This is a genomic window from Curtobacterium sp. PhB142, from assembly GCF_004341255.1.
Classification (GTDB): domain Bacteria; phylum Actinomycetota; class Actinomycetes; order Actinomycetales; family Microbacteriaceae; genus Curtobacterium.
Map to the genome: position 1 here is coordinate 1 of NZ_SLUT01000010.1, position 55,595 is coordinate 55,595.

Below are 55,595 nucleotides of genomic sequence, written 5' to 3' on the forward strand. Positions count from 1 at the left end.
GCGGCGAGCAGGGCAGCCGGGATGACGGCGAGGGTGGCGACACGGGCGATGGTGCGGTTCGGGCGACGCATGAGAGGAGATCCGTTCAGGTTGAGACTTGACTCGAATTTCGAGCTAGGTGAACCATACGCCTACAAATTCGTTCAAGTCAATTTTCGTCCCACACGGATCTCGTCTAAGATGGAACCATGAGCGCGAGCCCTCCTCCGATGAGTGACGCCGACCAGGATCGTCTGCTGGACGAGGCGGTCGCCGCGTTCTACAGCGCTCAGGTCGAGCACGCGCACCTGATGCAGCACCTCGCCGTCACGCACGACCTGAACCCGGTCGACCTCCGCGCGCTGAAGTTCCTCGGCGCAGTCGACGACGACCGCACGCCGAAGGAACTCGGCGGGTACCTGGAGATGGGGACGGGAGCCGTCACCGCCCTGCTCGACCGTCTGACCAAGCGAGGCCTGCTCGATCGTGTCCGCAACCCGGACGACCGCCGGAGCGTGCGGATCGAGCTGAGCGCCGACGGGTTCGCGGTGGTCGGGACGCTCCGGGCCGCCTACCGCCGGGCGCTCCGGCAGTCCTTGCCGCCGGAGAGCACGGATGTGTTCATCCACTTCACCGAACGCGTGTCGCACGCCTTCCGCGAAGCCAGCGTCGACTGAGGACGACCGACTCCCTCACGCGTCCCCCACGAGACTCACGGGAGTGGAGCTCCTCCGGCCCGACGGTGCGACGTGACGATGTCGATCTCCTCCCGCCGGAGCCCCGCCTCGACGCGGTGCTCCTCCGTGACGGTGTGGGTCGTCAGGGTGACGCGTTCGACCGGGACGACTGCTGTCGAGACCGTGATCTGTTCCTCGCGGAGGACCACGACGATCGGTTCGTGGACGGTGTCCGTGGTGCCGGCCGACACCGGTACCGCGCCGCCGATCGGCTCACGGACGAGTCGGATCTCCTCGTGACTGACGTCCACTGTGATGGTCCGCTGCTCGGTGACGATGACCCGCTCGAGCCGGACCCGTTCGATGGCGTGGCGTTCGGTGCCGATGACGAGTCGCTCTTCGCGTCGGACCACGTCGAGCTGGTCCGTCCGGTCGTCACCACACGGAGCGTCGCGCGGTGCGTGGCGAGAGGTCATGGTCTTCTCCGATGCTGGGGGCACGGTCCCGAGCGAACACGGGAGCGCGGGGATGGCCCTCGGCCCCGCCCATGGTGAGCGGGGCCGACACACAGGGCGCGCTCAGTTCGGGCGATGGGAACTGGTCGTCGTCGAGGCAGCTCGCTTGGCCTTCCCGGCAGCCTCTTCTGCCTGCTCGACGACGGACGGCGCACGCTGGGCGTGCTGCTGGATCTTCGGGGCTTCGGCCTCGGCCTTCTCGAGGATCGCCTCCCAGCGGTGCTGCATCGGCTTGATGAGTCCGCCGCCGGCTCCGACGATGACGACGCCGGCGATGATCGCCAGGACCGCGATCAGGAGCGGGGTGGTGACCGAGGTGGCCACGTCGATCTGGTTCAACGCCGCGGTCGCTCCGATGAAGACGATGAAGACCGCGACGATGTTGCCCAGCAGCTTGCCGTAGGAGAGACCACCGAGCGTGTTCTGGATCAGGCCCTTCGCTCCGGCCGCGATCGCCGCGGCGACCACGATGATGATGATCGCGACGATGATCTTCGGCAGGAACCCGATGATGCCGGCGAGGAGATCACTCACCGGGTTGGACCCGAAGACGCCGAACGCGAACTGGAGCACGAACAGCACCAGCGTGTAGTAGATGATCTTCGACACGATGTCGGAGGCGTCGAGTTTCGAGTTCGCGAGGGCCTTCTTGATGCCCCCGCGTTCGACGGCACGGTCGAAGCCGACCTTGGTGAGGAGACGCGAGAGCCCCTTCTCGATGAGCTTCGCGACGATCAGGCCGACGACGAGGATGAGCAGGAAGAGCAACGCGAGCGGGACGAACACGATGACCGCGGCCAGTCCGTTCTGCAGAGCGGCGGGGAAGTCCATGGGGTGAGCCTTTCGGGTGAGGGTCGGGTGGACAGGGCGCAGAGGAGGCGTCCTGTGCTGGCGACGGACGTCCGGCTGTCGCCGAGCGACCGTCGCCCAGCACGATCAGGAACGGGCGTCGCGGTCCGCGATGGTCTCGTCGGTCACGGCGGTGTCGTCGAGGACGATCTCCTCGTGCGCGACGTCCTCGGTGACCTCCTGCTCGCCGGCGATGGTCTCGGTGCCGAGCCGGACGCGCTCGACCGGGACCGTCTCCTTGGCGGTGACGACGCGCTCCTCGGTGAGCACGACCTCGTGTTCTTCTTCACTCAGTGCGGGCCCCGACAAGGCATCGTCGGCGGTCGCGTCGGTGATCGGCTCACGGCTGAGGGTGACCTCCTCGTGGCTGACGGGCACGGTCTTGGTGACCTGCTCGGTGACGATGTGCTTGCGCAGACGGGCACGGCCGGACTCGATCCGCTCGGTACCCACGTGCAGCCGCTCCTCGGAGCGGGTCATGGCGTCGTCCGTCGTCGGACCGGACGTGTCGTGTCCCTGGACGTCGGCGGAGTCCGTGCTCCGGTCGGCGTCCTGGTCGTACAGACCCGCATCCGCCGACGCGCTCGACGGGTTGCCGTAGAAGGAGTAGAGCGACTGCTCCTCGTCCGCGCTGAGCGCCCCGTCGGCGTCGACCCGCGGGGCGTCCTTCACGAAGGACTTCTCGTAGGCGACGTGGACGGCGCCGGCTTCGAACGTCGCGTCGTTCAAGGGTGCGAACGACTCCGAGGTGCCGAAGAGTCCGGTCCGCACCGTCACCCAGGTCGGAGCCTGGGTGTCGTTGTCGACGTAGACCTGGCCGACCGTGCCGATCTTGGCGTCGTCGCTCCCGTAGACGTCGGCGCCCGTGAGGTCGTTGATGCTGCTGCTGTCGATCATGGTGGTACTCCTCTTCCCCGGCAGGTCGCCTGGGGTTCGATGCGGAGTGGATCCGAGGTGACGGCGGCGCACGGCCCGCTCGATCGGCGGAGACCACCACCTCGTGGACTTACAGCGTAAGCCCAGCGGGAGCTTACATCGCAAGTCGCGATAGCGTGGGTTTGTCGGCCGCGAACTCGGCGCAGCGCCCGTTGTCAGCCACGAACCGCGGATCGGCAGGGAGATCAGCCGTGGCAGCACGATCGAGGGCGAACCGTTCCGAGACGAACGCACCGAGGCTCAGCCGTGACCTCATCGTCGAGACCGCGTTGCACCAGATCGATCGGTCAGGTCCCCAGGGACTGTCCATGCGGTCACTCGCGCAGGAGCTCAGCGTGGAGGCGATGTCCCTGTACCGCTACGTGCACGGGAAGGAAGACCTGCTCGAAGGCGTCGTCGCCTCACTGATGCGGGATCTCACCTCGCAGCTCACCGAGGCCGAGGAAGCACACTGGCAAGGGTTCCTGCAAACGGTCGCCCATGCCGTCCGGCAGATCGCCACGGACCACCCGAAGGCGTTCCCGCTGGTGGCGACCCGCCACCCTGCAGCCCCTTGGCTCCGCCCGCCGCTGCGGAGCGTCGAGGTCGTCAACACGTTCCTGACCGCGCTGACGGGGAACGGCTTCACGGACGCCCAGGCGGTCAACGCGTACCGAGCGTTCAGCAGCTTCCTGCTCGGCCAGCTCCTCCTGCAGTCAGTGGTCAGCGGTGCCGAAGCAGGCCCAGCCGAGGAACCGCTCGACGAAGGAGGCGCCGCCATCCCCGAGGGCGACGGCAACACGTCCCTCGACGTCGCACCGGAGGTCCGCCGACTCCGCACGTTGTTGAGCGAGGACCGCAGCGACGAGGAGTTCGAGGTCTCCCTCGAGGCACTCCTCGACCGACTGGACCGCGAACTGTCGCAATGACCCGCGATCGCGGTCCGGCGACGCGGCCGTCAGACGTGGGCGTCGAGGTGCCCACCCCACACCTTGTACGTGTCGCGGTACCGGTGCTCGTCCGACTCGGGCCGCCACACCGACCGCGTCAGCTCGTCCGGGAACCCGACTGCGCGCACCCGTGGACAGGCTTCGACGACGAGTCGAGTCCGCGCGTTGAGGCGACGACCGTGCACCCCGGCTGCGAGCCGAGCCGGCCGGGACAGACTCCCGGCGTTGTCGAGGGGTGGGATCTCACCGATGACGACCTCGGCATCCACGGGCACCACCTCGCGCAGGGCAGCGATCGTGTCACGGACGCGTTGTTCCCACACCCTCGTCGGCAGGACCCGGAGCGCATCCGTGATGCCGACCAACACGACGACGAGGTCGCACCGCCCCAGGTCCTCGCGGTGGGCGGCGATGACGGATGGGAGTTCCCGGACACTCGCCGACGGTGCGGGGAGCATCTTCCAGGAGACGCCGCGCGCGGTCCGTGCTGCCCGGTGCCGAGCGAAGAACGCGGGGAGCGAGAGCTCGTGGGTGCGGACGCCGAGCGACAGTTCGCCCCGCTCACCCACGAACACCACGCGATCCGGGTCCGGGCCGGGCACCGTGCCCTCCATCGCGTCGTCCGGGTAGAAGTCCCCGGTCGCGTCGAGGCGACGGAACACGAACTCGACGACCCGGGCACTGCGCGACGGGAACCTGAACGCGGCGCGGCGGAAGGACCTCGTCCGTGACACCGCCCAGCTCTTCCGAGCACCTTCGCCGACCGGGCTCCCGGTCGGGCCCGGTCCCCCAGTGTCGGCAGCGGCCCACCGGCAGGACACCGCGCCGTCCACCTTGCGCGCAGGCCGCGGGCCGCGTGCCGCAGGCGGACCGCGACGCGGTCGGCACGCCTTGCCATCGGCGCCGGTGTGCACCACTGTGTGGAGTACACGCTCGCTCGGAGGAACAGGGACCACATGCTGTCGGTGGTGTACGTGAGCACGATGAGCCGACCGGTCACGGACGAGGAACTCGCCGAGATCCTGGTGATCGGTCGCGAGAAGAACCTGCAGCTCGGCATCACGGGGGTCCTCGCCCACCAGGGGAGCAACTGCATCGGCATCATCGAGGGCGACGACGAGGTCGTGCGGGAACGGTTCGAGGGCATCCGTCAGGACCCCCGTCACACCAACGTGCGCCAGGTCGCCGCGGACACCGTCGCGACCCGGTCCTTCCCGGAGTGGTCGATGGCGTTCCAACCGGCGGACCCGTTGATCAAGGAGATCCCGGGGTTCCTCGACCTCTTCGCCGACGGGCACGCGCCCGACCCCGCCACCGGTACGTCCCGCGCGACGGCCCTGCTGGAGTGGTTCCGGAAGCACCCCCTGGCGCCGCTGACGAACCAGCACGGCGATGACGGCATCGAGCTGCGCACCCGGATCGTCAACGCGACGATCACGGTGCTGCACGAGACCGGGGTCGAGCAGGTCGACGTCGACACCGTCGCCGCCCGGGCCGAGATGACCGTCGACGAGCTGCGCACCCACTTCCCCACCCGCGAGAGCCTGCTGACGGCGACGGTCGACCGGTGGTCGAGTTCCGTGTCACGGCCCCTGCGGCCGATCGCGGACACGCACGGCGCGGTCGCGTACCTGCACGCGCTGGTCGTGGCGTACTCGGAGGAACCAGCGCTGATGCGGCTGCTCGCCTCGACGCTCGCCTCGAGCACCGACCCAGGGCACGAGGGCGCGGAGTACTACCGCACCCTGTACCTCCGGTTCCGTCGGACCGTCCGGGAAGCACTCGAGCGAGACATCCGGACCGGTCGCGAGCCGGCCACCATGGACCCCCCGCGTGCCACCGAGCAGCTCCTCGCGCTCTACGACGGTCTGCGGATCCAGTCGCTCCTCATCGAGGGGTTCGACATCATCGCGTCCTTCGACCGCGCCGTGTCACGGCTGCGGCGGGGGTGGGCCGAGGACTACCGGCACACGGACCTCTTCGAGATCCCGGTCGAGGGCACGGGCGATCACAACGCCCGCGAGAAGCAGACCGACTCAGGGTCGTCGCGGTAGGGCCCGAACGGCCGGATCCGCACGAACCCGTTCCGGGTGAACAGCGCGGCGGCATGCGGCTGCAGCACGCCGAACTCAGCGACGACCGCCGGTGCCTGCAGCTCTTCGGCCTGCGCGAGCAGTTCGAGCACCAGCAGGTCGCCGACGCCCTGCCCGCGGGAGTCCGGTCGGACGAACAGCCGCCGGACCTCGAACACGCCGTCGCCGGCCGCACTCAGCGACGCGGTACCGAGCGCCAGGCCCGAGCGGTCTCGGGCGATGACGTGCACGGCAGCGGTCGCCTCGGTCAGCGGACGGCCACGGTCGGCCGGGCGACCGTAGATCCGGTCGACCTCGATCCGGGCCGCGGCGCGCAGCCGGACGGCGTCCTCGTGGTCGAAGGGCTCGGCCGCGACCGAGAACGTCAGGTGCTGCATCGTGGTGTGTTCCTCGCCCGGCGCCGCGTCGTCGCGGGTGCCCCGTGGGTGATCGGTGTGCGTGCCGCCGCTCGAACCCGAATCGAGCGGCGGCACGGTGTGCGCGCTTCCGCTCGAACCCGAATCGAGCGGTGGCGCGTGCAGACGGCTGGCGTCTGCCCTCGGACGCCCTAGCGTCCGTGGTCTGTGGTGGGTCCGGGTCAGCTCACCAGGTCGAGGTCCCACACGGGGGCGACGTACTCGCGGGACCATCCCTCGCGCAACCGGGTGACTGCCCGGTCGAACGCTTCGAGCAGGTCCATCTCGGGGCGCACCATGGACTGCAGCTGCAGTCCCTCGTAGGTCGCGAGCAGCTGCTCGGCGCCGCGCGACGGCTCCATGGTGCTCGGTTCGCGACCGAGCAGGCTGTCGCGCTGCAGGGAGTCCTGCACGAAGGCGTGGAACCGGCGCCACCGCGCGTGCAGCATCGGCGCGAGCGGGTGCTCCGGTGACGCCGCGATGTTCAGGGTGGCGGTGAGGAAGCGCATCAGGGACGGGTCGGCGATGTTCGCGGTCACGATCGCACGCAGGAACGGCACCGTCCCGAACCGTTCGGCGAGTGGCATGAGCGGTGCGGTGCGCTGCTCGTTCCAGTGGTCGATGGTGGCCAGGAGCAGACCGTCCCAGCTGGGGAACGTCCGGCCGACCACGTCGACGTCCTGGCCGGCGTGGTCCGCGACGACGGCCGGGGTGACCTCGTGGAGCGGACGCGTCCGCAGTGCCGTGATCATCCCGTCGACGACGGCCGATCGGAGGGCGGCATCGTCCGAGGTCCGGCGCGATGATTCGATGTGCATGCATACACCCCACCAGGCACACCGGTCCCACCAAAGCCCCCGAACGGGGATCGCGCGCAAAACGGACCAGCACGATCCGGCCACGACACTTCCCACCGATCGACCTGCGAGCGATACTCATCCCATGCAGTGGGGACGGATCGTACCGGTCGTGGTGCTGGCCGTGGTGGTCACTGGAGGGCTCGCGGGGTGCGATGCGGAGGGCCGGATCCGGAGCATCGGGCCGGGGACCTCCGTGAGCTCCTGCATCGACCACGTGCCCATGACCGCGGCCGAGCGCCGCGAATCCGCCGATCTCGTCGTCGACGGCCAGGTCACCAAGACCGACCGCACCGTCGAGATCGGCGGCGTCTACGACGTCTACGACGCCGAGGTCACGACGACCTCGAAGGGGGATGCCCCCGGCGCCACCATCGAGGTCGTCAGCACGTCGGACCAGTGCACGACGAGCGGCGAACCCGTCGAGTACCTCGACGGCGACGTGCTCGAACCAGGGGGAACGTTCCGCCTCTACCTGACGAAGGCCGACCCCGAGGACGACGACAGCGTCTGGCGCCTCGTCGTCCCCGGCGCCGCCGAGCCGCTCACCACCGGCTGACGGCTGGCACGCACCACACGTGCCCTACGGTTCGGGGACCGCCACGATCCGGTTCTGGTACGCCCACACCACGGCCTGCAACCGCGACCGCACCCCGAGCTTCGGCAGCATCCGCGCCAGGTGCGACTTCACGGTCGAGACCTCGAGCACGAGCGCGACCGCGATCTCCTCGTTCGACATCCCCTGCGCGAGCAGCAGCAGGACCTCGCGTTCGCGGGCCGTGAGCACCCCGTCGGCCCGGTCCCCCGACACCGGCTGCAGGCTCCGTCGCGACACGAACTCACGCAGTACCCGCCGGGTCAGGGCCTGGTCGAGCGTCCCGTTCCCCGCGGCCACCTGGCGCACGGCGTCGACGATGGTGTCCGGCTCGGCATCCTTCAGCAGGAACCCGGAGGCTCCGGCCTCCAGCGCCCCGAACACGTAGTCGTCCAGGTCGAACGTCGTCAGCATCAGCACCGGTATCGCCGGGTCGGCGTCGGGAGCGCAGAACAGCCGGGCGAGCTCGATCCCGTTCATGACGGGCATCCGGATGTCCAGGCAGGCCACGTCGGGTCGCAACGAGCGCGCCAGCGCGAGCGCCTCGCCGCCGTCGGCGGCCACGCCGACCACCTCGATGTCGGCCTCCGCGCCGAGGAGCGCGGACACCCCGGCACGGACCAGCGGCTGGTCGTCCGCCACCAGCACGCGGATCACGCGACCACCTCGCCACCGTCGGCGGCCTGCGCGGGTGCGGCAGGTGCCTCCCGTCCGAGCGCCAGCTCCACCAGCCATCCGCCGGTGGCGGTGGGTCCGGTCTGGAGGCTCGCCCCCACCAGGTCCGCCCGCTCGCGCATCCCCCGCAGGCCGTTGCCGCCCGACGGTGAGGTCGGCGCTGCCGGAGCGGCGGCCCGTGCGTTCTCCACCCGGATCACCACCCGGGTCGGGTCGCGGTCGTCGACGGTGACCGTGCACGGGGCGGACGGGGCGTGCAGGGCGGCGTTGGCCAGCGCCTCCTGCACCGTCCGGTAGGCGGCGAGCTGCGCGAGCGGGCCGACGCCGTCTGCCAGCGCCTGGGCTCCGCGCGGGTGGTCGCCAGCGAGCACGTCGAGGCGCACGTCGCTGCGGAACCGGGCACGCTCGACCAGGTCGACGATGCCGGCGACCGTCTCGACCGCGCGTTCGGCGGGGACGTCCTCGCGCAGGAGCCCGACCAGGCGGCGCAGGTCGTCGAGGACGGCAGTGCTCTGCTCCCGCACCTGACGGGCACCCTCGTGCGCGCGCTCCGGGTCGCTGTCGATCTGGCGGTCGATCACGGCGGCCATCAGGGCGATGCCGGACAGGTGGTGGGCGGCGATGTCGTGGAGCTCGCGCGCCATGGCGGCACGTTCGCGGGAGACCGCGGCGTCGACCAGGGCGTCCTGTTCGCGGAAGACCGCGCTCGCCTCGGCGGTGCGGGCGGCGCGGACCTCGCGACGGGAGCGCACCAGCAGGGTGACCAGGAGCGGGAGCCCGACGGCGCCGATGGCCTGCAGGACGCCTTGGCCGAGTGCGCCGGTCAGGACCGCGCTGCCGGCTGCCACGAGCGCGCCAGCGACCAGCAGGGTCGGCCACAGGCGTGCGAGCGGGACACGGAGGGCGGCGAGGACCACGGCGACGACCACCGGCAGGGCGGTGAGGCCGAACAGGTCGAGCGACTGCGGAGCGAGCGCGGCGACCAGCACCGGCAGCGCGGACACCGCGACCAGCACGGTGCGCGGTGCCCGACGGGCGGCGAGCAGCGCGGCGGACTGGACCAGCAGTCCGAGCGCCAGGACGGTCCACGCAGCGGTGAACGGAGCCGGCACCCGCAGGGCCAGGGCGGGGCCGTCCGGCTCGAGGGCGTCGAGCGGCGGCAGGCCGATCAGCAGGCCGAGGGCCACGACGGCCGTGCCGAGCGCGACGAGCACGTCGACGCGGCGGTCGCGGGTGCGCGGGTCACCGTCGCGCGACGTGCGCGTGCGCGTGCGCGGGTCAGCGGAGGCCATCGTGTGATCCTACGAGGCGGGTGCGGGCGGGGACCGGGGCGTCGATCGGCAGCGCGCGGCGAGCCGGGTCGTAGCCCAGGCGGCCGCGGGTCACGACGAGGAGCACCGCGGCAGCGACGGTCGAGGTGATGGTCAGGCCGATCATCAGCGTGCCGGCGGTCATGCTCGGGTACATCTCCGGGAACAACGTCGAGATCGTGTTGTTCACGCCGACGTGCAGCAGCAGGGCCAGGGGCAGGCTCTCGCCGGTCTTGTTGAACACCTGGATCATCACGACGTTGAACGTGATCGTGAACAGGGCGAAGACCACGGGCTCGCTCCAGTGTGCGTTCGGCCACCCGCCCCAGTCGCTCAGGTAGAGCGGCATGTGCCAGAGCGCCCAGATCGGACCGAGGATCGCAGCGGCTCCGAGCCCTCCGAATCGGTGCTGCAGCCGGGGCAGGGCGAAGTCGCGCCAGCCGGGCTCCTCGCTCAGGCCGGTGGAGAACAGCTGGATGAGCAGGCCGGGCACCAGGGCGGCGAACGCCAGCGCCGAGGGAGCACGCACGTCACCGCCGGCGAAGGGCAGCGCGGACGCGACGATCACGGCCGGCACGACGACGAGCGCCAGGGCGTACCAGTACCACGCGACCCGCCAGCGGAACAGTCGCCCGACCCAGCGACGCAGGCCCGGACGGCCGTCGGCGACCGCGGTGACGACGAACGCGCCGCCCAACGGGCCGAGCAGCGCCCCGGGCAGCACCCCGGTGAACTGGGCGGAGCCAAGGATCTCGGGGAAGTGCAGGTTCCACACGCCCATGCCGTGCGGCGACAGGATGTACGGGATCCACGCCAGCCAGCTGAGGCCGAGCGCGAGGGTGAAGAAGGACGCGAGCGGGTGCCGGGCGATGACGCCGCTGACTCCCCCGCGCTCCTGCGGAGTGGTGCCGGCGGTGGGCCGGACTTCGGTGGTGTTCGTCATGCACACGACGCTAGGAACTGCGGCGTCGCGGGACGACCGGCTTCGGGATGCACCTGCCGGAGTTGCATCGAAGGATGCAGGCGGTGGCGCGGCTGCGGCGCACGGTGCGGTGTCCGCCGGCCCGTGCGAGGTTGACCGCTCCGTGCGCCGCTACGGCCCCGCACCGAGCCACCAACCTCGCACCGGACGAACAAGCCCGCACCGTGCGAGGCGGGGCACAGCGTAGGTCAGCGCAGCGCGGCCCGGAGTGCGTCGGCGATCAGCGCGAGCGCGGCGTCGATCTCGTCGGCGACCCGAGCGTGGGTCGCCTCGGACCGGCGGTAGGGGTCGTCGACGTCGTCGTCCGCGGGGTCGGCCGGCGGCGGGACGGTGCCGCGCAGGCGTGCCACCCGTTCGACCAGGGCCTCGGGCGAGTGCACGTCGGCCAGGTCACCGGGCTCGAGCCCCGCGAGCACCCGCGCGAACTGCTTGATGGTGAACGCCCGCTTCGTCGCCCGGGGTGCGAGCGACACCACGGCCGCGCGGTGCGACCGTTCGGCCGTCAGCACCAGGTCGGCCTCCTCGACGATCGCGGCCGTCAAGTAGCGCGAGCCGTGCCCCGACGGGTCACCGCCGAGCCGGACGGACTGTGCCGCGGCGGCGCCGTCCATCGCGGCACCGTCGTCGGCGATGGTGCCGGCGGACTCGACCACGAACGCCGCAGCGTCCGGGCCGAGTCGCGCCGTCAGGACCTGCGCGCCGAGCGGTGAACGACAGATGTTGCCGCTGCAGACGAACAGGACCCGCATCGTCAGGCGCCGGCGCCGAGCAGGTCGTGCCGGACGACGATGGCGTCGCGGCCCGGACCGACACCGATCGCGGAGATCCGCGCGCCGGACATCGCCTCGACCGCGAGCACGTAGTCCTGCGCGTTCTTCGGCAGGTCGTCGAACGAGCGGGCGCCGGTGATGTCCTCGGTCCAGCCGGGGAACTCTTCGTAGACGGGCTTCGCGTGGTGGAAGTCCGACTGGTTCACGGGGACCTCGTCCACGCGGACGCCGTCGACCTCGTACGCGACGCAGACGGGGATCGTCTCGAGCCCGGTCAGCACGTCGAGCTTGGTCAGCACGAAGTCGGTCACGCCGTTGATGCGCGCGGTGTACCGGGCGATCGGGGCGTCGTACCAACCACAGCGGCGCGGACGGCCCGTGGTGGTGCCGAACTCGAAGCCGTTGGCGCGCAGGAACTCGCCGGACTCGTCGAAGAGCTCGGTCGGGAACGGACCGGCACCGACGCGGGTCGTGTACGCCTTGACGATGCCGATGATGCGCTCGAGCTTGCCCGGGCCGATGCCGGAACCGGTCGCTGCGCCACCGGCGGTCGCCGACGACGACGTCACGAACGGGTAGGTGCCGTGGTCGACGTCGAGCATGGTCGCCTGACCGGCCTCGAACAGGACGGTGTCGCCGCGCTCCAGGGCCCGGTGGATCTCGAGGGCGGTGTCCGCGACCATCGGGCGCAGTCGCTCGGCGTAGGACAGCAGCGACTCGACCACTTCTTCGGCGTCGATCGCGCGGCGGTTGAAGACCTTGACGAGCAGGTGGTTCTTCTGGTCGAGGGCCGCTTCGACCTTCTGCCGCAGGATGTTCTCGTCGAAGATGTCCTGGACGCGGATGCCGACGCGGTTGATCTTGTCGGCGTAGGACGGACCGATGCCGCGACCGGTGGTGCCGATCTGGCGCTTGCCGAGGAACCGCTCCGTCACCTTGTCGATGGTGCGGTGGTAGTGCGTGATGAGGTGGGCGTTCGCCGACACGAGCAGCTTCGAGGTGTCGACGCCGCGGGCCTTCAGCGCGTCGAGTTCCTGGAACAGCACCTCGAGGTCGACGACGACGCCGTTGCCGATGATCGGCGTGACGCCGGGCGTGAGGATGCCGGAGGGCAGCAGGTGCAGCGCGTACTTCTCGCCGCCGACGACGACGGTGTGGCCGGCGTTGTTGCCGCCGTTGAACTTCACGACGTAGTCGATGCGGGAGCCGAGGAGGTCGGTGGCCTTCCCCTTGCCCTCGTCGCCCCACTGGGCTCCGATGATGACTGCTGCGGGCATCTGGTTCTCCTCACGTTGGCGGAGGACCTCACGCGACCAGGCGGGCCGGTGGTCCACCCCACTCTATCGGCTGGTCACCGGCTCGCCACCCGCGCGTCATGGACGCGGGAAACGGCGGACGGGAGGCCCGGTGCCAGCTGGCACCGGGCCTCCCGTCCGCATGTGACGTGCGTTCCGCGATCAGGCGCGGAAGAAGTCCTGGTACGACGGGTCGCCGACGGGCTGCGAGTAGCCGGGCTCGGCGAGACGCTGCTCGATCATCGCCTGGACGACGTCGGGCGGGGTGAGACCCCGGCGGCGCCACTCGGTCGGGTTGGCCCGGAGCTGGCTCAGCGTGTTCTGCATGCTGCAACCCTGGCACCGTGTAACTAGTTTGTCTAACTACCTGTCCTGATTCCGCGTTCCCCCGACCGCCGGGAGCACAGGAGACGCCGGATCCGCACTGCGGACCCGGCGTCTCCTGTTCGTTCAGTGGCGCGGAGGCCGCACTACTTGCGCGACACCTTCGCGGTCGACTTGGACGTCGCGGTGCCGTCCTTGTAGCCCGAGGCGTGCGCGGTCACCTTGACGGAGAACTTGTGTCCCGCATCGGAGGTGCCGAGCTTGTACGTCGCAGCGGTGGCCTTCTTGACGACCTTGCCGTCGCGGAGCCACTGGTACTTGTACGTCGCCTTCGTCGTGCTCCACTTGCCGTGGTTGGCCGACAACTTCGAGCCGACCTTCGCCGTCCCACTGACCGTCACCTTGCTGCCCGCGGCGAGCGCGAGCGTGGGCGGGGTCACCGAGATGGTCGACGTGCCGGCCTGCTTGCCCGACGCGTTGCCGAGGTGCAGGAGCAGCACGGTGGCCTTCGTGACACCCGAGGCCCGGGTGACCCGGAGGACGCCGGAGTCGGCGAACAGGACGCCGGTGCTGCGGCCCTGCGCGAAGGACAGTGCCGGCTTCGACGGGTCGAACGAGGCGCTCTTCGTCTCGTCCACCACGGAGGAGCCCGTGGTCGCGGCACCCGGGGCGTACGCCGACTCGGTCAGGACCGAGTAGGTGAACTTGCCCTTCGCGCCGATCAGCGCACCCGTGGTCGTGAGCACCTTCACCGAGCTGTCGAAGGTGTTGACGTCCTGGCCGGGTGCCCCGCCGTTCAGCGGCTGGACGTCGACGACCGGGTCGACGTCCGGGTCGTCCGACGCGGCCTTGGCCAGGTCGATCGTGGTCGCGAACGTCGCGTCCACCGCGGCGGACTTGGCGTTGTAGACCAGGTAGTCGGGCTCGCCGTCACGGTTCGTGTCGATGAGCACCTCGACGTTGGTCACGGCGCCGGGGTCGGCGTCGGGGCCGGCCGTCTGGATGCCGAACGCGATCGTGTCCGAGGCCTTGTCGTAGCTCGCGCCGTAGGAGCGGATGTCCGCCGCCTGCAGCGACTGCTTCGCCGAGCCCGCCGGGAACGACTCGACCGGGTCGGTCCCGCCGAGCACGAACGGTGCGACCGCGGCGTGGTAGCCGGTCGTCAGGCCGCCCTGGTCGACGGTGCGGCCCTTGAGCGTCAGGTCAGCCGACTTGCCCGGGCCGGTGAAGGCGACGGTGGAACGACCCTGCACGGAGCTGACGGGCTTCGGTGCGAGGTACGCACCGACGCGCAGCGGCACCGCGGTCGTGTCGGTCGGCGTGAACGCCACGATGCCCGAGGCGGCGCTGACGAACTCGCGCTGATAGCCCTGCTGCACCGACTCCTGGGTGGGGTCGATGACGCGGCGGAGCTTCGTCGGGTCGGCGATCGTGAAGGTGAGCTTCACCGTTGCGGTGCGGTTCGCCGGCACGGTGACCCGCTTCGTGTTGAGCGCGAACGTCACACCGGGCTGCGACACCTGCGGCTGGTAGGCCACGTCGTAGGTGTGCGCGACGCCGTCGGTGTTCGCGATCTGCAGGGTGCGGCTCTCGGTCGTCGCGCTCGAGACCTCGACGACACCGAACGAGGCGGTGACGAGCAGGTCGTTCTCGACGCTCCGCACGGTGGTACCGGCGGTCACGGCCTGCAGGGCGTCGACGCGGCCGGTGCCCTGCCGGAGCAGGGTCGCCGAGCGCGAGCCGTCCTTGACGTCGTGCGTCGCCGTGTTCATGAGCGCCGCCTTGACCTGCGGTGCGCTCCACTCCGGGTGCGCCTGGAAGGTCAGCGCCGCGATGCCCGCGACGTCCGGTGTGGCCATCGAGGTGCCGCTCATCGACATGCGGCCGTCACCGGTGCCGTTGGCCGCCGAGATCACGTTGACCCCGGGGCCGGCGATGTCCGGCTTGACGATGTCGTTGAACGACCCGTGCACGCCCCGGCTGGTGAACGCGGCGAGCGTGTTCACGGCCTCCGGGTCGGTGGCGAGTTCGAAGCCCTTGAGCTCGTCCGCGAGGCGCACGTGCAGGGTCCCCGCCTTGGCAGCTGCCTGGAGGCTCGTGGCGGCGTCCAGCGTCAGCTCGGCTCCGGGGATGGTCGCGTTTCCGGCGATGCCCGAGTCGAAGGTGTTGATCGTGCCAGCGAGCAGGACGCCGATGCCGCCGGCGGCCTGGACGTTGTTGAAGCGCACGCCGGAGCCGCACTCGAGCGCGCCGTCCGTCCACTTCAGCCAGACGACCTTGCCCGCGATCTTCGCGGCGTCGGCGGCGCTGAACGCGGCGCAGCCGTCGATGTTGCTGGTCGGGACGACGACGTCACCCTCGACCGGCAGGGTTCCCGTGAAGTTCTGCGAGTACTGCGACCGGTAGGTCTTCGCGACGTTCGCGGGGGCCGTGGCCTGCACCCCGTCGTACAGCGACTGACCGGTGGCGCTCGCGGCGACGGTGAGCGCGCCCTCGGCGTTGCCCGGCGAGCCACCGATGTCGGTGAAGTCGTCGGCGTTGCCCGAGGCGATCACGGGCAGGACGCCGCGTGCGGTCAGCGCGTCGATCTTGGCGTTGTCGGGGTCGTCCGGTGCGCCGTAGTCGGAGCCGAGCGACAGGTTCAGGACGTTGATGTCCTTGCCCTCGGTGAGCGCCTGGCCCACCCAGTCGAGCGCGGCGCCCGTGACGTCGGTCGAACCGCCGCCGTCACCGAACACCTTGAGGGCGTAGAGGCCGGCCTCGGGCGCGGTGCCCGGACCGATCCACATGTCCTGCACCTGCTGCGTGGTGAGCTTCGTGTAGTCGCCGTCGAACTGCTGCTTGTCGGCGGTCAGGCCGTAGCCCGCGATCGAACCGGACACGTGCGTGCCGTGGTCGCCGCCCTTGCCGTCGATCGGGTTGTCGTCCGGAGCCGGCACCGGGTCGTAGGCCGGGTCGGCCGGGTCGGCGTTGTAGGTCGCACCGGCGAAGTCGTACCCGCCGAGGAACTTCGACGCGTCGTACAGGCTCGGGTCCGGGGCGCCGGAACTCGCGTTCGCCAGGGCCTGCTGGTAGGCCGCGGTGGTACCGGGGCCGCCGAAGTCCGCCTGCGTGTAGTCGAGGCCGGTGTCGAGGACGGCGACGTTGACGTCCTTGCCGGTGTGCCCGGTCTGCTGCCAGGCGTTGAGCGAGCGCGTGTAGACGTCGCTCGCGGCGTTCTTCGGCGAGACGCCGTCGGCGCCCGGCTTCACGAGGCTCGGGTCCACACCGGACGGTGCGGCGCTCGCGTCGGCGTTGACCGTCGGCTCGACGATCTTCTTCGGCGTGAGCGGGATGATGCTCTCGACGTCGGAACGCTTCGCGATGTCCTGCAGCGCGGAGACGTCGGCGACGACCGCGACACCGGGGACGGTGTACTCGGTCGAGTAGAGCTCGGTGGAGTCGGCGTCGGCGCGCTTCACGGCGGCGCGGACGGCCGCGGTGGTCGACTCGATCGCCTTGACGCGGCTCTTCGCTGCCGAGGACTGCGTCTTCGACTTGGTCAGGTCACCGCCCTTCGCGTTCGCGTCCACCTCGAGGGCACCCTGGCCGGTCGTGCGCACGAAGGCGGCGACGGTCTTGGTGGGCTTGGCGTCGCGCAGCGGTGCGGAGAGCTTCAGGTCGGCCACCGACACCCCGGCCGGAGCTGCGGAGGCCGCGCCCCCGACTGCGAGGCCGCCGCACGTCAGGGCCACGGCGGCGATGCCGGCGGTCAGGACGCGTGCGATGCGATGGGAGTTCGGGGTCAGGTTCGGGTCGTGGTTCGGTGTTGCACGGTTCAAAGAGGGCACTCCAGGCTCAGTCCGTGGTTCGCATGAGATTGCTGTGAAGTTATGCGCTTACATTCAGAAAGGGCAGTCCGCACTTTGGGGGACACCCCGTTCGAGGGCCGGTCTTCCTGTTAAGTTGCACACACGTGTGCACGTTATTACGCTGGGGTTCGTGACCACTGCTTCCCACCCCGCACGCGCACCCCGCCGCGACGCGACCGAGAACCGGGCGGCCCTCCTCGACGCAGCACGGACCTGCCTGCAGCGCGATCCGGACGCCTCCATCGAGACGATCGCCGCGGCCGCCGGACTCTCGCGCCGCGCGGTGTACGGACATTTCCCGTCACGTGACGACCTCGTGCGCGAGGTCGTGACCTCCGGCGCCGCTCGCATCGCCGCGGCCATGCCGACCACCTCGGACCTGCAGGAGCTGCCGCCGGCCGCCCGGCTCGCCGCGATCGCCGTGACCCTCTGGACCGAGGTCTCGCACGTCCGTTCGATGGCCCGGGTCGCCGTGCGCAGCCCCTTCGCCGAGCCCGTCGCCGAGGTGTTCGCACCCCTGCGCGCTCAGGTCCGTCAGGCGTGCGCCCTCGGGATCGCCGAGGGCGCCATGCGGGACGACGTCGACCCGGCCACCCTCGGGCGTCTGGTCGAGGGTGCGTGCATCGCCGTCCTCGACGAGGCGACCCGGTCGGGCACCCCGGACGAGGCCGGACGGCGCATGGTGGTGCTGTCGGCGCTCGGCATGGCCGGCATCGACTGGCGCACCGCGCTGCTGTCCGAACCCGCGGCCCCGGCCACCGGCTCCGCTGTCTCCCCCGTGAAGGACCCCGCATGACGCTCGAACTGGACCACGTCGGCATCGGCGAGGAGCCCGGCGCGGCACTGCCCGTCGTCTCCGCCGTCGCCGCACCCGGACACCCCGGGGTCGTCGCCGTCGAGACCGAGCAGGCCCCCGTGCTCGCCTCGCTCGTCGCCGGCGGCCGGATGCAGCCCGACACCGGGCGGCTGCTGCTCGACGGGCACGAGGACGCCGCCGCCGTGCGCCGCGCCTTCGCCCTCGTCGACACCCCGGGCGTCGCCGAGCCCTTCCCCGTGATGACCGTCAAGCAGATCGTGCGCGAGGAGCTCGCGTTCGCCGCCCAGCGCCCCTCGCGCGACCACGTCGACACCGTGCTCGAGGAGCTCGGCCTGCGGCACTACGCCGACACCGCGGTCCAGCGGGTGCCGACCGCCGTGCGCGTGCGACTGCTCGTCGAGCTCGCCCTGCTCCGCGACGGCGTGACCGGGCTCGTCGTCACCGCACCCGAGCGGCACGGCGGCGCCGTCGAGGAGTGGTTCGCGGTGCTCCGCGACGTCGCCCGCCGCGGCGTGACCGTCGTGCTCGTCACCTCGAAGGCCGCCGCCGCGACCGTCGAGGCCCTGCTCGACACCGTCGACACGACCGAAACCGTCCAGACGCACGACGGCGCCGCGGCGCAGGACGCGCCCCAGACCGAGGGTCCCGACGACGCGGCCCTGTCCGACGGAACCGAGCCGGGCCTCCCGTCCGGCCCTTCCGTCACCGCAGAATCCGCAACCGTCCCGACGGAGGCAACCCCGTGACCACCACCTCGCTCGTCCGCGCCGAACTGGCGCGACTCACCGCGACCCCGCTCGCACGACTGGCGTTCATCGCCCTGATGATCGTGCCGCTGCTGTACGGCGGCGCGTACCTGTGGGCGAACCGCGACCCGTACGCCAAGCTCGACCAGATCCCCGCGGCGATCGTGAACCTCGACGCCGGCGCCACCCTCGACGGCGACCAGGTCGACTACGGCACCGACGTCACGAAGGAGGCGATCGACGGCGCCGACTTCAAGTGGACGAAGACCAGCGCCGCCGACGCGCGCTCCGGCGTGCGGAACGGCACCTACGACTTCGTCGTCACGATCCCGCACGACTTCTCCGAGCACCTGGTGTCCGCGCAGTCCGACGACCCGACGCAGGCGAAGCTCGTCATGACGACGGCCGACACGAACTCGTACCTGGCCTCGACCATCGCGGAGCAGGCGGGCAAGACCATGCGCACGGCCGTCGCCGAGCGCGTCGGCAAGCAGGCGGCGAAGACCCTGCTCGTCGGGCTCGCCGACGTCCGCGACAGCCTCGGCGACGCCGTCGACGGTGCCGACCAGCTCGCCTCCGGCACCGCGAAGGCGGACTCGGGGGCTCGCAAGCTAGCGGACGGCACCGGCAAGCTGTCGTCCGGTGCGGCGGAGCTCGCGTCCGGCACGGCGTCGTTGCCGTCCCAGACCCAGCAGCTGGACAGCGGGGCGCAGCAGGTGGCGTCGGGCGCTTCCACGCTCGCCTCGGGCCTGGCGAGTGCGCAGCAGCAGACGGCGGCGCTGCCGTCGCAGACGCAGCAGTTGAACGACGGCGCGCAGCAGCTGCAGACCGGACTGCACCAGCTCCGCGACCAGACGTCGACCCTGCCTGCAGACTCGGCGACGCTCGCGTCCGGTGCATCGAAGGTCGCCAGCGGCAACGCCGAGCTCGCCGACAAGGCCGCACCGTTCATCGCGGGCGTCCAGCAGCTCTCTGCGCAGTCGCCGGAACTCGTCGCGTCGCTGAAGCCCGTCGTGCAGGCGTCGACGGTGCTCACCGCGGAGCAGAAGACCCAGCTGCTCGCCGGGCTCGACGACCTGCAGACCGGCAGTGCCGATCTCAGCACCGGTGCCGGAGCGCTGTCCGGCAACCTGCAGAAGCTCGAGACCGGCAGCGCGCAGGTGTCCGCCGGAGCGTCGCAGCTCGCCGAGGAGGCTCCGTCGCTGACGAGTGGCATCCAGCAACTCTCCGACGGCTCCGACACGCTCGTCGCCGGCACGTCGAAGCTGGCCGCAGCGGCGCCGACGTTGACCTCGGGCATCTCGTCGGCGGCGGACGGTGCATCGACGCTCGCAACGGGTGCCGCGAAGGTCGCAGACGGTACGTCTGCGCTCGCGTCCGCCGCACCCACGCTGTCATCAGGCGCTTCGTCGCTCGCGACTGGCGCAGCGTCCGCCGACAAGGGTGCTTCGTCGCTCGTCTCCGGCTTGGACAAGCTGAAGACCGGGTCGTCGAAGCTCGCTGCGTCGCTCGACGAGGGCCGCACGAAGATCCCCGCCTCGAACGCCTCCGAGCGCGAGTCGCAGGCATCGGTCATCTCCGACCCGGTGAAGGTCGGGGACGACAACGTCGCCGCGGCGTCGAACTACGGCGCCGGCCTCGCGCCGTTCTTCATCTCGCTCGCAGCCTGGATCGGCATGTACGCGCTGTTCCTCATCCTCAAGCCGATCTCGAAGCGGGCGATCACCGCGGTGCGGAAGCCCCTCGCGGTGGTGTTCGGTGGCTGGCTGACCCCGGCGCTGCTCGGCCTGGTGCAGATGGTCGCGCTGTTCTTCATCGTGCGGTTCGCCCTCGACCTCAACGTGGTGCACGTCGGCGGTACGATCGGGATCATGGTGCTCGCCTCGGCGACGTTCGCGGCGGTGATCATGGCGCTCAACGTGCTGCTCGGGTCGGTGGGACAGTTCCTCGGCCTGGTGCTCATGCTCGTGCAGCTCGTCACCGCCGGCGGGACGTTCCCGTGGCAGACGCTGCCCGGACCGTTGGCAGCGCTGCACTTCGCGCTGCCGATGACGTACTCGGTCGACGCGATCCGGCAGACGATGTACGGCGGGAACCTCGGCGCCGCGTGGTCCGACGCGGGCGTGCTGCTCTGCTGGCTGCTCGGGGCGCTGCTCGTGTCCTTCGTGGTCACGGCACGGCAGACCCGCTCCCGCACGCTGCGCGACCTGCGCCCGAGCCTGATCGGGTAGCGGGGGCGCGGGGCGGGCGCCGGGCGTTCGCATGGTGAGCAGAAATGGTCGGGTGGCGTCAGGCCACCCGACCATTTCTGCTCACGAAGTGCTGCGCCCGAGGGGCAACGACACCATCTCGCCGCCGAGGAATCGCAGATCCTCCGGTGGCAGCTCCGCCCGAGCGTCGGGGTCGAGCGCGCGGGACGCGTCGTCGCGCGGGATGAAGCCGATGCGTTCCCCGGCGCTCAGGTCGGCGGGCGAGCCGGTGTTCCGCGACAGCGCCCACACGACGTGGTGCCCCGGTTCGCGCAGGTCGACGGTCGCGAGCACCAGGCGCGCCAGGTCGTCGGGCGAGCTCCACATCAGGAGCGCTCGCGACGACGACGGCTGCTCCCCGAAGGCCCCGATGCGCGCCGAGACGATCGACATGTCGTACCGGTCGGCGAACAGGCTGCCGAGCAGTTCCATCGCCGCCTTCGTCACGCCGTAGTAGGTGTCCGGCCGCGGCAGTCGGTCGCCCGGCACGCTGCCCGGCTCGTCGAGCGGCTCGGGGACCCGGCCGACCGCGTGGATCGAGCTCGCGAGCAGCACCCGGAGCACACCGTTCGCCGCCGCACGCTCGAGCACGTTCTTCGTGCCGGTCAGGTTCGCCTCGAGCAGGTCGTCCCACGCGGCCTCGGTCGGGATACCTGCCAGGTGCACCACGGTGTCGACCCCGGCGAGCGCGTCGTCCAGCGCAGCGGAGTCGTTCACCGAGCCGGAGACGAACCGCTCCCCGGCGACGACCGGGTCGCCGGGCGTCCGTTCGTCGAACAGGACGAGGTCGTGTCCGGCCGCCAGGAGCCTGGGCCGGAGAGCCGCCCCGATGCGTCCTGCGGCCCCGGTGATGAGCAGCGTCGCCATGCCGCGGACGCTACCCGCGGCGCACGAGCAGTTCCCTCAGGTGGTCGACGGCGCCGGACACGTGCACGCCCAGGTCCGACTTCGTCCACCGCACGACCGCCCAGCCGAGCTGTTCGAGATCGCGGTAGCGCCGCAGATCACGACCCCACTGCTCGGCGTCGGTCCGGTGCTGGTCCCCCTCGTACTCGATCACGATGCGCTGCTGCGGGTACGCCATGTCCACGCGCCCCACGAAGCGCCCGGCCTGGTCGAGCACGTCGACCTGCAGCTCCGGCTCGGGCAATCCGGCACGCACGATCGTCAGTCGCGCCAGGGTCTCCCGCGGCGAGCCCGCCCCGACCCGCACGAGCTCGAGCGCCACCCGCAGCTTCCGGACGCCTGCGCGCGCCCCGGCCCGGTCGAGCGCTCCGCGCAGGTCGTCGATCGTCGTGGCACACCGCCGGATCGTGACGATCGCATCGCCCAGTGCAACGAGCTGGTCGATGCTCAGGAGCGCACCGCAGTCGACCCACAGCGCCGCCGGGGTGCTCACGGGCATCCCCCAGCGCTCGGCGACGGCAGCCCGGTCGGCGGTGATGCGGTGTCCGACGACCCCGGTCCGGCGCGGTTGGGCGGCAGGGATGGGACTCGTGATGTGCACCGGCCCTGTGGCACCGACGGGCACCGGCAGCTCCCACAACACAGCTGCCGAGAGGTGGCTGACGAACTGTCCGGGCAGCAGGACCGGCCGGAACGCCCGGATCCGTTCGACGCCGTCGGGTGGGCGTCCCCGCGCCCAGCGGATCGATCGGGTCGGCCGGAACAGGTCTCGCCGTCGGAGTCGTTGGCGGCTGACACCCGCACGGTCGGCGGCCCTGACGTCGAACGACCGGTACCGGAGCCGGGGTGGAAGTGGGCGTGCTCGCATGCCGTCCACACTCGCGCCCCCGCGCAAGGTCCACACGCGCGAACGCACCTTCCGTGCACAACGTGCCCCGGGCCTCCCGTGTGGAGGAGTGACCACGCGCACATCGTGAGCAGAAATGGTCGAGTCAGCACCACGGACCCGACCATTTCTGCTCACGAAGCGCACCGACCACCGCCCCCGCGCACCGACCCCCGCGACCCACCCCCCACCCCGCGCATGTCACGTCAACCGCTACGATCGACGGACGAACCAACGGAGGTCGAAGCGCATCATGGGAGACGGCAAACCCGCGACCATCTACGACGTCGCCGCGCGCGCCGGGGTCTCGAAGTCCCTCGTCTCCCTGGTGCTGCAGCGCTCCCCCCGGGTGAGTGACCAGCGCCGGGCCGCCGTGCTCACGGCGATCCAGGAGCTCGACTACCGGCCCTCCACCGCCGCGGTGTCCCTCGCCGGCACCCGCAGCCGCACCGTCGGCGTGGTCCTCGACGACTTCCGGAACCAGTGGTTCGTCGACCTGCTCACCGGGCTGCGCGAGGCCCTGCAGGACCAGGGTCACCGTCTCGTCGTCGCGGACCGGTTCCTGAACACGGGGCTCGACGCCTCGCCGGTCGAGGGCTTCCTGTCCATGCGCGTCGAGGGCATCGTCATCGCCGGCGAACCCGACACCGACCTGGCGATCCCGGCCTCGATGCCCGTCGTCATCGCCGGCGGGCGCGTGTCGATCCCCCGCGCGGACACCGTGGCGAACGACGACCGGGCCGGCGGCGGGATGGCGGCGGAGCACCTGCTCGCGCTGGGCCACACGCGGCTCGGCTTCGTGGGGGCGAGCTCGGCGGCGTCGAAGGAACGCCGAGCCGGGTTCGAGGGCGCGGCAGCCGGGGCGCCAGCGGCGGGCGGCCGCGCGACGGTCGCCGTCGTGGTCCTGCCCGGCGAACCCACCGAAGAGGCCGGATCCCGCGCCCTCGGCGCCCTGCTCGACGAGCACCCCGACGTCACCGCGGTGTTCGCCGCCAACGACGTGATGGCCCTCGGAGCACTGTCCGAACTCGCCGAACGCGGACTCCGGGTCCCCGAGGACGTCTCCGTCATCGGCTACGACGACACCCCCGTCGCCGCCACGCGCTACGTCGGCCTGACGAGCATCGACGACCGCAGCGTCGAGATCGGCCGCGGCGCCGGCGAGCGCCTGCTCGCCCGCATCGCCGACCCGGGGCTGGCCGCCACCGAGTCCCTGGTCGAGCCCCGCCTGGTCGCTCGCCGCACGACCGCCCCGCGCTGACGCGGCTGACGGGAGGCCCGTCCCGCGTCCGCCCCGCCCGTTTCGTGAGCAGGAATGGTCGGGTCCAGTGCCCGTACCCGACCATTTCTGCTCACGAAGTCGCGTCGGCAGGCGCCGCGTGCTGCACGATCCACGAGTGCATGACGATCGCGGCCGCCGCCGAGGCGTTGATGCTCCGCGTCGACCCGAACTGCGTGATCTCCAGGTGCCCGGACGCCCCGGCCACCGCTTCGTCGGTGAGCCCGGGGCCCTCCTGGCCGAACAGGAACACGCACCGCTCCGGGATCGCCGCGGTCTCGATGCGATCGGCGCCGGGGGTGTTGTCGATCGCGATCACCGGACGCTGCTCCTCGGCCATCGCGGCCAGGAACGCCTGCACGTCGGGGTGGTACCGGACGTGCTGGTACCGGTCGGTCACCATCGCGCCGCGCTTGTTCCAGCGCCGCCGCCCGATGATGTGCACGGTGCCGGCCAGGAACGCGTTGGCGCTCCGCACGATCGACCCGATGTTCAGGTCGTGCTGCCAGTTCTCGATCGCCACGTCGAACGCGTGCCGGCGGGTGTCGAGCTCGGCGACGATGGCGTCCATCGACCAGTACCGGAAGTGGTCGAGCACGTTCCGCGAGTCCCCCGCCGCCAGCAGCTCCGGGTCGAGCCGTGGGTCGTCCGGCCAGGGCTCCGGGTGCGGGCCGACGCCGTTCGTCGTCAGTTCGTGCGTCGGGGCGGGCTCGTCGGTCACGCCTCCAGGGTAGAGCCGCGGAGAACCGGGCCGGTCGGCGCGAGTTCCACGACCGTGGTCCAGCCGAACGCCCGCCGCGTCACTGTGTCACTGCGTACCCGGGCGGAGGAAGTCCTCCGGCACGGCACCGGCGTTCGTCGCCGCGAAGATGCGCTTCCGATCACTCGGACGGGTCGGGTCGAACACGACGACGACGGTCGCTCCGAGCACCGGGCCGGTTCCGTCGCCGAACCCCTCGGTCCGGTCGACCCAGCGCTGTTGTCCCTGGAGGTCCGTGAATGTGAAGGTCCAGCGCAGCAGCGTGAAGGAGGCGTCGTGGGCGGTCGAGCCGCTGACCGCGGTGACGATCCCGTCGACCCGGCGCCCCGCACGCAGCAGCTGTTCGAGCCGACCGCGTCGGCCGCCCTGCCCGCGGCGTGCAACCGTCCCGCCGATCAGGGCGACCAGCGCCAGCGCGGTGACCAGTGCGGGGATCCACCACGCAGCGGCGTACCAGATCCAGCCGCCGATGCCCCAGACTTCGTCGCGGCCGAACGCCGGGTCGACGGTGGTCCCGACGCGGTCGACGGGCGCCCACTGCGTCGCGGTCGTCCACCAGAGCCCGGCTGCGGCGCCGACGAGCCAGATGCTCACCGGTCCCACCCCGACGAACTCCGACGCCCGGCCTGCGAAGCGGTGGTTCCACTTCGAGTACATGCCCAGCGTGACGATCGACCCCGTGACCGCGACGGGCATCGCCCACCACGGGTACTCCGGGTCCGGCGTGTCCGAGAACACGCTGTTGACGGTCATGTCCCGGATGGTGCCGAGGACGGACCCGAGCGCGTACCCGGCGACGACGCCGACGGCGAGCAGGAGCGCCGCCCACACGATCGTCAGGACGAGTGCACGGGCGCTGCCCTGCTGCGCGGCGGCCTTCGCACGGAGGGCGGCGGCCGGATCGGTGGTGCTCATGATCGACGTGCGTGGTCGGTCAGTACGAGTACGTCGGATCGGGGGCGTTCGCCGCGAGGACCGCGATCGTCACGAACAGCCCGATGTACAGCAGCGTGACCACCCCACCGACGATGACCGCGGCGAGCGCGAGGCCGCGGCCCCCCTCGGATCGTTTGCGCGCCTGCGACATCGCGACGAGACCGAGGATGAACCCGATCAGCGGTGCGACGAACGCCGCGACGAGCGAGATGATCGCGAGGGTGTTCGTGCGGTGCGGGACGGAACCGTAGGGCTGCGGAACGGAAGACTGTGGGGATTGGTACTGAGTGGACATCGTGAAAGACGGTATCTCACATCTTTTTTTGTTGGGAAGCGTACCGAAATTCAGCGGACGCGCGATTCGATCCCGGCGACGAGGACGTCGAGCCCGAGCGCGAAGCGTGCGTCGTACGAGTGCTCCCCCAGGAGCTCTCCGACGAGCGCATGCCGCTCGGGACGCCCGGCCTCGGCATCACCCCGCCCGATCTCCACCGAGGTGTGCCCGACCACGAAGTCGTACACGACGAAGAACGCGTACATCGCCTCGGCATCGGGCAGCCCGGCAGAACGGAGCGCCCCGACGACCTTCGCCACGACAGCGTCGGACTCGGTGGACACCAGGGCCCCGCGCCGGCTGTGCGACTCGAGCACCAGGGGGTGGGTGCGCATCAGGTCGCGGAACGTCGTGGCGAAGGTGCGCACCACGGCGTGCCACTCGTCCGGCCAGACGAAGGTGGCGGTGAACTCGTCGACGGTGCGACGGACGAGTTCACCGTGCAGGTCGTCGAGGCCGCCGATGGTCCGGTGCACAGTCATCGGTGCGACGCCGAGCCGCACCCCGAGGGCACGGAACGACAGGCGGTCGAGGCCGTCCTCGTTCGCGATCGCCGTCGCGGCGTCGATCACCTGCTCGCGGCTCAGCACGTTGGGCCGGCCCCGACGTCGTCGCGGTGTCGCCTCGACCAGATCGGGAGCCGCTTCCAGGTCCGGCACCGCAGCGGGGCGGGGCGTGGCGGTCGGGGATCCGGGTTCGACGAGCACGGCGGGTTCTCCTTGATTCGGTACGTGTCCCGAAAAGCCTAGGGCAAAGCCGAGTGGCGTTCGGTGACTCGACCATCTCGGGTCCGCGGGCGACGCGCAAGAGCCGATCCGCGCCTCCCGGCCCCTTCGAAGGAACCCGGCCGACGGGCCGGCCCGTCGGCCGTGCGCAGTAGGGTGAGGCCATGGCGACCCGCGACGACGTCGAGTGCTGGCTGACCGACATGGACGGCGTGCTCGTCCACGAGAACCAGGCCCTCCCCGGTGCCCCCGAGCTCATCCAGCAGTGGCTCGACGAGGGCACCGAGTTCCTCGTCCTGACGAACAACTCGATCTTCACGCCGCGTGACCTCAGCGCCCGGCTCCGGAGCTCGGGCCTGCACGTCCCCGAGGAGCGCATCTGGACGAGCGCCCTCGCCACCGCCGACTTCTGCAAGTCCCAGATGCCCGGCGGCTCCGCGTTCGTCATCGGCGAAGCCGGCATGACCACCGCCCTGCACGAAGCCGGGTTCATCATGACCGAGACCGCCCCCGACTACGTCGTCGTCGGCGAGACCCGCAACTACTCGTTCGAGGCGATCACCAAGGCCGTCCGCCTGATCCGCGACGGCGCCCGCTTCATCGTCACCAACCCCGACGCCACCGGCCCGTCGGCCGAGGGCGTCCTGCCCGCCACGGGCGCGATCGCCGCGATGATCGAGAAGGCCACCGGCAAGCAGCCGTACGTGGTCGGCAAGCCGAACCCGATGATGTTCCGCTCGGCGATGAACCGCATCGGCGCGCACTCCGAGAACACCGGCATGATCGGCGACCGGATGGACACCGACGTGCAGGCCGGCATCGAGGCGGGGCTGCACACCGTCCTCGTGATGACGGGCATCAGCGACCAGGCCGAGATCGACCGCTACCCGTTCCGTCCGAGCGAGGTCATCTCCGGCGTGCACGAGCTCGTCCGCACCGCCCCCTTCGAGGTCGAGCTGTAGCGATGCGCTGGGACCCGTCACGGTACGCCGCGTTCGCGGACGACCGCGGGCGCCCCTTCCACGACCTGGTCGCGCAGGTCGCGTGGCCAGCGGACGATGGACGGGAGGCCCCGCGTCGCGTCGTCGACCTGGGCTGCGGTCCCGGGTCCCTCACCGCCACGCTGGCAGCGCGGTGGCGTTCGTCGCCGGTGGTCGGGATCGACAGCTCGGCGGAGATGCTCGCGTCGGCTGCGGCCGACCCCGCTCTGGCGGGCCTGCCGAACCTGTCGTTCGAGCTCGGTGCGATCGAGGACTGGACGCCCGGGCCGACCGACGACGTGGTCGTGACGAACGCGGCGCTCCAGTGGGTACCGTCGCACGTGGCGCTGCTGCCGCGGTGGCTCGACGCGATGCCGTCCGGATCGTGGTTCGCGATGCAGGTGCCGGGCAACTTCGGGTCCCCGTCGCATGCCTTGATGCGGTCGATCGGGGCCTCCGGTCCCTGGGCGTCAGCGCTCGACGGTGTCCTGCGCGAGGACCCGGTGCTCGACCCCGCCGGCTACCTCGGCATCATGCTCGACGCCGGGTTCGCGGCCCGCGCGTGGGAGACGACCTACGCGCAGCTGCTGCCGGGCGAGGACCCGGTGCTCGACTGGGTGCGCGGCACCGGGCTGCGACCGGCACTGGCGGCCCTCGACGCCGCCGACCCCTCCGGTGCGCTGACGGCGGAGTACGTCGAGCGGTACCGGGCGGCGCTGCGCGAGGCGTACCCGGCGAGCGCACACGGCACCGTGTACCCGTTCCGCCGCGTCTTCGCCGTCGGCCGCAAGCCCTGAGTGCTCGCCCCGCCCGGCGCGAGCTGGGCCGGGCTCTGCAGCCGGCGACTACCGGGCCGGGGTCGGCGCTGCCAGGTCGCCACGGGCCTCCAGGGCGAACGCCGCCATCGGCGGCACGGAACGCCACCGCTTCGCCAGGCGACGCGGCCGGTCGTCGCGCCACGCGACCATGCCGCCGGCGACGATCCCGAAGCCGAGGACGGCGAACGAGAACAGCCCGATCAGGCCGAGCACCACGACGCGACCCGTGTCCGATGGGTCAGCGGTCGCGGAGTACCCGATCGACCCGAAGTCCCAGAACGCGTGCAGCAGCACCGGGACGAGCAGCGAACCAGTCACCCGTCGTGCGACGTACAGCGTGGAACCGAACGACGCCGCGAACACGACCTGGATCATCGTCGGTCCGATCCCGGCACCGGCGAGCGCGTTGAGCAGGTGCAGCAGCCCGAACAGCACGCACGACAGCGCCCACACCCCGAACTCGGGCACCCGGCGACGCAACCCAACCAGGAGCATGCCCCGGGCCATCAGCTCCTCGAACACCCCGACGAACAGCACCCCGACGGTGAGCAGCAGGAAGTAGTGCGCGGGCAGCGCCGTCCAGTCGATCAGGGGCAGCCGCACGAGGCACACCACGAGCACCAGCGCCGGGGCGAGCGCGGACCAGCGCAGCGGCGTCCGGGTGCGGTCGACGGTCGCGATCCGCCACCACCCGAGCCCGGTGACGACCCCGGCGAGCGCGACGGCGGCGATGCCCTCGGGGATCACCAGGGCGCGGACGACGCTGTCGACCGTCTGGCCGAGCGTCGGGTAGTCGTCGCTCGGCCGTGACCGCCACGCGCTGATCGCCGCGAAGACCACGAGGGGCGCGAGGCCGATGAGCAGCGAGGGCGGGACCGGCCAGCGGCGACGACGGGGTTGGTGCACGTCCCGGTTGTACCAGTGCAGCCGTACGATTGGCGGTATGCGCCTGCCCTCGTTGTCGACCATGGCCGAGGACTACGTCAAGCTCATCTGGAAGGCCGGGGAGCGCGGCGGCGCCGGACTGGCCACGCGGGACATCGCGGCGACGCTGAAGGTGTCGGCCTCGACGGTGTCGGGCAACCTCAAGAAGCTCGACCGCGACGGCCTCATCGAGCACACCCCGTACTACGGCGTCGTGCTCACCCCGCTCGGGCAGCAGGTCGCGGTCGCGATGGTCCGGCGGCACCGGCTGATCGAGTCGTTCCTGGTGTCCCGCCTCGGCTACACGTGGGACGAGGTCCACACCGAGGCCGAGGCGCTCGAGCACGCGGTGTCGGAGCGGTTCCTCGACCGGGTCGACGCCGACCTGGGGCACCCGACCCACGACCCGCACGGCGACCCGATCCCTGCCGCGGACGGCACCGTCCCCGCCACGCTCGGCACCCTGCTCGGTGCGATCGAGCCCGGCGCGTGCGGCACCGTCGACCGGGTGTCCGACGACGACCCCTCGCTGCTGCGGTACTTCGACGAGCTCGGGGTCGGTCTCGGCACCCACCTGCGGGTCGAGCGGGTGCGGGACTACGCCGGCGTCATCGCGGTCTCCCGACGTGGGGCCGACGGCGCCGAGGCGCTCGTCGACCTGCCCGCCGCCGCCGCGACCGCGATCTGGCTCGCTCCCGACGCCGACTGAGCGGGCTGCGCGCGCGGGTCGGTCGGGCGGTCGGGCGGTCACGACACCCCGCTCACGTCCGCCGAGCGGTCACCATCTGTCGCCCGGCAGCCCCGCAACCGACGGTTCACGACCACTCGGCAGCCCGGCCACGGGGCGTCGCGACCGCACCGCGGCCCGCGAACGCGCGTGGTGTCGGACGGGAGGCCCGGTGCGCGGCCGCCACGCGCCTCCCGTCCGTCGCCCCCATTGGTCACGACACCCCGCTCACGTCCGCCGAGCGGTCACCATCTGTCGCCAGGCAGCCCCGCAACCGACGGTTCACGACCACTCGGCAGCCCGGCCACGGGGTTTGGTGACCGCGCGACGCGCCCGTCCCACCACCGCGACGCCGACGGTTCTCGACCACTCGACCCGCCCAGCCGGGCGCGCCCGACGGCCCTAGCCCTTGGCGGACCGGGTGCGGCCGAGCGCCACCTCGCGCCGAGCCCGCTCGAGGGCGAGCGCGGACGCAGCGTCCGGGTCGCGCAACAGCCGCTCCGTGTCGGCGACGTGGTCCCGCACGGCGTCGGAGCCCCGGCCGGCAGCCGCCGCGAGCACCGGCGCCACCGTCTCCTCGCCGAGCCCGACCAGTGCCCGCGACAGGCTGAGCCGCCGTTCGCGCGGACCGACCCCGAGCTGCACCGCCAACGTCCGGGCGAGGTCGCCGCGCTCGTCGTCGGGCACGAGTGCGACGGCGGTCCGCCAGGCCGCGCGGAGCACTTCGTCGTCGTGGTCCGCGAGCAGCGGTCGCACCGACAGCCACGCCGACGGATCGCCGACCTTCGACAGGGTGTGCAACGCCTGGCTACGGGCCTGCGGCTCGGAACGGGTGAGCGACGGGACCACCCGCGCGACGACGTCGGCCGACAGGTGCCGGGTCAGCGCCCAGGTGAGCATGTCGCGGACGAAGAAGTCCGGCTCGACGGCGCACTGCTCGACGAGCACGTCGAGGTCGGCCGCGTCCGGGGTGGTCCCGGCGGCCATCACTGCCTGCAGCCGCACCGAGGAACGGGGGTCGGCGAGGGCATCGGTGAGTGCGGTCATGGGTCCATGCAACCCGCTGCCACCGGGGCCGTGTCAAGCCTCGGGGCATAGCGTCGGCCGAGGAGCGGTTCGCATCGAGGACCGCTCGCCCGACCACGAAAGGACCCCGTATGCCCCGCATCGGTACCAGCGACCTCCACGTGTTCCCCCTCGCCCTCGGCGGCAACGTCTTCGGGTGGACGGCGGACGAGTCGACCTCCCACCGGGTCCTCGACGCCTACACCGCGGCGGGCGGCGACTTCATCGACACCGCCGACGTGTACTCCGCGTGGGCCCCCGGCAACGAGGGCGGCGAGTCCGAGCGGGTCATCGGTTCGTGGCTCGCGGCCTCGGGCAAGCGTGACGACGTCGTCATCGCCACGAAGGGCTCGCAGCACCCGCAGTTCCAGGGCCTCGGCGCGGACACCGTCGCCGCTGCCGCCCGTGCCAGCCTGCAGCGCCTCGGCACCGACCGGATCGACCTGTACTACGCGCACTTCGACGACCAGTCGACCCCGCTCGAGGAGACCGTCCGCGCCTTCGACCAGCTCGTCACGGACGGCATCGTCCGCTACACCGCGATCTCGAACTACTCGAAGGACCGCGCCGAGGAGTGGATCCGCATCGCGACGGAGAACGGCCTCGCGCAGCCGGTCGCGATCCAGCCGCACTACAACCTCGTCACCCGCGAGCCGTACGAGTCCGACATCGCACCGCTCGCCCACGCGCACGGCCTCGGCGTCGTGCCGTACTTCGCACTCGCCGCCGGGTTCCTGACCGGCAAGTACCGCTCGAAGGAGGACTTCGCCGGCAAGGACCGCGAGGGCCAGGTCTCGGGCTACTTCAACGACGAGGGACTCGCCGTGGTCGACGCCCTGTCCACCATCGCCGAGGCCCGCGACACCGAGCTCGCGACCGTCGCCCTGGCGTGGCTGCAGGCGCAGCCGGACGTCGTCGCGCCGATCGCCAGCGCCCGCAACACCGAGCAGCTGCCGGCGCTGTTGGCCTCGGCTGAGCTCGAGCTCAGCGCCGACGAGCTGCAGACCCTGTCCGACGTGTCGGCAAAGGTCCCCGCGGCCGCCTGACACGCGCCCGCCTCGACCCCGAACGACATCCTCGACGTCGCACGACGTCGGGGATGTCGTTCGTTGCACACGCGGGCATGACCGGCGCGCAACGGACGACGAGATCGATGTCGTACGACGTCGACGGTGTCGTTCCACGTCGACCGCCGCAGCAGCAGCCCTACGCCCCCGGCGCCAACGACGCCGTGAGCTCCTGCCCCGACGACCGCGTCACGAAGCACGAGATGAACCGGTCGCCCTGGTCCCACGTCGCCTGGTCCGGCGCGTACGACCACTGCACCTGCACGTCCCCGACGGCCGCAGCCGCCGACGCGTTGAGCGCCGCGTCCGACTGGCACTGGTCGGCCGCCTGCGTCGCGAGGGCCTCGGCCCCCGGGTACGCGTCCCCGTCGACGGCGATCCGTGCGGTGAGCTGCCCGATGTGCGGCGTTGCGCAGTCGACGACCGTGAAGCTCTGCGCCCAGGCGTTGGTGAACGGCGACAGGCACTCCCCGCCGGCCAGGTCGGTCCAGGCGTGCTCGCCCGGCAGCGCGGGCGTGGTGGCGAACTGGAGCGTCGCAGCCGGAGCAGCGGCCTCGTCCGAGGGAGCGGCAGACGCCGCAGCCGAAGGAGTCGCCGGAGCCGATGACGCTGCCGCGGGGGACTTCGTCGGCGCGATCTCCTGGTCGGAGATGTTGTTGCCGAGGATCCACTTCGACAGCAGGAACACCAGGACGATGAGCACGACGATCAGGGCGATCGAGCCGTAGACGAGCAGCTGCTTGCCGCGCTTGCCCTCGCTCCGCAGGCGCGCCGCACCCTGGTTGATGAAGTTGTCGCGCTCGACCGGCGGGCTGGATGACACGGGCGCAGGCGACGACGCCCTGGCACCGGCACCGGCACCGGCAGCGGCAGCGGCAGCAGCCGACGGCACCGCTGCCGCCGGCATCATCCGCGTCCCGGTGTCCTCCGGGTCGTAGCCCGTGCCGCCGAGCTGCCCGACGGCCTCGGTGCCGAACAGGTCCTTGATCGCACTCGTGTCGCTGGTCTCGCGGCCGTCCCACTCGGACTGGTCCAGCTCGTCCGGCGCAGCGGCCGGCAACGCCGTGGGCTGCGCCCCCGTGTCGTCCCGGCGCAGGCCGAGGACGGCGTCCAGGTCCTGGCCCACCGCGGGCGGCAGGTGCGCCGGGTAGGCGGGCGACGCAGCGGGCTCGACGAGGGGCGGCGCAGCGGTCGGCGGCACGGTCGCGTCGGGTTCGGACCACCAGGGCGTCCCGGCGACCGGCAGTGCGGTGGTCGCGGCGTCCGGGAGGCCCGTGGCCGCGTCCGCCCCGTCACCCTCGGCAGCGGAGCGGGTCGCGTCCGGGGCCTCGGTCGGCTCCGCGGGAGCCACCGGCCCGGCACCGGGAACCGCCGGCGGCACGGCAGCAGCCGCAGCAGCAGTCGGCACGGCCGGGGGCACCGGGAACGTCCGAAGCGCCTGCGGCACCCCGTCGACCGGGGTGTCGACCTCGCCGGAGACGACCTCGTCCTCGGCGTCGGTCTCGTCCGCCAACGACCACGAGCCGCCGCCACCGAACGCCGTCGTGTCGAAGGAGTCGCCGGTCAGGGTCGTCGGGACCTCGCCGGTCTCGTCGTCGCGGATGGCCCAGTCGAACGGCCGGTCCGGTCCGGCGCCCTGCGTGGGCACGGGCCCCTCACCGGTGATCCGGAGCAGGTCGGTGAAGCTCGGCGGCTCCTCGGTCGGCGGCAGCACGTTCTCGACGCCGAGCGGCTGGTGCGCGACGGGTCCGGTGGGCGGGACGGGCGTGCCGGAGCCGGTCGCACGGCCGAGCCAGTCGACGTCGGCACGGCCCTCGCCGAACGGGTCGGTGCGGCGACGTTCGTCCTCGATGGCCTTCGACGCCGCGGCGCGCTCGTCGCGGTGGGTCTGCGCGGTGGGCAGCACGATCGACGAGGGGTGCGGGGCCGTGGGGTTCGGCGGCACGACGGCGGCCGGCGGGATGCGGTCGTGCAGGGTGGAGCGCTCGTGCTCGGCGGCGGCGTCCGGGCTCTCGGACGGCGCCGACAGCTGCTCGGGCATCGAGATGGCCTGCGTCGCGCCGTCGTCCAGCGCCGGAGCAGCAGTCGCGGTGGGTGCCTCGGGCGTCGGCGCCTCGGGGGCCGAGGCCTCAGGGGTCGCAGCCTCGAACGGCTCCGGCAACGGTGCGCCCGTCTCGCGTGCGGTGCGCTCGGCCTCGCGGCGCTCCCGTCGCGAGGGCCAGTCCTCCTCGCCCCGCGGGGCGCCGAAGATGTCCGCGGCGCTGCGGAGACCGTGGAACGGAGCGTCCGGGTCGGACGCGCGCCGGGCCTCCTGGCCGTCCACCCCGTCGGCACCGTCGGCCGCCGCTGCGGGGCCGGCCGTGTCCTCGGGGTCGCGCGCGTCGTCCGGACGCTCCCCGCTCACGCGGTCAGCCCCAGATCAGCCAACCCGATGGCCGCGAAGTAGGGGTACCCGGCTGCCTCGATGGTCTCCTTGGCGCCGGTGTCGCGGTCGACGACGACCGCGACGGCGGCGATGATCGCGCCCTCACGCTCGAGCGCTTCGGCCGCCTTGAGCGGCGAGCCGCCCGTGGTGGAGGTGTCCTCGAGCACGACGACGCGCTTGCCCTTCAGGTCCGGGCCCTCGACCTGCTTGCCGCGGCCGTGGTCCTTGGGCTCCTTGCGGACGACGAAGGCGTCGTAGGTCAGCCCCTGTGCGGCGGCCTGGTGCAGCACGGCGCTGGCGATGGGGTCTGCACCCATGGTGAGTCCGCCGACGGCCGAGACGTCCGGCACCTGCTGCACGAGCTCGGTCATGACCTGGCCGATCAGCGGCGCGACCCGGTGGTCCAGGCTGACCTTCCGCAGGTCGATGTAGTACGTCGCCTTCTTCCCGCTGGTCAGGGTGAAGTCGCCGTGGAACACCGCTTCGGAGGAGATGTACTGGATCAACTGTTCGCGCGCGTCGGTCACAGCGCACAAGGGTAGCCGGTCGGACTCGCAGCGCGCTCCCCCGTCCTGTGGGGTCGTCCCGAGCAGCCCTCGGTACGCTCCGGGACATGCCCCGAGCACCGCGTCGCTCCGCCGTGGCGCCGGCTCCGTCCGGCGGCCGTCGGTCCGGCGGTGTGGCCGGGGCGATCGGACGGGAGGCCCTGGGCGCCCTGGTCGCGCTGGCCCTGGCCGTCATCGCCCTCCGCCACGTCGTCGCCACGGATCGGGTCGCCTTGCTCTGGTACGACGGCGACTCGGTGCTGCTGCCCCTGGTGCACCGGTCGATGCAGCTCGGGCAGCCGTTCGAGTGGGCGATGTCCCCGGCGCTGTTCTTCTTCCCCGAGTTGCCGGTCTACCTGCTCTGCGCCCTCGTCACGGGTACCCCGCAGCAGGCCCTGGCGCTGAACGGGGTGCTCGTCCTGCTGGCCGTGTACGCGCTGGTGCGGGCTGCCGCGAACGAGCTCATGCCGTCGGCCGGACGAGCGGCCCGCATCACGGTGTCGGCGGCGAGCGTGGCGTTCGTGACCCTGCTCGTGCTGACGGAGTCGTCGGGCACCGCGACGTCGCTCGAGCTGGCGTCCCTGCTGCTGACGACGACGTACTACTACGGCGTGGTGCTGGCGATGCTCGGCACCGCGGTGCTCGTGCTCCGCGCCGTGCGGGTCGGACGGGCGTCCGTCGTCGTGCTCGTGGTGCTCGGGCTGGTGGCCTTGTGCACGACGGCGTCGAACCCGCTGTACGTGCCGTGGTCCGCCGCACCCGTGGTGGTCACGCTCCTGCTGCTGGCGGCGGTGCGCCGGGTGCCGTGGCGTCCCGCGCTGCTGCTGTCCGGCACCGTGACGGTCGGGTCGCTGCTCGGGTACCTGGTGCGGATCCCGCTGCAGCCCTTCGTGTCGCTCGACCCGTCCACCTACGTCCGGCCGTCGCGCGCGGTGGAGACCCTGCAGTTCTTCGCGGCGCTGACCGACGTGCGAGCCGGCACGGCGGCGGGCGACGCCGGGCTGTTCCTGATGTTCGTCGGGGTGCTCGTCACCGTCGGCGGCACGGTGTGGGCCTGGCGGGTCCGGACCGCGCGCACCGTGCTCGTCGCGACCGCGTTGCCCCTGGTGACCGTGGTCGCGGCGTCGATCGGGGTCGTCCTCGTCGGGTCGGAGACCCCGCGGTACCTCGAGCCCGTCGTGACCGCCCCGCTGCTGGCGCTCGTCGCGGTGGCCGAGCTCACCCGCACCGCGGTCCGCCGCACCCGCGTGCACCGGCCGTTCCGCGGAGTCCGCGCCACCGTCGCGATCGCCGCCGTCGCCGTCCTCGCCGCGGGGGTCGCCACCGCACCGAGCACCGCGCACGCCGTCGCCACGGCCCGGTACACGCCGTCGTCCTGCCTGGACCGCTGGGCGGACGGACGATCGGTCACCGGGGTCGGCCAGTTCTGGACGGTGCGGCCCCTCGCCACGTACTCCGCGACGAACGTGCAGCTGCTGCAGGTCCGCGACACCTTCGACACGTACCCGTGGCTCGTCGACCTCGGGGCCTACCGGGACGCCGACCCGACGTTCGTGGTGGTCGGGTCCCACGACCTGTGGACCACCGCGGTCGAGGACTCCCTCGGCGCCCCGGCGACGATCACGCACTGCACGGGGTTCGACGTCTACGACTACGCGGGGACCTCCGGCGCGGACGTCCTCCGGCGCGACGTGGTCGGCAGTGCGGACGAGATCCGTCAGGAGCGCGGGTTCTAGGAGTTGTCCACAGCGGCGCGTCGGCGTCCGATCTTCTCTGTACGGATGTATAGGCTCGTGGTCGATGTCTCGCCCCACCAGCCACCGCACCCCTCGTGCCTCCGTGCGCCTCCGCCTCGCCGTCACCGGACTGGCACTCGCGGGCCTCGTCGGCACGGTCGTCGTCGATGCACCCACTGCCCAGGCGGTGACCTACCCCACGTGGGACGAGGTCAAGAACGCCCGTGGCAAGGAATCCGCGAAGCAGGGGCAGATCACCGAGATCAAGGGCATCATCAGCGACCTCGACGCCAAGGTCGAGGCTGCACAGGCGAAGGCGAAGGAACTCGGCGACGTCTTCTTCGACGCGCAGTCCGACGCGCAGGACGCCGCCGAGAAGGAGCAGAAGCTCCGCGCCGACGCCGACGAACACGCGAAGGTCGCCGACCAGAGCGCCGCGCAGGCCGGCCAGTTCGCCGCGCAGATGGCCCGCTCGGGCGGTGCCGACGTCACGACCTCGGTGCTCACCAAGGGCGAGGACGCCCGCGACCTGCTCTACGACCTCGGCGCGCTGAGCAAGCTGTCCGAACAGGCCGAGCGTGTCCAGGCCGCCGCCAGCGTCGACGCCGGGGTCGCCCGCTCGCTCGAAGCCCAGGCAGACCGCGCTTCCGAAGAACTCGACAGCCTCGCCGCGAAGGCCGAGGCCCGCATGCAAGAGGCGCAGGCCGCCTCCGACGCCGTGCAGACCGCGTACGACGAACAGCAGTCGAACAAGGCCCGTCTCGACGCCCAGCTCGCGACCCTGGTCTCCGGCCGTGTCCGGACCGAGGCCGAGTTCGCCAAGGGTGAGCGCGTCCGCAAGGCGGCCGAGGCGAAGGCCGCGCGCGAGGCCGAAGCCCGTGCTGCCCGAGAACTGGCCGCGGCGGCGGCAGCAGCGAACGCCGGCGGCGGATCGTCCGGCGGCGGTGGCGGCTCCGGCAGCAGCGGCTCGGGCAGTGGCGGCTCCGCCGGCTCGGGTGGCGGTCAGGGCTGGGTCCGTCCGGCCAGCGGCTACGTCATCAGCCCGTACGGCTACCGCGTGCACCCGATCTACGGCACCGTCATCAAGCACGACGGCACCGACCTGGCCAGCGGCTGCTCGACGCCCATCGTCGCCGCGTCGGCCGGCACCGTCGACTACGTCGGCTGGTACGGCGGCTACGGCAACTACGTCCGCATCAACCACGGCAACGGCGTGCAGACGGCCTACGGTCACATCGTCAACGGCGGCTTCCGGGTCGGTATCGGCCAGCAGGTCTCCGCGGGGCAGCTCATCGCGCTCGTCGGGTCGACCGGCCAGTCGACCGGGTGCCACAGCCACATCGAGGTGCACATCAACGGCGCCACGACCGACCCGGTGCCGTTCATGTCCGCGCGGGGCGTCGCCTTCTAGCTCACTCGATCGCACACTGACCGCCGTCCGCTTCACGCGGGCGGCGGTTCGTCGTTCCCCACAGTCGCGTCTCCGTAATTTCACACTGCACAGTTGAAATGCTACGTTTCACCCATCAGCCAGTTCGGATGGTGGGGGGACGATGGGGATCGAGTTCGACGACGCAGCGGCGTCCCGGCTGGTCGACTGCGCGGTCGAGGTGGCGCTGACGCTGCGAGCCAGCGCCGGACCGCGACGGAGCACCGCAGAGGCCGCGCTGCTCGACTTCGACGGGGCGTACTCGCGGCTGATCGAGGCGGCCCGTGTGACGGAGTCCACCGACCGCGTCCGGCTGGCGAAGGAGCTCGAGGGCTTGGCCGATCAGCTCCGCGTCGTGCAACGGCAGGCGGACGAGGAACGGCAGCGCTCGGCGGACCTGGCCGCATGGCAGCGGCGCGAAGCCGACCGTGAGCTCGTGCGCTCGGCTGGTGGCGTGCCGATGCAGCCCGTGCTCGACTGGACCAGCGCGGTCTTCGACCCGAAGCCGTCCAGCACACCGAAGCGCCCGTCCCCGGTGTCCGCCACCTTCAGCGCCCAGTCCCGCCAGCGCACCGGCGGTGGTCGCTCCGGCGGACGCAGCAGTGCTGATCCGACCAGGCTGCGGCAGTTCAGCGTGACCGTCCGAGCACAGGATTCCTCGACGGAACAGGACCTGGTCCGGGTGCGCAACGCCTGGACCGCGTTCACGAGCCGCTGCAGCTGGGTCCCCATCGACGGTGCCACGTTGCCGGGCGGGTTCGGCGACTACCTCGCCGAGAACGCTGAGGACGCGTCCTGGGTCGACCGGATCGCGGACGCCTTCAGCGCTGCCGGCGGGGGCTCCCTGGCGAACACCGCGCTCGACGCTGCGGCGGCCTCGACGCTCCCACCCGGGCTGCAGCGGCTGCTCGATCCCTCCCTGACACCGGCGGAGGTCGCAGCGATCTGGGCTGCACTCGGATTCACCGACGCCGACATCCGCGCGCTGCCGCTCACCACGCAGCTGCAGTTCGCGGGACTCGACGGGGTCCCGGCCGCGCAGCGCGACATCGCATCTCGCGCTGTCCTCTCCGCGGCCGTGCGGGATCCGGAGCGGCTGTACCGGCTGATGGGGTTGGCGTACACCTACGGGGCAGTCAGCCTCGATGAGTTCCGGGAGCAGGTGATCGCGCTCCGTGACGGACTCAACCGTGCTGATCAACTCGCGGGTCGGTTGAAGGCACCTTCGGCAGCGGTCGCGCAATTGGTCGGGTTCGGTGTCTCGAACGGGGCCCTCGTCGCCGCGGTCGTCCTCGGCGATCTGGACACCGCGTCGAACGTGACCGTGAACGTGCCGGGTGCGATGACCACGCTCGACAGCATGGGTGAGAAGGTCCGCGCCGCCAACGAGCTCCTCTTCGCGGCTGGGCAGAGAGGATCCGCGGAAGACTCCTTCGCGGTCGTGTCCTGGCTCGGGTACCGCGCCCCGGGTGTCATCGAGGTCCCGCGGCAGGACCGCGCGCACGCGGGCGGGGCGAACCTCGCGTCCTTCCTCGACGGCATCCACGACAGCCGCGGCACAGCACCGCGGTCCGTCACGGTCCTCGGGCACTCGTACGGCTCCACCACCGCGGCCGAGGCACTCGCGCAGACCCGGCACCGCGTGGACTCGTTCGTCACCTACGGCTCGGTCGGGTTCACCGACACCACCACGCCTGAGCACCTCAACGTGGGCCGTGTCCACGCGACCGAAGGTGCAGAGGACCACACCGCGAGATTCGGGAGGATCGGACGCACCGATCCCCGCGACCTGCCCGACGTCGACACGTTCAGCGCGGAAGCCGCCCGGGGCACCAAGGCCGTCACCGGCCACGACATGTACCCGGAAGCCGGCGGTGTCGGCTACTTGTCCCCCGATGCGACTTCACAGCGGACGATCGCGAAGATCATCGCCACCGGGAAGCCATGATGAACACCATGCAATCGATGCTCCGCACCATCGCGACGGCAGCCCTGACCCTCGGGCTGTTGTCAGGGTGCGCAGCAGGAGGAGACCAGATGCCCACCGACGCAGCCGACCTGACCCAGGACGACGTCGCGGAGATGTCGCTCCACCAAGAGTTCGACGCCTTCGGGGACCACTACGAACACATGCAACAGCTCCTCAAGGATGCCCAGCTCCAGGTCCACGACGGCGAGTGGGAGTGGGGCGGCGGCGACGACCTGCCGCTGATCGGAGGGGACGGCGTCGCCCCGCTGCCGGGCGCGGACACGAAGAACAGCTACTACATGCGCAGCGGACGACTCTGGTCACCCTCCGGCGCCGCAGGCGAGCAGCGCGACCTGAAACCAATGCTTGACTACTTCACCGATCAGGGGTGGACCATCGAGCAACGCGACATCACGGGCGACCACGAGCTCCGGGGGTACACCGGCGATGGCTGGCAACTCATCTACACCGCTCAAGAGAACGGCCGCTACACCCTCGAGGTCTACAGCGAACTGTTCTGGACCAACGACGGCAACGCGCTTTCGGATGCCATCTACGGACGCTCGAGCGTCACGTTTCCCGACCGGTCCCGCCCGGGTGTGTACCCAGATTTCCCGGAGTGGGACGACCCCATCGTCAACAAGCCCAAGATCTGAGATGCTCCGCACCATCGCGACGGCAGTCCTGGCCCTGGGACTGCTGACCGGGTGCGCGGCAGGAGGAGACCAGAAGCCCACCGACGCAGCCGGACTGACCCAGGACGACGTCGCGGAGATGTCGCTCCACCAAGAGTTCGACGCCTTGCGCGACCACTACGACCACATGCAACGGCTCCTCAAGGATGCGCAGCTCCAGGTCCACGACGGCGAATGGGAGTGGGGCGGCGGCGACGATCTGCCCGGGATAGGGGGTGATGGTGTCGCGCCCTTGCCGGGCTCGGACACCAGGAACAGCTACGACATGAGCAGCACCCGGCTCTGGTCCCCACCCGGCGCGATCGACCAGGAACGCGACCTGCAACCGATGATCGACTCCTTCACCGAACAGGGCTGGACCATCGAACGCCGCACCATCACCGGCGACGAAGAAGTCTGGGCCACCACCGGCGACGGCTGGCAGATCCAGTACACCGCCCAGGAGAACGGCGACAACCCCATCACCGTCTACAGCGAGCCGTTCTGGACCAACGACGGCAACGCCCTTTCGGATGCCATCTACGGACGCTCGACCGTCACGTTCCCCGACCGGTCCCGCCCCGGCGTTTTCCCGGACTTCCCCGAGTGGGACGACCCCATCGTCAACAAGCCCAAGATCTGACCACGCCGACACAGCACGCCCCTGGGCACTCAGACGTCATCGACATCGACGTTCCACAACGCCCGGTACCACGCCGTCCGCTCCGGTTCGTCGGGCACCCCGTACGCCTCGTAGAACAGCGGCTCCCACCCGGGCCCGTAGTTCCACCCCAGCGCCATCGTCGCCACCGCCAGGTCCGCCCAGCGGTCCGCGACACCCGTGGCGTCCAGGTCGACGTGCCCGCTCCACCGACCGTCGGCACCGATGAGCGTGTTCGGCGTGCACGGGTCTCCGTGACACACCACGACGCGGTCACCGGGCGGCTCCGGGCTTAGGCGATCCGTGTCGGCACCCGCCGCACGAGCACGGTCGAGCCGCGCCGCCGTCGACCACTCGAAGGGGCAGTCGTCCACCGGCAGGGTGTCGTGGAACGCGCGGAGCCCCTCGCCGACCGCGACCACCGCGGTCCGGGGTTCGCCGTGCCACCGCGGGTCGACGGCACTCCACCCGGGGACGGCACGGGTGTGCAGCCACACGCCGTCGTCGTCCGCACCGTGGTCGAGCACCTCGGGCACCCGCACGTACCGTGACGCCCACTCCAGTCGCGCGGCCTCGTTGCCGATCCACCGGCCGTAGGCGTCCGGCAGGACCTTGACGAACTCGTCGGCGTGCTCGTCCGGTCCGATCCGGAAGGTCGTACCACCGATCTCGTTGTGCCAGACCAGGGCGACCTCGCGCCCCCGGGCGGCCTCCACGACCACCCGCGGCACGGGGACGACGGAGTCCGGCCCCGGCAGCCCGCCGATCGACCGCACCACGACCGCCCTAGTGCACGCGGTCCGGGCGCGAGGACCCGGCCCCACCACGCGCGATCTCGAGCAGGACCGGCAGGCGTTCGCCGAGCAGGGCGTCCAGGTCGGCCACGACAGCCTCGACCCGTTCGGTGACCTCGCGCGGTGAGGCACCCCGGCGCGGACGGACCCGCACCCGGACCGCCCGGCCTCCGCGGACGCGGTAGACGTCGACCGCGAGCGAGGCCACCTGCGGCAGCTCCCCGATCGCCGAGGACAGCGCGTGCTGCACGGCCGTGGACTCGACGCGCACCGAGCCGGCGACGCCGTCGGCTGATCCGTCGCTCTCGACGACGGTGCTCTCGCGGCCTCCGCCGAGCGTCGTCAGCACCACGATCGCCAGGATGCCGACGACGACCCCGCCGCCGAGCACCCACGTCCACGACAGCAGGGAGTCATCGCGCGACGTGTCCGTGCCGAGGCCCGCGAGTGCGTCGCCGGCCGTGCGCCACCACGACGCCACGAGCGGCAGGCCCTGGGCCGTCTGCACCAGGATCGCACCGACCCCGGCGACGAACAGGACGAGCCCGACGACGACGAGTGCCGTCCGGCCGAGCCCACGGTTGGTCGCGTTCATCCGTCCACCCGTCCGGTCGGCTGGACGCGCACCCGCGCAGCCAGGGCGGGGAGCGCGTCGATCGCGGCGAACTCGTGCTCGACGGCCTCGGTCGCGGCCACGGCGGGCACGTCGACGCCGGCGGCGGGACGCAGCACCACCTCGACGGTCCGGCGGCCCACGGTGCCGACGGCGGCGTCCGGCCCGAGCCGCGTGACGGAACGGGCGGCGCGTGCCGCGGCGGAGGCGAGCACCTCGTCGTCGACCACGACGGCGAGCCGGTCGGATGCCATCGCGTGGCGCGGACGCCGCTGCGGCAGGAGCCCCTGCAGCAGGAACCCCAGGCCGACCAGTGCGACGATCGCGGCGATCCCGACGACGAGCGTGGTGTCGAGGCCGTCCGGCGCGGCGAGGGCGGCGTCCACCACGGCGCGCGGGTCGACGCCGAGGACGTTCTGGTCGAGCAGCACGAGGGCACCGGCGAAGACGGCAGCGGCGGCGAGCACGAGGGTGATGAGCATCGCGATGACGACGGCACCCGACCGGGACACGTGGGTCTCGCGGCGGAGCAGACGGCGGTAGGTGGCGGCGTGGTCGGTCGACGGTGCGGGGCCGGCTCCGGGAACCGATGCGGTCCGGTCGTCCACGGCGGTCACCGGACCCTCCGCGGGACGTCGACGACCGACGACGCGAACGTCACGGTCACCCGGGACACCTGTCGGCCGGTGATGGTCCGGAGGCGCTCGGCGATCGTGCCGCGGGCACGGTGCGCGCTCGTGACGACGGGTTCGTCGGGGACCGCATGGGTCCCCAGCACGGGCAGGGTGAGCGGGGCGGTGATCTCGACCGCCAGCGCGCCGCGACCGTCGTCGGAGACCCGGGCACGGACCTCCCGGAAGGCCACGCGCAGCGCTTCGGCGGCGACCGCCTGGGCGGTGTGCACGAGCGCCGACGTGCCGATGCGGTCGGAGCCGCGGAGCCGGACGCCGCTGTCGCCGACCGTGGCGACGGCGGCGTCGGTCACGACGAGCTCCGGCGTCCGCGCAGTACGTCGACCAGGCGACGCACGTCGACGTCACCGGCGACGATACGGGCGACCAGGCCGCCGACGGCCATGCAGACGGCGACGACCACGAACGCCCAGAACCCGAGGGTCACCGCGACGATCGCGAGGAGGGCGCCGACGCCCATCCCGACGACGGTGGCGTTCACCGGACCCGGCCCTCGCGGACGTCGCCGTCGAGGTCGTCGGCGGTGCCGTTCAGTGCGGGGATGTTGACGTCGTTGATCGCGATGTTGACCTCGGTGACCTCGAGCCCGACGAGCTCGGTGACGGCGCTCGTGACGGCGGCGCGCACGGCGGACGCGACGTCCATCATCGGGATCGGGTAGTCCACGACGATCGTCAGGTCGACGGCGACCTGGGTCTCGCCGACCTCGACGCGGACGCCCTGGCCGAGCGCGCTCGAGCCGATCGCGTCGCGGATGGCGCCGAAGGCCCGTGAGGCGTTCCCGCCGAGGGCGTAGACGCCGGGGACGTCGCGCGCGGCGATGCCCGCGACCTTGGCGACGACGGTGTCGTCGATGATCGTCTTGCCCTTGGCCGTGACCTGCGTGGTGGTGGTGCCGGTCGTGGTGCCGGTCGTCACGGTCCCGTCGACGCGGTTCGTCGTCGATGCCATCAGTGCCTCCTGCGCTCGCTTGCTGGACTTCCAGCGAACACCATCGTGCCGCGCTGCGCCCGAGAGCGGCAGGCGGCGCGCTGCACGGCGGGGTCGGTCGTCCCCGGTAGGTTCGATGCCATGCGCGTGGCGACCTGGAACGTGAACTCCGTCCGCACCCGAGTGGGGCGGGTCGTCGACTGGCTGGTGCGCGAGGACGTCGACGTCCTCGGCATGCAGGAGATCAAGTGCAAGCCGGAGCAGTTCCCGGTGCAGGCGTTCGAGGACGCCGGCTACCTCGTCGAGGCGCACGGCCTGAACCAGTGGAACGGTGTCGCGTTCGCCAGCCGGCTGCCGATGGAGGACGTGACCCGCGACTTCCCCGGCCAGCCCGGCTTCCTCAAGGGGCACGCGGGGCCGGACCTGCCCGTCGAGGCCCGGGCCATCGGCGTCACCGTCGACGGCGTGCGGCTCTGGAGCCTCTACGTGCCGAACGGGCGCGAGGTCGGCGACCCGCACTACACGTACAAGCTCGACTGGCTCGCGCAGCTGGCCGACCGCACCGCCGAGTGGATCGCCGCGTCGCCGGAGACCCCGCTCGCGCTGATGGGCGACTGGAACGTCGCACCGCTCGACACGGACGTGTGGGACGTCCGCGTGTTCGAGGGGCACACCCACGTCAGCGAACCCGAGCGCGCCGCGTTCCGGGCGTTCGAGGCGAAGGGGCTGCAGGACGTCGTCCGGCCGATCGTCCCCGACGGCTACACCTACTGGGACTACAAGCAGCTGCGTTTCCCGCGCAACGAGGGCATGCGCATCGACTTCGTGATGGGCTCCCAGGCCTTCGCCGACGTCGTCACCGATGCCTCGATCCACCGCAACGAGCGGAAGGGCGACGCCCCGAGCGACCACGTCCCCGTGGTGGTCGACCTCGACCTGGACACGTCGCTCGACGACGACCGTCCGATGATCTTCTGAGCGGTCACGCGGCCGTGACGCGTTCTGTTACGCCCGGCGTCCACCCTCGTTGAGCAGGTGACGGCGCCGACGTAGATTTCCTGCACCGAACCCCTTCGAGAGCAGGTGAAGCCATGTCCCGCACGACGATCCTTCCCATCCAGCGCGTCATGGCGAACGCGGCCCCCGGCGCCTGGCGCGACGGCATCGTCGTCGAGACCCGCCCTGCCGACGCCGTCGTGGCGTTCCTGGACGGCGGCGTGACCCAGCTCCGAGTGGCGGACGCCGACGGCTTCCTGTCGGTCGGCGATCCGGTCGCCCACCACCCGGTTGCGGAGATCCTCAGCGCCGGTGGTCGTCAGACCACGGCACGCAGCGCGTAGCGCAGACGGTCGGCCTGGTTCAGGCTGACATCGAGGCGAGCATCGCCTCGCACTTCGCGACCATCTCGTCGCAGGCCATGGCGCAGTAGCGGCACGACTCGTCCATGTCCATGTGCTTCCGGCACTCGGCAGCACACATCGTGCCCATCGTCATCACGGCCATGAGCATCGCCTGCATGCTCGGCAGGTCCATGCCGGCCGGTCGCATCATCATCCGCATGCCGGTGTCGGCCATCATCGCCGTGTTGGAGCACATCGCGGCGCACGTGGCCATCTCGCCGCCCATGCGCATGTCGCTCGCGGAGCACATCGTGGCGGCCATCGACGCGGCGTTCATCGCCATCATCGTGTCCTGCATCACGTCCATGTCCATCTCCATGGGCATGTCCGTCATCGACATGTTCTTCATCATCGCCATCGTGTCCATCGGAGGTCTCCGTCCGTCGTGGTCCCGAGGCGGGCCCGCCCCGTGGGTGTCAGCGTACGCGCGCCCCCGATGCGCTTCGTGAGCAGCAATGGTCGGGTCGGTGCACGCGAGCCGACCATTTCTGCTCACCATCCGCGGTGCACGCGACCCCACGGCGGACGGGAGGCACGGCGCGGCCCCGCCACGGGCCTCCCGTCCGCCTCGCGGTGCGCCCAGGGCGCGCTACGGGTGCAGCAGCGCGGCGATCGCGACGAGAACGGGGACCGAGCCGATCGTCGAGATGAGCACCACGTCGCGGGCCACCGGGACCGCCGCGTCGTACCGCTGCGCGTAGTTGAACACGTTCTGCGCCGCCGGCAACGCCGCCAGGGTGGTGAGCACGAAGACGTCCTGGTCGCCGAGCCCGAACACGAACCGTGCGAACACGTACGCGACCGCCGGCATCACCACGAGCTTGATCGACGACGCCACGATGACGTCCGTCCGGATCGCCGGGTCCCGCAGCGGCGCGGCACCGTGCAGGCTCATCCCGAACGACAGCAGGACGACGGGCACGGCAGCGGCACCCACCAACGAGAACGGCTCGAGGACGGGGTCGGGCAGCGTGATGCCGGTCGCCGAGAACACCAGGCCGACCAGCGAGGCGATGATGATCGGGTTCCGGAACGGCCCGGAGATCCGGCGTCCCCAGCCGCCGGCGCCCGAGGTCGCGGCGTCGAGGATCGTCAACGCGACCGGCGCGATGACGATGAGCTGCAACAGGATCACCGGCACCACCGCGGTCGCCTGCCCGAGCACGTAGACGGCCACCGGCAGACCGATGTTGTTCGCGTTGACGTAGCTCGCTGCCAGGGCCCCGACCGTCGTGGTGGTGACCGGTCGCCGCAGCACGAATCGGAAGACGGCCGCCGCTCCGAGTGCGACGACGGCCGCACTCAGCAGCGAGACCCAGAGCATCGGGGACAGCAGCGACTCGATGTCGGCCGAGGCGATGGTGTGGAAGAGCAGGCAGGGCATGAGCACGAAGAACGCGAGGCGACTCATCACGAACTGTGCGTGCGGGCCGAGCAGTCCGATGCGCCCGACGACGTACCCACCGGCGATGATCGCGCCGATGATCGCGAAGCCGGTCAACACGCCACCCATCGCGTCCATCCTTGCACCATGTGACGTCGCTCAGGTCGGAAATGCGTTCGCATCGAATACCGTTGCAGGCACCATGACCTCGACGAACGCCGACACCCTCACCCGGTCCACCGACTCCAGCCAGCCCCTCGTGCCCCTGCTCGAAGAGCGCTGGAGCCCCCGTTCCTACGACGAGACCGCGACGATCTCGGACGAGCAGTTCGACGCCGTCCTCGAGGCCGCCCGCTGGGCCGCATCGGCCATGAACTTCCAGCCCCGCCGCTTCATCGCGGGCCGTCGTGGCACCGAGACGTTCCGGAAGATCAACGAGAACCTGCTCGGCTTCAACGCCGCCTGGGCCTTCCGTGCCAGCGCCCTCGTCGTCGGCGTGCTCGAGACCGTGACCGAGGACGGCGACGAGCGTCCCTTCGCGCAGTACGACCTCGGCCAGTCGCTCGCCGCGCTCACCGTCCAGGCGCACGCTGAGGGCCTGCACGTGCACCAGATGGCGGGCATCGACGCCGCGGGCCTGCGCGCCGCGTTCGACCTGCCGGAGCGCTTCCTGCCCTTCACCGTGACCGCCATCGGCACCGTCGCGCACCCGTCGCAGCTCGACGAGAAGGCGGCCGAGCGCGAGGTCGCACCGCGCACCCGCCTGCCCCTCGACGAGGTCGTGCTCGTCAAGGAGTAGTCCTCGCAGCAGCACGCGGCCGCGCCCGCTCCCGCACAGGGAGCGGGCGCGGCCGCGTAGTATGTACTGACATGCAGCCCGAGATGAACTTCTACACCCGCAAGTGGGTCCGCCCCGAGGATCTCAACGCCAACGGCACCCTGTTCGGCGGCAGCCTGCTCCGCTGGATCGACGAGGAGGCCGCGGTCTACGCGATCATCCAGCTCGGCAACGGCAAGGTCGTCACCAAGTACATGTCGGAGATCGAGTTCGTGTCCTCGGCGAAGGAGGGCGACATCGTCGAGATCGGCCTCGTCGCCACCCGCTTCGGCCGCAGCTCGCTCACGATGCGGGCCGAGGCACGCAACCTCTTCACGCACCGCAGCATCCTCACCATCGACGAGGTCGTGTTCGTGAACCTCGACGACGACGGCAACCCGGCGCCGCACGGCTACACGGACATCACGTACGACCGCGACCGGGTCCCCGCGACGCACCGCGCCTGACCCGCGTGACCCCGCAGACATCGCGCAGCAGTCGCGTGCGGTGGGCAAAGCACCCGGCACGTGATCGGTGGCCTCTGGCAGGATCGGGGCATGACCACGCCCCGCCTCGTCGCCTTCGACCTGGACGACACCCTCGCCCCGTCGAAGTCCTCCCTCGACCCCCGCATGCTCGAGACCTTCGCGTCCCTGCTCGAGGTCGTGCCGGTCGCGGTCATCTCCGGCGGCAACTTCACGCAGTTCGAGCAGCAGCTCGTCACCCCGCTCCGCCACCGCGACGGCCTGACCCTCGACGACCTGCACCTCCTGCCGACGTGCGGCACGCGGTACTACCGCTGGTCCGACGACGACTGGGCCCTGCAGTACGCCGAGGACCTCACCGACGACCAGAAGGCACGCGCCCTCGCAGCGGTCGAGTCCGTCGCGAAGGACGCCGGCTACTGGGAGTCCGAGACCTGGGGTGACATCCTCGAGGACCGCGGGTCGCAGATCACGTTCTCCGCACTCGGCCAGGCCGCTCCGGTCGACGTCAAGAAGCAGTGGGACCCGACCGGCGCGAAGAAGGACGACCTCCGTCGACGGGTGCAGGCGGAGCTCCCCGACCTCGAGGTCCGATCGGGCGGCTCCACCAGCGTCGACATCACCCGCAAGGGCATCGACAAGGCCTACGGCATGCAGCGTCTCGCCGAGATCACCGGCATCGCGCTCGACGACATGCTCTTCGTCGGCGACCGGCTCGATCCCGAGGGCAACGACTACCCGGTGAAGGCCCTCGGTGTGCCGTGCCACGCGGTCGAGGGCTGGGAGGACACCGACGCCTTCCTGACCGAGCTCATCCCGACCCTGCGCTGACCCCGCGGCAGCCGACGGCGCGGCAGCTGACCCCGTGTCAGCCCAGGCTGCGGACGGCCTCGACGAAGGCGCGGATCTTGGCCGGGTCCTTCACGCCGCGCTCCGACTCCACGCCGCTCGACACGTCGACACCGTCGGGGTCGAGCGCCTCGACCGCGGCGACGACGTTGGCGGGGGTCAGGCCGCCCGCGAGGATCCAGGCCTCGTCGATCCCGCCCTCGATCACGGCGGGGTCGATCAGCCGACCGCTGCCCGGCACGGCGGCGTCGAGCAACAGCAGGTCGTGGTCGTACGAGGCGCGCTGCTCGGCGGTCTCACGCAGGTAGTCCTCGGCAGCGAGGGCCCGGATGGTGAAGAAGCCGGCGTCGCGGGCTCGGGCGAAGTCGGTCGCGGCCTCGCCACCGTGCAGCTGCAGGGTGGTGAGCCCGACCTCGGACGCGATGCCGACGATCTCGTCGATCTTCTGGTCGCGGAAGACCCCCACGGCGTCGATGCCGTCCGGCAGCCGTTCGACGAGTTCCTTCGCCAGGTCGGCCGTCACGGTGCGGGGGCTGTTCGCGGCGAAGACGAACCCGACCGCGTCGGCGCCCGCGTCGACGGCGGCGTCCACGGTGTCGGGCGTCGACAGGCCGCAGATCTTGATCCAGCGCTGGTCGGTCATGCTGTCCATCCTGCCAGGGACCACGGACGAACGGGACGAGCTCGCGACGTCAGTGCAGCATGCCGGCGACGTAGGCGGAGCCGCACGCGACCAGCACGCCGAACGCCGCGAACGAGCCGACGAGCACGTTCCGCCGACGCCAGCGGCGGACGGCCGAGAAGGTGCCGCGCTTCGCGTGCCGGTGGGCCGCCCGGTGCATCCGGTGATCGCGCTGGTGCTTGACCCGCTCGGGTCCGAGCGGCACGGGGCCGGTGACCTGCGTGGAGCCGCCCCGCAGGGCGTTCGCGATCGCGACCGCGGTCGGACGACGCTCCGGGTCACGGGCGGTCATCCGGCTGAGCAGTTCGCGCCACTCCGAGGCGACGTCGTCCGGGATCTCGGGGTCGTGCCGCAGGCGGGCCAGTGCCGCCTCGATCAGGGTGCCCGAGTACTCCTGCTTGCCGGTCAGGGACTCGAGCAGCACCAGCCCGAGGGAGTACACGTCGGTGGCGAAGCTGATCGGCTCACCGGCGACCTGCTCGGGGCTCAGGTACGCCGCCGTGCCGATGATCGTGCCGTCGTTCGTCAGGCGCGAGCCGTCGACGAAGTGCGCGACACCGAAGTCGGTGAGCTTCACGGTCCGGGCGAAGCCGGACGAGCCCTCGTCGCTGATCAGGATGTTGGCGGGCTTGACGTCCCGGTGCACGATGCCGCGCGAGTGCACGTAGGCCAGGGCGTCGGCGAGCTGGGCGCCGAGGTCGGCCACCTCGTAGTTGTGCAGGGCCCCCTCGGACAGTCGGCGGAGCAGCGTCGTGTCGGCGATGAGCTCCATCACGATGAACCGGTGCGGGCCGTCGGGGAAGTCGTGCGTGCCGGCGTCGTAGAGCGGGATGAGCCCGGGGTGCGACAGCATGCTGAGGAGCCGGATCTCGCGCTCCTGCCGGACGCGGTCGGCCGTCGTCATCTTGTCCGGCGTCGCGAAGAGCTTCACGGCGACGGCGCGGTAGGTGTGCTCGTCGCGGGCTTCGTAGACGGTCCCCATGCCACCCGTGCCGATGAGCTTCACCAGTCGGTACCGGCCCGACAGGACCGTCTCCGTCCGCAAGCCGTCGAGCAGGGTCATGGTGTCCGTCGTTCCGTCGGGAGCCGCAGGTTCCGCGGCTGCTGCCGGCGTGTTGGCTCACGAGAAACGGTACGCGTCCGACCCCGCTTTTGGGCGGGTGTTATGACATCGTGATCGGCGTACTTCCCTGTGTTCATGCGGATGCATCAGGGTACCGTTCGACCTCCGACCAGGGTGAGCGATCACGCAAGGAGGACAGCGATGGCACTGACGAAGGGTGACGAGGTGCACTGGAACACCTCGCAGGGACGGACGACCGGGAAACTCGTGCGGAAGCGCACCAGTGACTTCGAGTTCGACGGTCAGACGTTCAAGCCGACCGACGACGATCCGTACTGGATCGTCGAGTCGGAGAAGAGCGGCAAGCAGGCCGCGCACAAGGAGTCGGCGCTGACCAAGGCCTGACGACGACCGGCTCAGTCGCGGGCGGGTTCGGCGCGACGACGACCTCGTGCGCCCCCGCTCGCGGCACCGTCGCCGTCGCCGCCACCGTCCGCGCGACGGTCTGCCCGCCACCGTCGGACCCGCCGGACCACGAACGTCACCACGACGACCGCGATCGCGACGTAGAGCACCCGGTCGATCCACTCGGTGTACTGCTCGACGCGGTCGTACTGGGAGCCGAACGCGGCACCGAGCAGCACGAGTGCGCTGTTCCAGATGCCGCTCGCGATGATCGTGAAGACCGAGAACGTGCCGAGGTGCATGCGGTCAGCACCGGCGGGCAGCGAGATGAGGCTCCGCACGATGGGGACGAACCGGCCGAAGAACACGGCACTCTTGCCGTGCCGGTGGAACCACGCGGCGGCTTTGCGGAAGTCGTCCTCGTCGACCAGGGGGAGCTTGCCGAACCACCTCGTGGTGCGCTCGAACCCGATCTTCGCGCCGAGCCAGTAGAGCACCAGCGCACCGAGGTAGGACCCGAGCGTCGCCAGCACGAGAACGAGGACAAGGTTCATCTGCCCGGCGCCCGCCAGGAATCCGGCCAGCGGCAGGATGAGCTCGGACGGGATCGGCGGGAACACCGTCTCGATGAAGAGCATGAGCGCGACGCCCCACTCCCCCAGGGCGTCGATGATCTGGAGCACGAGGCCGGAGAGTCCGCCGAGGTCCGAGGGAGCGGTGGAGTCGCCGGTGGCGACGGTCATGGCACGGGCGGTCACGGCAGTCGTCATGCCCCCAGCATCCCTGAGCGCCCTGTCAGGACCCGGCGCGGTACCTGAACGTCAGCCGAGTCCCATGTGCGAGGTCCGCACGTGCGTCAGCGACCGCGCGAGGGCACCGCGGGCGACGGCGTCACGACCCACCGTCGACGGCACGATCTCGACGGGGTGCCGGAGCTGGGGCGTGACCACCGCGGCGAGCGCCTCGGCGAACACCGACGCCGCCGGCAGGACCTCGCCCCCGACGACCACGACCTCGGGGTCGATCGTCGTGACGAGCTGCACGACACCCGGTGCCACGTCGTCCGCGAAGGCGCGGACGACGTCGACCGCCGCCGGGTCCGGACCGTCCTCGCCGACGCGACCCGGCGCTGCGCCCCCGCGCCCGGCCGCGGCGAAGACCGACTCGAGGTCCGTGTCGGACGCGATCCGGGCCTCCAGGCGGGCCGGCGCACCGGGCCACCCGGTCGAGGCCAGGCCGCCCATCTCGCCAGCCGCACCGCGCGCCCCGCGCGCCAACGCCCCGTCGATGACGTAGGCCGCACCGATCTGCCGACCCATCACCAGGTACAGGCCGTCCTGGACGCCCCGGAAGCGCCCCCACATCGCCTCGGCGGTGGCGGCGAGCTTGGCGTCGTTGTCGAAGAACGTCGCGATGCCGGGGAAAAGGTCCTGGATCCGGCCGGGCACGCGGCGCTCGACCCACTCGGGCACCGCGACCGTGTAGTCGATCTCGCCGGCGCGGTCGACGACGGCGGGGACGCCGAACGTGGCGGCGAGGACCGGGGACGCCTCCGAGCCGGCCGTCAGGCGGCGGACCACGTCCTGCACGCTCGTCCAGGCCTGCTCCGCGTCGGCGAGGTCGGCGTAGCGCTCCTCGACCCGGGTGAGGGTGTTCCCGCGCAGGTCGGCGCGGATGCCGACGATGCCGTGCAGTCCGAGGTCGACGCCGAGCACGGAACCGGCGGTGGCGTCCGCGGCGAAGCGCTTGGCCCGGCGGCCGGCCTTGTTCGGGGTGGCGATCGCCTCGGCCTCGGTCACCCAGCCCTCGTCGACCAGGTCTGCGAGCGCCGCCTCGACCGTGGGTCGGGAGAGCCCGACGGTGCGGCTGAGCTCGGTCACGGTGCGCGACGCGTCGTCGCGCAGGAGCTCGTCGAGGATGGCGCGGGAGTTCATGAGTCGGAGCACGCCCGGCGTCGTCCCCACGACACTCGGGATCGTTGACACGGTCTCGTCCACGGCCATAGCCTCCACATTACGAAAGATCATTGAGGAATGGTGGACTCCGACATGCTCATCCCACGACCGCGCCGCGCCGTCCCCGGTACCGGCGCCTTCGAGATCACCCCGTCGACCCGCATCGCAGCGGACGCAGCGAGCGGATCGGTCCGACTGTACCTGCAGCAGACGCTCCGGGCGTCGACCGGCCAGCCGGTCCGCGACGCAGCGGAGGACGTGGCCGTCGACGGGGCGGCCTCCGCCGACGGGCCGGTGCGGACGGGCGTCATCTCGCTGCGCGTCACCGACGATCCCTCCCTGCCCGCCGGTCCGCCGTCGCCCGAGGGCGAGCGCGCCGAGTCCTTCCGCCTGACCGTCACACCCGACGGTGTCGACGTCGCGGGCGGCTCGGCCGCCGGCGTGTTCTACGGCGTCCAGGCGCTCCTCCAACTGCTGCCCGCCGACGTGTACCGGAGCGGCCGCGTCGGCACCGGGCCATGGTCCGTCCCGTCCACCATCGTCGAGGACGCCCCCGCCTTCGCCTGGCGCGGCGTCATGCTCGACGTCGCGCGGCACTTCCGCACCAAGCACGAGGTCATGCGCGTCGTCGACCAGCTCGCGGCGCACCGGATCAACCGGCTGCACTTCCACCTGACGGAGGACCAGGGCTGGCGCATCGAGATCCGGAAGTACCCGCGCCTGACCGAGATCGGGTCCTGGCGTCGCGAGTCCCAGGTGGGCGCGCACGTCCCCGACGCCGACGGCGTGCTGCACCCCGCAGCGTTCGACGGCCGACCGCACGGCGGGTACTACACGCAGGACGACATCCGCGAGATCGTCGCCTACGCGGCGGACCGGTTCGTCACCGTCGTCCCCGAGATCGAGACGCCCGGACACGTCCGTGCCGCGTTGGCCGCCTACCCGTCGCTCGGCGTGCACCCCGAGACGCCGGTGGAGGTCTGGACCGAGTGGGGCATCGCCGACGACGTCCTGAACGCCGATGACAGCACCGTCGACTTCTTCAAGGACGTCCTCGACGAGGTCATCGCGCTCTTCCCCTCCCGATACATCGGCATCGGCGGCGACGAGTGCCCGAAGGTGCAGTGGGTCGAGGACCCCCGCACGCAGGAGCGCATGCGTTCACTCGGGCTCGAGGACGAAGAGCAGCTGCAGGCCTGGATCATCGGGCAGCTCGCGGCACACGTCGCCTCGCACGGGCGGCAGGCGTTCGGCTGGGACGAGATCCTCGAGGGCGGCACGCTCGACCCCTCGGCGACCATCGTGTCGTGGCGCGGTCTGACCGGCGCCCGGACGGCGGCGAAGCGCGGGCACGACGTCATCTCGTCGCCCGACGACCAGGCCTACCTCGACTACCGCCAGAGCGACCTGGCGACCGAGCCGATCCCGGTGTCGATCGTGCTGACGGTCGACGACGTCTTCGGGTTCGACCCGGTGCCGTCCGGCCTGACCGAGTCCGAGCGCACCCACGTCATCGGCGGCCAGGGCAACATGTGGACGGAACACGTCGACACCGCCCGGAAGCTCGACTACCAGCTGTTCCCGCGGGTGGCCGCCCTGGCCGAGGCGCTCTGGTCGGCGGACGTCACCGGGCCGCGCGACGTCGCCGAGTTCCGCGGGCGGTTGGCCGAGCACACCGCGCGGCTCGAGGCGATGGGGATCGAGTACCGGCACGAGGCCGGGCCGTTCCCGTGGGAGCAGCGTCCGGGCGTCCCGGGGCGGCCGCACTCGCGCGAGGACCGCGCCGCCTACATCGACGCGGTCACGGCGAACATCGCCGAGTAGGGGGCGGGCTGC

General features: G+C 71.5%; 59 protein-coding genes. 24 read left to right on the plus strand and 35 right to left on the minus strand.

Going from position 1 to position 55,595, the window contains the following annotated elements:
* Window positions 1-188: 188 nt before the first annotated feature.
* Window positions 189-656 carry a MarR family transcriptional regulator gene (locus tag EDF31_RS17140; RefSeq protein ID WP_228504484.1) on the plus strand — a complete coding sequence of 156 codons (468 nt, stop codon included), beginning with the start codon at window positions 189-191 and terminating at the stop codon, window positions 654-656.
* A 35-nt stretch (window positions 657-691) separates the two neighbouring features.
* On the opposite strand, the gene EDF31_RS17145 is transcribed toward EDF31_RS17140, so the two are convergent.
* From EDF31_RS17145 to EDF31_RS17155, 3 genes are all read right to left on the minus strand, one after another.
* Entirely contained in the window at window positions 692-1,132 is a 441-nt protein-coding gene (locus EDF31_RS17145) for a YsnF/AvaK domain-containing protein (protein WP_131847032.1), read from the minus strand.
* Between the two features lie 102 nt (window positions 1,133-1,234).
* Window positions 1,235-2,002: a hypothetical protein gene (locus tag EDF31_RS17150; protein WP_131847033.1), complete on the minus strand. Its 768-nt coding sequence runs from the start codon at window positions 2,000-2,002 to the stop codon at window positions 1,235-1,237.
* A gap of 105 nt (window positions 2,003-2,107) precedes the next feature.
* Entirely contained in the window at window positions 2,108-2,917 is an 810-nt protein-coding gene (locus EDF31_RS17155; protein ID WP_111086142.1) for a PRC and DUF2382 domain-containing protein, read from the minus strand.
* 230 nt (window positions 2,918-3,147) lie between these two features.
* On the opposite strand from EDF31_RS17155, the gene EDF31_RS17160 reads away from it, so the two are divergent.
* A complete protein-coding gene (locus EDF31_RS17160; RefSeq protein ID WP_111086143.1) occupies window positions 3,148-3,864 on the plus strand; it encodes a TetR/AcrR family transcriptional regulator C-terminal domain-containing protein in 717 nt (238 codons plus the stop codon).
* A 29-nt stretch (window positions 3,865-3,893) separates the two neighbouring features.
* On the opposite strand, the gene EDF31_RS17165 is transcribed toward EDF31_RS17160, so the two are convergent.
* Entirely contained in the window at window positions 3,894-4,619 is a 726-nt protein-coding gene (locus EDF31_RS17165) for a hypothetical protein (protein WP_131847034.1), read from the minus strand.
* A gap of 222 nt (window positions 4,620-4,841) precedes the next feature.
* Here EDF31_RS17165 and EDF31_RS17170 point away from each other — a divergent pair, with 222 nt between their 5' ends.
* Window positions 4,842-5,939, plus strand: coding sequence for a BLUF domain-containing protein (locus EDF31_RS17170; protein WP_131847035.1), 1,098 nt, complete (start codon window positions 4,842-4,844; stop codon window positions 5,937-5,939).
* On the opposite strand, the gene EDF31_RS17175 is transcribed toward EDF31_RS17170, so the two are convergent.
* Window positions 5,894-6,355 (minus strand): GNAT family N-acetyltransferase, encoded by a 462-nt coding sequence (locus tag EDF31_RS17175; protein WP_131847036.1) that lies wholly within the window; start codon window positions 6,353-6,355, stop codon window positions 5,894-5,896. The two genes, EDF31_RS17170 and EDF31_RS17175, sit on opposite strands and share 46 nt — an antisense overlap.
* A gap of 200 nt (window positions 6,356-6,555) precedes the next feature.
* Window positions 6,556-7,191, minus strand: a complete 636-nt coding sequence (locus tag EDF31_RS17180; protein ID WP_123310369.1) for a hypothetical protein — start codon at window positions 7,189-7,191, stop codon at window positions 6,556-6,558.
* A 124-nt stretch (window positions 7,192-7,315) separates the two neighbouring features.
* Here EDF31_RS17180 and EDF31_RS17185 point away from each other — a divergent pair, with 124 nt between their 5' ends.
* Entirely contained in the window at window positions 7,316-7,789 is a 474-nt protein-coding gene (locus EDF31_RS17185; protein WP_131847037.1) for a hypothetical protein, read from the plus strand.
* A 24-nt stretch (window positions 7,790-7,813) separates the two neighbouring features.
* Here the strand turns inward: EDF31_RS17185 and EDF31_RS17190 are convergent, their stop codons facing one another.
* The 7 genes from EDF31_RS17190 to EDF31_RS17215 all read right to left on the minus strand — a co-directional run bounded on the left by EDF31_RS17190 (window position 7,814) and on the right by EDF31_RS17215 (window position 17,002).
* Entirely contained in the window at window positions 7,814-8,482 is a 669-nt protein-coding gene (locus tag EDF31_RS17190) for a response regulator transcription factor (RefSeq protein WP_123293595.1), read from the minus strand.
* Entirely contained in the window at window positions 8,479-9,792 is a 1,314-nt protein-coding gene (locus tag EDF31_RS17195) for a histidine kinase (protein ID WP_131847038.1), read from the minus strand. Before EDF31_RS17195 ends, EDF31_RS17190 begins: the two co-directional genes overlap by 4 nt.
* Window positions 9,779-10,753 carry a type II CAAX endopeptidase family protein gene (locus EDF31_RS17200; RefSeq protein WP_131847039.1) on the minus strand — a complete coding sequence of 325 codons (975 nt, stop codon included), beginning with the start codon at window positions 10,751-10,753 and terminating at the stop codon, window positions 9,779-9,781. Before EDF31_RS17200 ends, EDF31_RS17195 begins: the two co-directional genes overlap by 14 nt.
* A 227-nt stretch (window positions 10,754-10,980) precedes the next feature.
* The gene (locus tag EDF31_RS17205) at window positions 10,981-11,541 is read right to left on the minus strand and encodes a low molecular weight phosphatase family protein (protein ID WP_131847040.1); all 561 of its coding nucleotides are present in this window, start codon (window positions 11,539-11,541) and stop codon (window positions 10,981-10,983) included.
* 2 nt (window positions 11,542-11,543) lie between these two features.
* Window positions 11,544-12,839: an adenylosuccinate synthase gene (locus EDF31_RS17210; protein ID WP_111086193.1), complete on the minus strand. Its 1,296-nt coding sequence runs from the start codon at window positions 12,837-12,839 to the stop codon at window positions 11,544-11,546.
* A 180-nt stretch (window positions 12,840-13,019) separates the two neighbouring features.
* Window positions 13,020-13,184 (minus strand): hypothetical protein, encoded by a 165-nt coding sequence (locus tag EDF31_RS20085; RefSeq protein ID WP_159573348.1) that lies wholly within the window; start codon window positions 13,182-13,184, stop codon window positions 13,020-13,022.
* A 143-nt stretch (window positions 13,185-13,327) separates the two neighbouring features.
* Window positions 13,328-17,002: a S8 family serine peptidase gene (locus EDF31_RS17215; protein ID WP_165901477.1), complete on the minus strand. Its 3,675-nt coding sequence runs from the start codon at window positions 17,000-17,002 to the stop codon at window positions 13,328-13,330.
* 160 nt (window positions 17,003-17,162) lie between these two features.
* On the opposite strand from EDF31_RS17215, the gene EDF31_RS17220 reads away from it, so the two are divergent.
* The 3 genes from EDF31_RS17220 to EDF31_RS17230 are packed head-to-tail and all read left to right on the plus strand — an operon-like array spanning window position 17,163 to window position 20,826.
* On the plus strand, window positions 17,163-17,828 hold the full coding sequence (locus EDF31_RS17220; protein ID WP_111086194.1) for a TetR/AcrR family transcriptional regulator: 666 nt from the start codon (window positions 17,163-17,165) through the stop codon (window positions 17,826-17,828).
* Complete coding sequence (locus tag EDF31_RS17225) at window positions 17,825-18,595, plus strand: hypothetical protein (RefSeq protein ID WP_131847042.1); 771 nt, start codon at window positions 17,825-17,827, stop codon at window positions 18,593-18,595. Before EDF31_RS17220 ends, EDF31_RS17225 begins: the two co-directional genes overlap by 4 nt.
* Complete coding sequence (locus tag EDF31_RS17230; RefSeq protein WP_131847043.1) at window positions 18,592-20,826, plus strand: YhgE/Pip domain-containing protein; 2,235 nt, start codon at window positions 18,592-18,594, stop codon at window positions 20,824-20,826. Before EDF31_RS17225 ends, EDF31_RS17230 begins: the two co-directional genes overlap by 4 nt.
* Window positions 20,827-20,907: 81 nt before the next feature.
* On the opposite strand, the gene EDF31_RS17235 is transcribed toward EDF31_RS17230, so the two are convergent.
* Together EDF31_RS17235 and EDF31_RS17240 are read right to left on the minus strand one after the other, a co-directional pair.
* Entirely contained in the window at window positions 20,908-21,711 is an 804-nt protein-coding gene (locus EDF31_RS17235; protein ID WP_207896283.1) for an NAD(P)-dependent oxidoreductase, read from the minus strand.
* A gap of 10 nt (window positions 21,712-21,721) precedes the next feature.
* The gene (locus EDF31_RS17240; RefSeq protein WP_131847044.1) at window positions 21,722-22,375 is read right to left on the minus strand and encodes a DUF559 domain-containing protein; all 654 of its coding nucleotides are present in this window, start codon (window positions 22,373-22,375) and stop codon (window positions 21,722-21,724) included.
* Between the two features lie 514 nt (window positions 22,376-22,889).
* Between EDF31_RS17240 and EDF31_RS17245 the strand changes: the two genes are divergently transcribed.
* Entirely contained in the window at window positions 22,890-23,897 is a 1,008-nt protein-coding gene (locus EDF31_RS17245; RefSeq protein ID WP_131847045.1) for a LacI family DNA-binding transcriptional regulator, read from the plus strand.
* Window positions 23,898-23,988: 91 nt separating this feature from the next.
* Here EDF31_RS17245 and EDF31_RS17250 read toward each other — a convergent pair whose 3' ends face one another.
* From EDF31_RS17250 to EDF31_RS17265, 4 genes are all read right to left on the minus strand, one after another.
* Complete coding sequence (locus tag EDF31_RS17250; RefSeq protein ID WP_123672028.1) at window positions 23,989-24,636, minus strand: TrmH family RNA methyltransferase; 648 nt, start codon at window positions 24,634-24,636, stop codon at window positions 23,989-23,991.
* Window positions 24,637-24,723: 87 nt separating this feature from the next.
* A complete protein-coding gene (locus tag EDF31_RS17255) occupies window positions 24,724-25,590 on the minus strand; it encodes a hypothetical protein (RefSeq protein WP_123293583.1) in 867 nt (288 codons plus the stop codon).
* Window positions 25,591-25,609: 19 nt separating this feature from the next.
* Window positions 25,610-25,906: a DUF4190 domain-containing protein gene (locus tag EDF31_RS17260; protein ID WP_131847046.1), complete on the minus strand. Its 297-nt coding sequence runs from the start codon at window positions 25,904-25,906 to the stop codon at window positions 25,610-25,612.
* A gap of 50 nt (window positions 25,907-25,956) precedes the next feature.
* The gene (locus EDF31_RS17265; RefSeq protein WP_123937458.1) at window positions 25,957-26,652 is read right to left on the minus strand and encodes a TetR/AcrR family transcriptional regulator C-terminal domain-containing protein; all 696 of its coding nucleotides are present in this window, start codon (window positions 26,650-26,652) and stop codon (window positions 25,957-25,959) included.
* A 182-nt stretch (window positions 26,653-26,834) separates the two neighbouring features.
* Between EDF31_RS17265 and EDF31_RS17270 the strand changes: the two genes are divergently transcribed.
* A complete protein-coding gene (locus EDF31_RS17270; RefSeq protein ID WP_111086157.1) occupies window positions 26,835-27,632 on the plus strand; it encodes an HAD-IIA family hydrolase in 798 nt (265 codons plus the stop codon).
* Window positions 27,633-27,634: 2 nt separating this feature from the next.
* Entirely contained in the window at window positions 27,635-28,447 is an 813-nt protein-coding gene (locus EDF31_RS17275) for a methyltransferase domain-containing protein (protein WP_131847047.1), read from the plus strand.
* Window positions 28,448-28,495: 48 nt separating this feature from the next.
* Here EDF31_RS17275 and EDF31_RS17280 read toward each other — a convergent pair whose 3' ends face one another.
* Window positions 28,496-29,374 (minus strand): CPBP family intramembrane glutamic endopeptidase, encoded by an 879-nt coding sequence (locus EDF31_RS17280; RefSeq protein WP_131847048.1) that lies wholly within the window; start codon window positions 29,372-29,374, stop codon window positions 28,496-28,498.
* A gap of 37 nt (window positions 29,375-29,411) precedes the next feature.
* On the opposite strand from EDF31_RS17280, the gene EDF31_RS17285 reads away from it, so the two are divergent.
* The gene (locus EDF31_RS17285; protein ID WP_123293578.1) at window positions 29,412-30,101 is read left to right on the plus strand and encodes a metal-dependent transcriptional regulator; all 690 of its coding nucleotides are present in this window, start codon (window positions 29,412-29,414) and stop codon (window positions 30,099-30,101) included.
* Window positions 30,102-30,521: 420 nt separating this feature from the next.
* Here EDF31_RS17285 and EDF31_RS17290 read toward each other — a convergent pair whose 3' ends face one another.
* Window positions 30,522-31,166, minus strand: a complete 645-nt coding sequence (locus tag EDF31_RS17290) for a HEAT repeat domain-containing protein (RefSeq protein ID WP_131847049.1) — start codon at window positions 31,164-31,166, stop codon at window positions 30,522-30,524.
* Window positions 31,167-31,276: 110 nt separating this feature from the next.
* On the opposite strand from EDF31_RS17290, the gene EDF31_RS17295 reads away from it, so the two are divergent.
* The gene (locus EDF31_RS17295; RefSeq protein ID WP_131847050.1) at window positions 31,277-32,230 is read left to right on the plus strand and encodes an aldo/keto reductase; all 954 of its coding nucleotides are present in this window, start codon (window positions 31,277-31,279) and stop codon (window positions 32,228-32,230) included.
* 160 nt (window positions 32,231-32,390) lie between these two features.
* Here the strand turns inward: EDF31_RS17295 and EDF31_RS17300 are convergent, their stop codons facing one another.
* Complete coding sequence (locus tag EDF31_RS17300) at window positions 32,391-34,655, minus strand: septum formation family protein (RefSeq protein ID WP_131847051.1); 2,265 nt, start codon at window positions 34,653-34,655, stop codon at window positions 32,391-32,393.
* Window positions 34,652-35,203, minus strand: a complete 552-nt coding sequence (pyrE, locus tag EDF31_RS17305) for an orotate phosphoribosyltransferase (RefSeq protein ID WP_071404348.1) — start codon at window positions 35,201-35,203, stop codon at window positions 34,652-34,654. Before pyrE ends, EDF31_RS17300 begins: the two co-directional genes overlap by 4 nt.
* Before the next feature lie 86 nt (window positions 35,204-35,289).
* On the opposite strand from pyrE, the gene EDF31_RS17310 reads away from it, so the two are divergent.
* The 5 genes from EDF31_RS17310 to EDF31_RS17330 all read left to right on the plus strand — a co-directional run bounded on the left by EDF31_RS17310 (window position 35,290) and on the right by EDF31_RS17330 (window position 41,672).
* Window positions 35,290-36,957, plus strand: a complete 1,668-nt coding sequence (locus EDF31_RS17310) for a hypothetical protein (protein WP_131847052.1) — start codon at window positions 35,290-35,292, stop codon at window positions 36,955-36,957.
* A 64-nt stretch (window positions 36,958-37,021) separates the two neighbouring features.
* Complete coding sequence (locus EDF31_RS17315; RefSeq protein ID WP_131847053.1) at window positions 37,022-38,368, plus strand: M23 family metallopeptidase; 1,347 nt, start codon at window positions 37,022-37,024, stop codon at window positions 38,366-38,368.
* A gap of 142 nt (window positions 38,369-38,510) precedes the next feature.
* A complete protein-coding gene (locus EDF31_RS17320) occupies window positions 38,511-40,334 on the plus strand; it encodes an alpha/beta hydrolase (protein WP_131847054.1) in 1,824 nt (607 codons plus the stop codon).
* An 89-nt stretch (window positions 40,335-40,423) separates the two neighbouring features.
* A complete protein-coding gene (locus tag EDF31_RS17325) occupies window positions 40,424-41,011 on the plus strand; it encodes a hypothetical protein (protein WP_131847055.1) in 588 nt (195 codons plus the stop codon).
* Window position 41,012: 1 nt separating this feature from the next.
* A complete protein-coding gene (locus EDF31_RS17330) occupies window positions 41,013-41,672 on the plus strand; it encodes a hypothetical protein (RefSeq protein ID WP_131847056.1) in 660 nt (219 codons plus the stop codon).
* A gap of 29 nt (window positions 41,673-41,701) precedes the next feature.
* Here the strand turns inward: EDF31_RS17330 and EDF31_RS17335 are convergent, their stop codons facing one another.
* Genes EDF31_RS17335 through EDF31_RS17360 form a run of 6 tightly spaced genes read right to left on the minus strand, consistent with a single transcriptional unit; the run spans window position 41,702 to window position 44,740 of the window.
* Complete coding sequence (locus tag EDF31_RS17335; protein WP_131847057.1) at window positions 41,702-42,469, minus strand: aminoglycoside 3'-phosphotransferase; 768 nt, start codon at window positions 42,467-42,469, stop codon at window positions 41,702-41,704.
* A 7-nt stretch (window positions 42,470-42,476) separates the two neighbouring features.
* Window positions 42,477-43,079 carry a hypothetical protein gene (locus tag EDF31_RS17340; RefSeq protein ID WP_131847058.1) on the minus strand — a complete coding sequence of 201 codons (603 nt, stop codon included), beginning with the start codon at window positions 43,077-43,079 and terminating at the stop codon, window positions 42,477-42,479.
* On the minus strand, window positions 43,076-43,714 hold the full coding sequence (locus EDF31_RS17345; RefSeq protein ID WP_131847059.1) for a hypothetical protein: 639 nt from the start codon (window positions 43,712-43,714) through the stop codon (window positions 43,076-43,078). The genes EDF31_RS17340 and EDF31_RS17345 overlap by 4 nt, the downstream gene beginning before the upstream one ends.
* Complete coding sequence (locus tag EDF31_RS17350) at window positions 43,711-44,082, minus strand: hypothetical protein (protein WP_131847060.1); 372 nt, start codon at window positions 44,080-44,082, stop codon at window positions 43,711-43,713. Before EDF31_RS17350 ends, EDF31_RS17345 begins: the two co-directional genes overlap by 4 nt.
* On the minus strand, window positions 44,079-44,270 hold the full coding sequence (locus EDF31_RS17355; protein WP_111086173.1) for a DUF2273 domain-containing protein: 192 nt from the start codon (window positions 44,268-44,270) through the stop codon (window positions 44,079-44,081). The genes EDF31_RS17350 and EDF31_RS17355 overlap by 4 nt, the downstream gene beginning before the upstream one ends.
* Complete coding sequence (locus tag EDF31_RS17360; protein WP_123937445.1) at window positions 44,267-44,740, minus strand: Asp23/Gls24 family envelope stress response protein; 474 nt, start codon at window positions 44,738-44,740, stop codon at window positions 44,267-44,269. The genes EDF31_RS17355 and EDF31_RS17360 overlap by 4 nt, the downstream gene beginning before the upstream one ends.
* A gap of 120 nt (window positions 44,741-44,860) precedes the next feature.
* Here EDF31_RS17360 and EDF31_RS17365 point away from each other — a divergent pair, with 120 nt between their 5' ends.
* Window positions 44,861-45,697, plus strand: a complete 837-nt coding sequence (locus EDF31_RS17365; protein ID WP_131847061.1) for an exodeoxyribonuclease III — start codon at window positions 44,861-44,863, stop codon at window positions 45,695-45,697.
* A 113-nt stretch (window positions 45,698-45,810) separates the two neighbouring features.
* Window positions 45,811-46,059, plus strand: coding sequence for a nuclease (locus EDF31_RS17370; protein WP_131847062.1), 249 nt, complete (start codon window positions 45,811-45,813; stop codon window positions 46,057-46,059).
* A 19-nt stretch (window positions 46,060-46,078) separates the two neighbouring features.
* Here the strand turns inward: EDF31_RS17370 and EDF31_RS17375 are convergent, their stop codons facing one another.
* On the minus strand, window positions 46,079-46,486 hold the full coding sequence (locus EDF31_RS17375) for an aldehyde dehydrogenase (protein WP_123293560.1): 408 nt from the start codon (window positions 46,484-46,486) through the stop codon (window positions 46,079-46,081).
* A 222-nt stretch (window positions 46,487-46,708) separates the two neighbouring features.
* Complete coding sequence (locus tag EDF31_RS17380) at window positions 46,709-47,632, minus strand: AEC family transporter (protein ID WP_111086178.1); 924 nt, start codon at window positions 47,630-47,632, stop codon at window positions 46,709-46,711.
* 73 nt (window positions 47,633-47,705) lie between these two features.
* Between EDF31_RS17380 and EDF31_RS17385 the strand changes: the two genes are divergently transcribed.
* From EDF31_RS17385 to EDF31_RS17395, 3 genes are all read left to right on the plus strand, one after another.
* On the plus strand, window positions 47,706-48,302 hold the full coding sequence (locus EDF31_RS17385; RefSeq protein WP_111086179.1) for a nitroreductase family protein: 597 nt from the start codon (window positions 47,706-47,708) through the stop codon (window positions 48,300-48,302).
* Between the two features lie 71 nt (window positions 48,303-48,373).
* Entirely contained in the window at window positions 48,374-48,787 is a 414-nt protein-coding gene (locus EDF31_RS17390) for a hotdog domain-containing protein (protein ID WP_111086180.1), read from the plus strand.
* A gap of 90 nt (window positions 48,788-48,877) precedes the next feature.
* Window positions 48,878-49,636 carry an HAD-IIB family hydrolase gene (locus tag EDF31_RS17395; protein ID WP_111086181.1) on the plus strand — a complete coding sequence of 253 codons (759 nt, stop codon included), beginning with the start codon at window positions 48,878-48,880 and terminating at the stop codon, window positions 49,634-49,636.
* A gap of 37 nt (window positions 49,637-49,673) precedes the next feature.
* On the opposite strand, the gene EDF31_RS17400 is transcribed toward EDF31_RS17395, so the two are convergent.
* On the minus strand, window positions 49,674-50,297 hold the full coding sequence (locus EDF31_RS17400; RefSeq protein WP_123293557.1) for a phosphoribosylanthranilate isomerase: 624 nt from the start codon (window positions 50,295-50,297) through the stop codon (window positions 49,674-49,676).
* Between the two features lie 49 nt (window positions 50,298-50,346).
* Window positions 50,347-51,399: a serine/threonine-protein kinase gene (locus tag EDF31_RS17405; RefSeq protein ID WP_123293556.1), complete on the minus strand. Its 1,053-nt coding sequence runs from the start codon at window positions 51,397-51,399 to the stop codon at window positions 50,347-50,349.
* 201 nt (window positions 51,400-51,600) lie between these two features.
* On the opposite strand from EDF31_RS17405, the gene EDF31_RS17410 reads away from it, so the two are divergent.
* Complete coding sequence (locus tag EDF31_RS17410; protein WP_123937440.1) at window positions 51,601-51,804, plus strand: DUF2945 domain-containing protein; 204 nt, start codon at window positions 51,601-51,603, stop codon at window positions 51,802-51,804.
* An 11-nt stretch (window positions 51,805-51,815) separates the two neighbouring features.
* Here the strand turns inward: EDF31_RS17410 and EDF31_RS17415 are convergent, their stop codons facing one another.
* Window positions 51,816-52,574: a DedA family protein gene (locus tag EDF31_RS17415; RefSeq protein WP_243650118.1), complete on the minus strand. Its 759-nt coding sequence runs from the start codon at window positions 52,572-52,574 to the stop codon at window positions 51,816-51,818.
* Window positions 52,575-52,625: 51 nt separating this feature from the next.
* A complete protein-coding gene (locus EDF31_RS17420; protein ID WP_165901478.1) occupies window positions 52,626-53,801 on the minus strand; it encodes an ROK family transcriptional regulator in 1,176 nt (391 codons plus the stop codon).
* Between the two features lie 36 nt (window positions 53,802-53,837).
* Here EDF31_RS17420 and EDF31_RS17425 point away from each other — a divergent pair, with 36 nt between their 5' ends.
* Entirely contained in the window at window positions 53,838-55,583 is a 1,746-nt protein-coding gene (locus EDF31_RS17425) for a beta-N-acetylhexosaminidase (RefSeq protein ID WP_131847064.1), read from the plus strand.
* Window positions 55,584-55,595: the final 12 nt, after the last annotated feature.

Coding starts and splice junctions, on each gene's coding strand:
- EDF31_RS17140 (WP_228504484.1), top strand. CDS start 189: ATGAGCGCGAGCCCTCCTCCGATGAGTGACGCCGACCAGGATCGTCTG.
- EDF31_RS17145 (WP_131847032.1), bottom strand. CDS start 1,132: ATGACCTCTCGCCACGCACCGCGCGACGCTCCGTGTGGTGACGACCGG.
- EDF31_RS17150 (WP_131847033.1), bottom strand. CDS start 2,002: ATGGACTTCCCCGCCGCTCTGCAGAACGGACTGGCCGCGGTCATCGTG.
- EDF31_RS17155 (WP_111086142.1), bottom strand. CDS start 2,917: ATGATCGACAGCAGCAGCATCAACGACCTCACGGGCGCCGACGTCTAC.
- EDF31_RS17170 (WP_131847035.1), top strand. CDS start 4,842: ATGCTGTCGGTGGTGTACGTGAGCACGATGAGCCGACCGGTCACGGAC.
- EDF31_RS17175 (WP_131847036.1), bottom strand. CDS start 6,355: ATGCAGCACCTGACGTTCTCGGTCGCGGCCGAGCCCTTCGACCACGAG.
- EDF31_RS17180 (WP_123310369.1), bottom strand. CDS start 7,191: ATGCACATCGAATCATCGCGCCGGACCTCGGACGATGCCGCCCTCCGA.
- EDF31_RS17185 (WP_131847037.1), top strand. CDS start 7,316: ATGCAGTGGGGACGGATCGTACCGGTCGTGGTGCTGGCCGTGGTGGTC.
- EDF31_RS17195 (WP_131847038.1), bottom strand. CDS start 9,792: ATGGCCTCCGCTGACCCGCGCACGCGCACGCGCACGTCGCGCGACGGT.
- EDF31_RS17200 (WP_131847039.1), bottom strand. CDS start 10,753: ATGACGAACACCACCGAAGTCCGGCCCACCGCCGGCACCACTCCGCAG.
- EDF31_RS17205 (WP_131847040.1), bottom strand. CDS start 11,541: ATGCGGGTCCTGTTCGTCTGCAGCGGCAACATCTGTCGTTCACCGCTC.
- EDF31_RS17210 (WP_111086193.1), bottom strand. CDS start 12,839: ATGCCCGCAGCAGTCATCATCGGAGCCCAGTGGGGCGACGAGGGCAAG.
- EDF31_RS20085 (WP_159573348.1), bottom strand. CDS start 13,184: ATGCAGAACACGCTGAGCCAGCTCCGGGCCAACCCGACCGAGTGGCGC.
- EDF31_RS17225 (WP_131847042.1), top strand. CDS start 17,825: ATGACGCTCGAACTGGACCACGTCGGCATCGGCGAGGAGCCCGGCGCG.
- EDF31_RS17235 (WP_207896283.1), bottom strand. CDS start 21,711: ATGGCGACGCTGCTCATCACCGGGGCCGCAGGACGCATCGGGGCGGCT.
- EDF31_RS17245 (WP_131847045.1), top strand. CDS start 22,890: ATGGGAGACGGCAAACCCGCGACCATCTACGACGTCGCCGCGCGCGCC.
- EDF31_RS17255 (WP_123293583.1), bottom strand. CDS start 25,590: ATGAGCACCACCGATCCGGCCGCCGCCCTCCGTGCGAAGGCCGCCGCG.
- EDF31_RS17260 (WP_131847046.1), bottom strand. CDS start 25,906: ATGTCCACTCAGTACCAATCCCCACAGTCTTCCGTTCCGCAGCCCTAC.
- EDF31_RS17270 (WP_111086157.1), top strand. CDS start 26,835: ATGGCGACCCGCGACGACGTCGAGTGCTGGCTGACCGACATGGACGGC.
- EDF31_RS17275 (WP_131847047.1), top strand. CDS start 27,635: ATGCGCTGGGACCCGTCACGGTACGCCGCGTTCGCGGACGACCGCGGG.
- EDF31_RS17285 (WP_123293578.1), top strand. CDS start 29,412: ATGCGCCTGCCCTCGTTGTCGACCATGGCCGAGGACTACGTCAAGCTC.
- EDF31_RS17290 (WP_131847049.1), bottom strand. CDS start 31,166: ATGACCGCACTCACCGATGCCCTCGCCGACCCCCGTTCCTCGGTGCGG.
- EDF31_RS17295 (WP_131847050.1), top strand. CDS start 31,277: ATGCCCCGCATCGGTACCAGCGACCTCCACGTGTTCCCCCTCGCCCTC.
- EDF31_RS17310 (WP_131847052.1), top strand. CDS start 35,290: ATGCCCCGAGCACCGCGTCGCTCCGCCGTGGCGCCGGCTCCGTCCGGC.
- EDF31_RS17315 (WP_131847053.1), top strand. CDS start 37,022: ATGTCTCGCCCCACCAGCCACCGCACCCCTCGTGCCTCCGTGCGCCTC.
- EDF31_RS17320 (WP_131847054.1), top strand. CDS start 38,511: ATGGGGATCGAGTTCGACGACGCAGCGGCGTCCCGGCTGGTCGACTGC.
- EDF31_RS17325 (WP_131847055.1), top strand. CDS start 40,424: ATGCCCACCGACGCAGCCGACCTGACCCAGGACGACGTCGCGGAGATG.
- EDF31_RS17330 (WP_131847056.1), top strand. CDS start 41,013: ATGCTCCGCACCATCGCGACGGCAGTCCTGGCCCTGGGACTGCTGACC.
- EDF31_RS17340 (WP_131847058.1), bottom strand. CDS start 43,079: ATGAACGCGACCAACCGTGGGCTCGGCCGGACGGCACTCGTCGTCGTC.
- EDF31_RS17360 (WP_123937445.1), bottom strand. CDS start 44,740: ATGGCATCGACGACGAACCGCGTCGACGGGACCGTGACGACCGGCACC.
- EDF31_RS17365 (WP_131847061.1), top strand. CDS start 44,861: ATGCGCGTGGCGACCTGGAACGTGAACTCCGTCCGCACCCGAGTGGGG.
- EDF31_RS17370 (WP_131847062.1), top strand. CDS start 45,811: ATGTCCCGCACGACGATCCTTCCCATCCAGCGCGTCATGGCGAACGCG.
- EDF31_RS17375 (WP_123293560.1), bottom strand. CDS start 46,486: ATGGACACGATGGCGATGATGAAGAACATGTCGATGACGGACATGCCC.
- EDF31_RS17380 (WP_111086178.1), bottom strand. CDS start 47,632: ATGGGTGGCGTGTTGACCGGCTTCGCGATCATCGGCGCGATCATCGCC.
- EDF31_RS17385 (WP_111086179.1), top strand. CDS start 47,706: ATGACCTCGACGAACGCCGACACCCTCACCCGGTCCACCGACTCCAGC.
- EDF31_RS17390 (WP_111086180.1), top strand. CDS start 48,374: ATGCAGCCCGAGATGAACTTCTACACCCGCAAGTGGGTCCGCCCCGAG.
- EDF31_RS17395 (WP_111086181.1), top strand. CDS start 48,878: ATGACCACGCCCCGCCTCGTCGCCTTCGACCTGGACGACACCCTCGCC.
- EDF31_RS17400 (WP_123293557.1), bottom strand. CDS start 50,297: ATGACCGACCAGCGCTGGATCAAGATCTGCGGCCTGTCGACGCCCGAC.
- EDF31_RS17405 (WP_123293556.1), bottom strand. CDS start 51,399: ATGACCCTGCTCGACGGCTTGCGGACGGAGACGGTCCTGTCGGGCCGG.
- EDF31_RS17410 (WP_123937440.1), top strand. CDS start 51,601: ATGGCACTGACGAAGGGTGACGAGGTGCACTGGAACACCTCGCAGGGA.
- EDF31_RS17415 (WP_243650118.1), bottom strand. CDS start 52,574: ATGACGACTGCCGTGACCGCCCGTGCCATGACCGTCGCCACCGGCGAC.
- EDF31_RS17425 (WP_131847064.1), top strand. CDS start 53,838: ATGGTGGACTCCGACATGCTCATCCCACGACCGCGCCGCGCCGTCCCC.